Raw genomic sequence first — 55,464 nt, 5'->3', positions numbered from 1 at the left:
TCATTGTCCTTTTTTTGTTTAGTGGCTGGGCCATAAACATATATTGGAGTAATGTGGAAACTTTGTCGGGTTGGCTCTCGGGGGCACTAAAAGACAGTGCGTTACGCGAGCAGAATGAGCAGCTTACTCATCAAGTTACTCACTTTCTGAAGTGGTTTTTGTTGATTGGGCCATTGCCTATTTCGTTGGTTGTTGTCCTGCTGCTGTCGTTTAGAAGGTTTTCTTTTTCTAATTTTCTGATGAGTCTCTCTGTCGGGGGGCGCTTTCTGATTCTGTTAGTGTATGTTTTTCTAGCTTTGGACATGGCCCGTGCGTGTGGGAGAATTGTCGGATTTCTCGAGTTTTCAGGCGCGTTAGATAAGCCGGATATAGTTATTACACTTAGTGATGGGAGTAGGTTTCAGGACGGGCATCCTCTGTATCTGATCGTGAAGTCAGAAGGCGTCTTCTATGTGGCAGAAAGAGCTAAAAGTGTTGATTTGAAGAAAACCTGGCAAGTGCCGCAGTCGGTTATTAAGCATGTTGAACTAAGCCCTAAGAAAGCAAGTTCGCAAAATATTATGGGTTATTTTCAATAAATCTACGGGTGGGGCAAAACAGTGTTTGTCCGTTTTTCTTTTCTTTGTTGGACATGAAGAATGGTACCTGTCTACCTCCACAGAAACCGAATGCATATTCGTCAAACTCTGTCACAGAGCTCACTTTATGATCAGTTGTTCCAATCCATCATCGGCCTATCGCATGTGCTGATGACGGATAGAGGCTTACTCGGGTGTTATAAATACCGCAAGCGTCATCTTGATGAATTCTTCATTCCGGTCGATGGCCTCCAAGGCGCCACGTACGTTGTCGGCGACGTCGGCTGCCCCGCGCTGCTCAACCCAGTTCGTGAGCTCCATGATGGCGGCCTCGAGGGCGAGTTGATTCTCGTTGATCTTGAAGAGCAGGGAAGGGAGCAGGTCAGAGTGAGGCATGGTATTCCTCCGTGGATAGAGGAAGCGTAGCAGTCAGGTAAGGTGTGATCATTCGGCAGGGCGCCGGAGATGAGCCGAAAAAGGCGTGGGGACTTTTTCGGGGATTCGCTATTTCATGCTTGGCTCTGTTAGGCATCGTTTGCAGCGAGCGCCAGAGGGAGAGCCAGTAAATGCTGGGCCTTATGCCCATTTTCAAGCATGGGGTGCTAGGGGGCAAGTGTTCGAATCACTTCGTCCCGACCATATTTCGTAAGGGGATCAATCACTTAGCGGCTTGATCCACTTTCTCGTTTCAGGCTTGCGCAAAACTCGCGCAAAACTTAGCAGCGAATTCAGCATCTGACAGGCGGATTGTCCCAGAACTTCCGGCCTGGGCGTTGCGTGCTGCCCGTCCCCGTTGTGATTGGTGTGCACGGGTTCAGGGTGAGTTTGTTTTCTGTGGGCATGGGGCGTCCTTTGCCGGGGCATGCCTGGGAGGTGGAGATTGTGATGGGGGCCGGGAAATCAATTGGACACCTACAGGCTACGAAGCCAATTCTGGCTTTGAGTCTCCCTAGGGCCTGTTGACGTTTCACATGGGCAGCCATAGGAACCCGCAGGCCATGGCTACCTGATCAGCCGCATGCTCCAGGAGAGCGGTTATGACGCCGCCGATATTCGTCTACTGCATGACGCTCGCGCCACCCGCGTCAATCTCGAGGAGCGCCTGGAGTGGCTGGGCGTTGCGTGATCAGACTACTAGCTGCCTTTCACGACTGGCAGCTAACGGCCCAGAGTGTGTAAAAACGCTTCACCAAAATTGAAGTATGCGCATCTACGTTAAATCTGAAATTTATCGGCACGTCAGGTCAGCAGATGTGGATTTCGCGTAGAAACGCGATTTCCAGTCCGATTTAGAGTACATGTCGCGCTCAAAAGCGTTTTTACACAGCCTCGGCCAAAAGCGGACGTTGCTGCGTCGACTCAAGTTGCCTGTCAGGTTGTGGCCCTGAAGCTCTCTCAGGCCGAGCTGCTGTATTAATTGCCCTCTACAGAGCGGCTGGATTATCTGGCAACTTTTTAGGTGCCAGCTAGTATCAAAGTGCAACTATCGAGAAAGCTGCGGCCGCCGCTGTTGGAGTGCATTGGGTCAGCGAGGACGGGCTTCTTCCAATTTCCGTCACGGAGGACAGCGCATGAGCCTGTTACTCGGTCCCATCCTGCATTTTCGCGGTATCAACAACGGTCAGTATCAGGTCTCAGCCCTGGTCGTATTGGATAAGGGCGATGCAAAACCGCAGCCAGCGGTAACCAATTGCACGGTGGACAATCTCACCAAGATCGCTTCAATCCCATTCGTCGCGCCAACTCAAGATGTCTGGAGGGTGGATCTGTCGGTCATTCAACAAGCTGGCCTTGAGTCCCGGAAATGCAGTTGTGATGTGTCCGGCGGAAAAGCCAGTTTCTTTGTCCCGCCGTCCGGGAAGTCTCCCCGCTTGGCCTATGGGTCGTGCAATGGGTTCTCTGCCGACAAATACCGAAAAAAAGTGAAAGATCGGCAGAACGAGCGCTGGTTTGACATGGCGGCGCGCCACAAGGTCAAGGACAAGGAGTTCCACCTCCTGTTCCTGGGAGGAGATCAGGTCTACACCGATGACCTGATGGTAATCCCGGGAGAGATGAAGGACTGGGCTGATCAGTCGCACAGTAAGCAGGTAGATGCGAAGTGGACCAGGAAGCTGGAAAAGCAAGTCGACGAATACTTCGCCCAACTCTATGTGCAGCGCTGGAACCAGGCAGGCCCACGCGAGATTCTCCAATCCATTCCCTACGTGGCCATGTGGGATGACCACGACATTACTGATGGCTGGGGCTCATACCCACAGGATCTGCACGAGTGTGAGGTCTACCAAAACTTGTTCCGACTTGCGACTCGGTACTACCGAATCTTCCAGCAACAATTGGGCGACGGTCAGGTACACCCGTCCGCCGTGCCCGGCCAGAAGCCGGAGGCCAAGGGGCTTAGCCTCGCTTATACCGGCGTGGGAGAGGTTGCTTTTCTAGTCCCCGATCTGCGGAGTGAACGCCAGCCAGACCTCACCATGAAGGGGGGATTCACGCCTACCCGGATCGCTTCGGAGCACACCTGGGACGCTATTTTCAAGTGGCTGGAAGAGCCCGGCACTGCGAGCCACAAGCACCTGATCGTGTATTCCAGCCTTCCAGTTGCCTACCTCGACTTGAACGCCGCGGAGGTTGCTCTCAATGCCCTGCCAGGCCAATGGGAACTCGAGGACGACCTGCGCGATCACTGGCGCAGCAAGCCACATCGTGATGAAAGGCAGCGGCTGATCAAGCGGTTGTTGAATTTCGCTGCGAAAGGAGTCCGGGTCACCATTGTGAGCGGAGACGTTCACGTTGCGGCGGCGGCAGTAATCGAGTCGACCCTGCCTCAGCATGGAAATGGAGCCGGAGCCATCTTTCAGTTGGTGTCGACCGGAATAGTGCACACCCCACCTGCAGCTGTGGCCGTTTACTTCATGGAGAAGTTTGGGGCCGGGGAAGAGATCATCGAGTATGGGGTCCGGGCTCGTATGTTGCCGATTGGCTTCAAGGGGCACTTCCTGGTTCCAGAAAGGAACTGGCTGAGTCTGGAACCTGATGAGAGGGGAAGGATCTGGGCAAACTGGCATGTTGAAGGCCATGAATACCTGCTGACGCAGGTGATCGACCCGGTGGTACTGCCAACCGTTGTTCAGCCGGTTGCCGTAAACGTGTAACTGAAGACCCACCCCATCGAGGTCTCTACATGGAAGCTACACAGAAGGGGCTACACATCGCCTGGCAGGTTGCGCTAATGATACTGATACCAGCTACATTGGCCTTGGCCACTGATGCTATGCCCAAGGAAGATACATTCCTGCCCATTGCCCTCAAAGACTGGATTGTCATTGTCAGTGCCGTAGTGAGCATATTCATCGCATTCTGGGGTGTAAGGAACGGTCTCCGATCTGCTACGAAAGCTATTCAGGAGAAACAGAACGAGCATCGTCAAAAGCAACTTGCCGCGGCGCGGGACATGATGAAGGAGATTTTCACCGACCCATTGGCGCGCTCGGCAATGCGGATGATGGACTGGTCAGGACGAACCTTTACCTACGAAGAGCAGCCCTTCACGGTGCATTGGAGGGATCTGAAACTGGCGCTTGTGGTGCACCAGAAGGGTATGGGGTTCGACAAGCAGCAGGAGTTCATACGCGACAGCTTCGAGTCTTTCTTTGACCACATGCTCGTGCTTGAGCACTTCATCGAACAGAACTATTTGAACGAGGCCGACATAGCGGTGCCTCTCGAGTATTACGCAGGGCGAATCATCGCATTCCCCGACACCTACGATGGATTCCTGCGCGCGTATGGGTACGGTGAAGCCCGAGACCTGATGCTACGTCTGGCGCAGCGTCGTAAGTAAACAAAACACGCCGGCGTCACGGATCACCGAATCGTGAAGTCCTACCTTTTACAGCTCAACGGCAAAGCCCTTGATGCCCTGCGCTTCGGCAAAGTGGGTAATTGCACTGACTTGACCACCCATTTGCATCGGACTTGACCAGCACGTTCCGTAACCATGAACGGCAGAAAACGGCCCAGAGTGTGTAAAAACGCTTCACCAAAATTGAAGTATGCGCATCTACGTTAAATCTGAAATTTATCGGCACGTCAGCATATGTGGATTTCGCGTAGAAACGTGATTTCCAGTCCGATTTTGAGTACCTGTCGCGCTCAAAAACGTTTTTACACAGTCTCGGCCAAGAGCGGACGGATGGCCAAAGAATCACAAATCAGAATTATCACCGATGCTTCTTTCGAAGCTACTAGGCAGTAGGGCTGGCCATCACCTTTTCGTGTTTCTCTCTGGGCAATGTCGCGTTTGCCGTGTTCACGTCTAAGCTAGAAAAGGACTTACAGACCGACAAGAAGCGTTATACGACATGCCATCGCGACACGGTTTGCCGTCTATAAGGAATTGGACGCTAATGCGCCGAAATGAATCGAATACCATGAGAGCGCCTGTCGCGCAGCTAGTCGCAATCGCCTTATGGTCACTTGCTTGTGAGTGCTCGTCTGCGATGACCTTTGACGTGGTGGCCATGAAAGGTGAACCCGCAATCCTGGGTCGCGGTGAGATTGTGGCTGGAGATGCAACTCGCTTCAAAGCTGCTCTGACGCCGAATGCCAAACATTCGTATGGATACTACACATTGGTTCTGGAAAGCCCTGGGGGCAGTGTTCAAGCTGCGTTTGCACTATCCGGGGTTATCGATGCCAACTACGTAAATACCTATATAGCTCCAGGCGGGAGGTGCATCTCCGCTTGCGCCGCAATTATTTTCATTGCTGGACGAGAGCATGTAGCCGTTCCTGGTTCATACCTCGGGTTTCATGGCTGCTTTAATGCACAAACAAGAAAAATCGAAACTCTCTGCAACGAAGCGATTGCGGAGCATGCAATAGCCCATGGGACAGCATACGGTGCAGTGATGGCTTTTATCGAGAAGATCCCATCCGACGAAGTTGTCTGGATTAGCGGCAACGAAGCGGATTGTTGGGGAGTTAACCGGTATGACATCAGTCCGAAACCTGTGAACTATTTGAAGTGCGTCAGGAACGCTCTGAAGGATCTCCGTCGATGAGTAACCCAATCAAAGTGTGTGATCCCTGCGATGACCCAAGAGCCGGGTGGGGGCAGGTCGCCGCCCGATAGGGTGAATAGAGGACCTGATGGACCATCACTGTATCCAACTCTGGTGATGAGAACAGTTGGTGGACGTCGTTCGTGCGACCCAGTAGCCTTCCTTGCTTGCGAACTGCACACAGGAGACGCAGGTGTGATCGACAATCCGCTACCACAAGACTGGCGAGACCTTCAAAGTGGTGTGCAACGAATTTTCCGTAATGTCGGCCTGTCGGCAGACGTAGAGGTTGATCTCGAAACGCCGCGTGGCTCAGTGAATGTGGATGTCATGGCGGTAGACGTCCGGAGTGTGGACAAGGTCAGATACATCGTGGAATGCAAGAATTGGGGCAGCGCCATACCCCAGTCCGTAGTGCACTCGTTCACGACGATTATGCATGAAACCGGTGCCAACATCGGATTTATCATTTCGAAGCATGGGCTTCAGCAGGGTGCCAAGCGGTATACGCAAAACACAAACATTGTAGGGCTGACGTACCTGGAGTTCCAGCAACGATATTTTGAAGCCTGGTGGAAAAGGTATTTTTGCCCACTTGTCGGTGATGCGGCGGACAACCCGCTTCAATACACCGAACCGTGCAACACTTTGCGGGACCGTGCTTACGAAAATCTTAGTCCTCAAGACCAAGAAAAGTTTGATCACTTGAGAAATAAGAGTAGTACGTCGCTAATGGCCTTATCCATGTTCAATTACATGAGCATGGCGCCGGTGTTGCACACAGGCTCGCTGCTGGACGTTCCGACGGATTTAGATGAATTCAAAGCCAGGGTTCTCGCAGTAATAACTCCACACATCGAATGGCACTGCCACACGTTCCGAGGGCTATTGGAGATCATCTTGGACTACCTACGGGATGTGGAAGCTGATTTTGACGCGATATTTGGAGGATCAATCTTTGAGCCAAGGGATTCCATCAGCGGAGTCACTACTGATGGTCCGCCCTTGGATGATGGCATTTATCATCGCTGAGTCACCGGTCAGCGATATGTCACGGATACGCCCCTGCTCATCTCGGTGTGAGCTTATGAATAACATTAGTGAGCACTGAGAATATGGACGAAATTTTATCAAAAAAGCACTACAGACAAACTTTCTACATAGTGCTTTCGCTAGTTTTTTTGATTGCTGTGCTTCTTARATTTTTATTAATTCCAGAAATMGAGAAGCTAATCTCCTCAAGTGCCCAAACTGCATTGATCTCATTGCTTGATAATCTCGTTACTTCAATAATTGTAACCGTTTTTATTGGGAGTTTTGTATTCTGGCTTAGACCTGAAATTGTGAAGCGATCTGCCATAGAGATTGTCGAGCCGAAGCAAATTGGTCATTTGCTAAAAGAGGCTACGCTGACGAGCAAGTTCTGGATATATAAAGGGGCTTGCGGCCGTTACACAAGAGCCACTACTTTTCCTAAATTGGCGGAAGCTGCACGAAATGATGGGATCGGTCGTGACATAACTGTATATCTCCTAGATCCAAGGGATGACGCACTTTGCACCAAGTATGCAACATATCGAAAAAGTCTAAAATCCGGAAGAAAAGGTACGCCATGGAGCTGTAAGGTCGTTCAAGAAGAGATTGTTTCTACTGCAATTTCAGCTTTTAAATACCAGTCCACTGAGCCCTTACTCGGTATAAGATTGTTTTTTGTTAAATCGTTCTCTGCATTTCGGTTTGATATATCAGAAAACCATGTGATAGTAACAAAGGAAGAAAAAGAGGCGTGCGCACTAAGAGCCGATGCGGGCACGTATTTTTATGACTCCTATAAAGATGACATACGATTAATTGAGCGTCAGGCAGAAGAGTTTAAATGTTGCGGCAAGGTTGAATTTCAAGACGAGGTTACTGCCTCCAAGCTGGAGGAGATAATTAAGTGCTCAGGATTGAAGGGTGTAATCGAGAACTGCAAATTAGACCTTGAAGTGATTAGGAAGGCAATCAATGCTCCGTCAGACCCCTACTAATTTAGCTGACATTCAAAGCATCTCTACCCTGCAAATAGCTCTTGATGCATGGACTTTAAGCCCTGCAGATGTAATCGAGATGTGCTTGGGTCGAGGTCTCGAGTTTCGCGCTCATCCGCTGGGATTTATTTCATGTGTCTTTTTTGTGGAGGGCGATAGAAAAGCGCGACTGCATATTTGGCCAATTTCCGAAAACCTTAACCAAGGTGAAGGGGTAACCATTCATGATCATGTCTTCAACTTTACAAGCTGGGTTTTAGCTGGTGAAATTATTAACAGATGCGTGTTTATTGATGGGGCTGGAATGCCATGCTCTGTTTATGAAGCAAGTTATACTGGCGATAGTTCAGTTCTTGTAAGAAAAAATGAAACCTTAAATATCACGGATGGGGAGATCCAAAAATATTCTACGGGCATGCGATATTCCATGCGTGCAGGTCAGTTACACGAAACTAGATCTATCGACAGTAATGTGGCTGTTACGGTATTGATTACTCATGACGTTTCTGCAAGCCATCCGTTAGTAATTGGCCCTCTTTCGGGGCATGACAAACATGAATATCATCGCAGACTTATTTCACGCGACGAGCTAAATGAAGTTATTAATAGTCTTTGACGTTTGAACGACTGAGGAGGAGTCTACTTGCCTGACTCGATCCGCCCCCCCCTCGAGCGGCTACTTCGCAACGCCACTTACATTGAGCAAAACGGAGACTAGAGCCTAATCCGCTTCTAGGCTTACGCCATCTTCAGTTTCAAGGCCATTGGGCTACTGCCGTTCTGCCCCTCATGGCCGGCATCTGCCGGCCAATTTCGGCCAATTTTGACAGGCAGAAATCGACAACATTCGAACGCTCAGCTGCCGCCCCTTCCGGCAACTGCTGCCCGCTTTGTCGATTATTGAGGTTGGTCGCTTTTCATCAACCTTTTTTTGAGCTCAATCCGATAGTTCCTAACTCATCCTGCACGCGCACCAAAATATCTTCTGCCGATTCTTTTGCCTCGCCCGCCTTGAAATAGCAATAAACAAACAAAGTGGAAGGGTGGACACCCAGTGAGGACGCTAACTCATGGATTTTTTCCAGGCTCGGCGATTTCATGCCGCGCTCTAAATCGCTGACGAAGGGTTGACTCGGCCCGAGGGCCTCTTGGGGTAGGCCTTTGCTAAGCCGGATGTCGCGAACCGCTAATCCGAAAGCCTTCTTCAGTTCCATTTGCCGATGCTCGCAAAAGGAAAGATGAAGCCTTTGCAAAGGAAAAATCGCTATACTCTATAGAGTATACAAAGGATATGATTTGATGTTTAGAACTCCGATCGACGCAGAAGACCCATTATTTCGCCAATACTTCAGCGAAGATTACCGAACGTGGAAATATGTTGAGCTCACGCTGGCTCACGTCTGGTTTTATGTCACCGTTGTGCAGAGAGTTAAATTTGAACAGATAAGAAGCATCCTAATGCTCGATAGCCTCGCCCTTCTAGATGACCTCCTGTCTGATCCCCATTCCGGGCGCGAGGTGGAGAGCATTCAACTGGTCACGCCTGGCCGATTAAATGGAAGTGGCGATTGGCGTATGGAACGTTTGCTTCGAATAGAGCATCTGAGCGACCACGACTCAGTCGCCTACATCTACGAAGTAAAAAACAACATCACTTATGTAGACGGTGATCGCAATTTGCTGACTCAAGCACGCGCTGAACGAAACGTGATTTTTGAAGAACGACAAATACAAGTGGCTTGATGGTTGCGGGCATGCGACTCCCTAAGGTGTCAATCTTCATTGCGTTTCCTCAAAAACCGACGGTGATGCCTGTCAATCCTCCCCATATTTGTCTTATTTTTTGTCAATCCTATCGATCCTCATTGACAGTCAACCTTCTCTGGCCGAATTCCCGCCTTACCGAGTGATTTCAATATCCGGAGCGGTGTCAATGTAGGTGATCGATAGGTGATACGGGCGATTACTGGCCGGATGATCCGCTGGTGGCCGAGGCGACTGCGCGGATCAAACCGCGCAAGTAATCGCAGCGCGATAACGTAGGAGCTGCCGCAGGCTGCGATCTTTTGCTCTTAAAAAATCAACGTCAAAAGATCGCAGCCTGCGGCAGCTCCTACACGGACGGCGTTGAGCTTTCGGATTTTGCGGTCAGCTGTTCGCGGCAATAGTCCGCGAACAACTGCGCCGGTTTGGTCAGTTGCCCGCGCTTGAGCCATGCCGCCACCAGCCCCGAACCAGTGACCTCTTCAGCGATGTCCACGCACACCACTTTCTGCCCGTCGTAGGTGCACTCCGAATGCGGTTTGGTCACCAGGATCGAAAAACCGAATCCCTGGCCAACCATGCCGCGCACCATCTCGATCGACGGTGAGCTGAAGGCAATGCGTGGCGTCAGGCCCAGCTCATCGAACAGGCTGACGAAGTAGGTTCGGCTCGGCTGCACGTCCAGAAGAATCATCGGCTCCAGGCACAGGTCCCGCAGCGACACCTGCGCCTGCTGGGCAAAGCGGTGATCCGCCGGCAGCAATGCGTAAGGCCGTTGCGCCGGCATCAAGGGTTCGGTTGCGATGGTGCCGTCGAGGTCGTGCTCGTAGAGGATCGCCAGATCGAAAGCACCGGAAGTCAGGCCCTGCACCAGCTCTTGTTGCTCGCCGTCGCGGATGCGGATTTCCACCCCCGGGTACAACGCCGAAAACCCGGCGATCAATTGCGGCAGGTACAGCGGTGCGACGGTTTCGAAACAGCCGATATCGATCTGCCCGGACACCACGTCGTTGTCGGCCAGGGCGTTCTGCTCGAACTCCTTGGCCATGCGCAGCAGCTCCTGGGCCTTGCGGTAAAAGCGGGCACCGCTGGGGGTCAACGACACGCCCTGGGCGTGATGGCGGATCAGCAGTTGCACACCGAAACTGTCTTCCAGCCCTTTGATGGCCGTGGAGATCGAAGGCTGTGCGATGTACAGCTTGCGCGAGGCCTCGGCGACGCTGCCGCATTCGACGGTGGTGATGAAGTATTTCAATTGACGCAGATTGTAGGCAGCCACAGCAAACCTCGGGGGGAGAACAGATCAGGCATCCTGGCAATTTGCGCGCCACCCCTATCCGCTCGGGCAGCGATTTGTTGTGGTTGAACAATAACCACATGCTGCGCCAGAAGGGAGATTGGCTACGTAGTTTTTTCTTGGCCTGCGAACACATTTTTACTGGTTTTCCACCGCTTGGGCCTGAGCGACTATCCAATACACAAGAATGTCCTCTGGAGCATCTGAACGTGTTCGAGCTTGAGTATTGGCAACGCAAAGTCGCATCCCTGCGGTTTCCCGACCATGCCGTGATCGACGGCCAGCACCGTGGGGCGCAGTCGGGGCAGACTTTCGCAGCGATCAACCCCGCCACCGGTCAATGCCTGGCAAATGTCGCGGCATGTGGCGAGGAAGACGTGAACGCGGCGGTGCGTAATGCGCGGCAGGTCTTCGAGGCGGGTACCTGGGCAGCGCGCTCACCGACCGAACGCAAGCAAGTGCTGTTGCGCCTGGCCGACTTGATTCTCGAAAACCGTGAAGAGCTGGCACTGCTCGATTCGCTGAACATGGGCAAACCTGTCGCCGATGCCTACAACATCGACGTGCCGGGTGCCGCTGGAGTGTTCCGCTGGTACGCCGAAAGCCTCGACAAACTCTACGATCAGGTCGCGCCGAGTGCGCAGAACGTGCTGGCGACCATCACCCGTGAAGCCCTGGGCGTAGTGGCGGCCGTGGTGCCGTGGAATTTCCCCCTGGACATGGCTGCGTGGAAACTCGCCCCGGCCCTGGCCGCCGGTAACTCGGTAATCCTCAAACCGGCCGAGCAGTCGCCTTTTTCTGCCCTGCGCCTGGCGGAGCTGGCGCTGGAAGCCGGTGTACCAGCGGGTGTGTTGAACGTGCTGCCGGGCCTTGGCGAGCAGACCGGCAAGGCCCTCGGCCTGCACCCGGACGTCGATTGCCTGGTGTTCACCGGTTCCACCGAAGTCGGCAAGTATTTCATGCAGTACTCGGCCCAGTCGAACCTCAAGCAAGTGTGGCTGGAGTGCGGCGGCAAGAGCGCGAACCTGGTGTTCGCCGATTGTCAGGACCTGGATCTGGCCGCCGAGAAAGCCGCGTTCGGCATCTTCTTCAATCAGGGCGAAGTCTGCTCGGCCAACTCGCGGCTGCTGGTGCAACGCTCGATTCATGACGAGTTCGTCGAACGCCTCAAGGCCCAGGCCGAGCGCTGGTTGCCGGGGGATCCGCTGCACCCGTCGAGCGCCGCCGGGGCCATCGTCGACAGCCGTCAGACCGCGCGCATCATGAAATTCATCCAGCAGGCCGAGCAGCAAGGCGCGACCAAGGTTTGTGGCGGTCGGCAGTCGATCTTCAACGGCTCGGACAACTTCATTCAGCCGACGATTTTTACCGGCGTGACCCCGGACATGCCGCTGTTTCGCGATGAAGTGTTCGGCCCGGTGCTGGCCGTCACGGCGTTCGACGACGAGGCCCATGCCTTGCACTTGGCCAACGACAGCGTCTACGGGCTGGCAGCTTCACTGTGGACCGACGACCTCAACCGCGCCCATCGTGTGGCCCGACAATTGCGGGCCGGTACGGTGTCGGTCAACAGCGTCGATGCACTGGACGTGACCGTACCTTTTGGCGGTGGCAAGCAGTCGGGTTTCGGCCGCGACCTGTCCCTGCATTCATTCGATAAATACACCCAGTTGAAGACCACCTGGTTTCAATTGCGCTGATAACAAAACGGAGAACTGGCGATGACCACACCACGTGAAACCCGCGACTACCAGGCCGCCGACGCTGCGCACCACATCCATGCGTTCGTCGATCAGAAAGCCCTCAATGACGAGGGGCCACGGGTGATGGTCCGTGGCGAGCGCCTGCACCTGTGGGACAACGATGGCCGGCGTTACCTCGACGGCATGTCCGGGTTGTGGTGCACCAACCTCGGTTACGGGCGCAAGGACCTGGCCTTTGCTGCGAGCCAGCAACTGGAGCAGCTGCCGTACTACAACATGTTTTTCCACACCACCCACCCGCAGGTGATCGAGCTGTCCGAGCTGCTGTTCAGCCTGCTGCCGGGTCACTACAGCCACGCGATCTACACCAACTCCGGCTCTGAAGCCAACGAGGTATTGATCCGCACGGTGCGTCGCTACTGGCAGGTGCTCGGCAAGCCCGAGAAGAAAATCATGATCGGCCGCTGGAACGGTTACCACGGTTCGACCCTGGCTGCGACGGCACTGGGTGGCATGAAGTTCATGCACGAAATGGGCGGCATGATTCCGGACATCGAGCACATCGACGAGCCGTACTTCTTCGCCCACGAGGGCAACCTGACTCCGGCCGAATTCGGTCTGCGTGCGGCACAGCAACTGGAAGCGAAGATTCTCGAACTGGGCGCCGACAAGGTCGCAGGCTTCATCGCCGAACCGTTCCAGGGTGCCGGCGGTATGATCTTCCCGCCAGAAAGCTACTGGCCGGAAATCCAGCGCATCTGCCGCAAGTACGATGTGCTGCTGTGCGCTGATGAAGTGATTGGTGGCTTTGGTCGCACCGGCGAATGGTTCGCCCACGAGTACTTCGGTTTCGAGCCGGACACCCTGTCCATCGCCAAGGGTTTGACCTCGGGCTACATCCCCATGGGCGGCTTGATCCTGTCGAAAAAAATGGCCTCGGTGCTGGTGGAGCAGGGCGGTGTGTTCGCCCACGGCCTGACCTATTCCGGGCACCCGGTGGCGGCGGCGGTGGCGATTGCCAACCTCAAGGCCCTGCGCGATGAAGGCGTGGTGACGCGGGTCAAGGATGACATCGGCCCGTACCTGCAACAGTGCCTGCGCGAAGTGTTCGGCAAGCACCCGCTGGTGGGCGATATCCAGGGCACCGGCATGGTCGCGGCGCTGCAACTGGCCGAAGACAAAAACAGCCGCAAGCGTTTTGCCAACGAGAACGACATTGCCTGGCGCTGCCGTACGATTGGTTTTGAGGAAGGGGTGATCATTCGCTCGACCTTGGGGCGGATGATCATGGCGCCGGCGTTGATTGCCAGTCGTGAAGAGATTGACGAGTTGATCAGCAAGACCCTGAAAGCGATGGATCGTACGGCGCAGGAATACGGCCGGCTCTGACTTTGTAGCGCTCTTGCGGGCCTCTTCGCGGGCAAGCCCGCTCCCACAGAATTTGTGTCGGTCGCACGTTTTGGGCACGACACATAACCTGTGGGAGCGGGCTTGCCCGCGAATGCTATGGCCTATTCAACACATTTCGATCGTCTTGCACCCACCTAGAGCAATCCCGTAAATAGCGCCTTTTGACGGTGCGCGCTAACGAGTTTTTTCATCGTTCGCATCCACATATTTCCTCATTTTCCTAATCCCGCCCTTGGGCCAACATCGATCTCTCCAGCCAGCCCAATGCTGCACGYCGAAGGGTCCATCAGAGACCACAGGCCGCAGCTGCATGAGGGCCGTTGGCCGTACTGCCCATGACAAAACTAAATCAACAGCTTTGGGAGTGCTCCATGATCAAGTCCTTGCTTACCCGCGTTGCCCATCCACTGGCGGTCACCGCCATCGCCGCGACGGTCGCCACTAGCGCCCAGGCCGGCACCCTGTCCATCGGTCATACCACCTGGGTCGGCTACGGTACCCTGTACCTGGCCCAGGACCTTGGCTACTTCAAGGAAAACGGTTTGACCGTCGAATTGCCGGTGGTCGAGGAAGCGGCGATGTACATGGCCGCACAAGCTTCCGGCGAGTTGTCCGGCTCGGCGTCGACCATCGACGAGGTGCTCAAGTATCGCCCGCAATTCTGCTTCAAGGCCGTGGCCGCGCTGGATGACAGCCATGGTGGCGACGGCGTGCTGGTGGGCAAGGACGTCAAGAGCCTGCAAGAGCTCAAGGGCCAGGCCGTGGCGGTAAACGAAGGTTCGACCTCGCAATTCTGGTTGTCGTATCTGCTGAAGAAGAACGGCATGACAATGAGCGACATCACCGTGCAGAACATGACGGCCGACGATGCCGCCACGGCGTTCATCGCCGGTCGCGTACCCGCCGCCGTGACCTGGGAGCCGCACCTGTCGATGGTTCGCGACAAGAAACAGGGCAAGGTGCTGATCGACAGCAGCAGCACACCGGGGGTGATCGTCGACGTGGTCGCACTGAATTGCACTGTGATCGAAAAACAGCCGGAAGACGTCAAGGCCCTGGTGGCCGGTTTGTACAAAGCCGTGCAGTACACCAAGGATCATCCGCAGGAAGCCTACAAAATCATGGCCAAGGGGGTTGGCGGTTATCTGGCCGATCCGAAGGAGCTCGAAGCCGCCGCCCAGGGCGTGCGCTTCTACGATCAGGCCATGAGCGAAAAACTTCTGGGCGCACCGGGCAAGCCGGGTGACAGCGCGCCGCTGATCAAGCTGGCCAACGAGACCGCCAGCGAGCTGCAAGGCAAGCCTTACAACGTCAGCAATGACGACCTGATCGACAACCGCTTCGTCACCCCGCTCTAGGAGGCTGCATGTTCAAGCGCAATTCATGGCTGAGCCGCTGCATCACGCCCAAGACCGGTTTGCCGGTCTCGGTGATCTGGAGCGCGAGCGGCCTGGCCTGGGTGCTGTTGGTCGGCCTGTGGGCCGGCTTGTCCTACGGTGGCGTGGTGCCGGGCATGTTCCTGCCGACGCCGGGCGCGGTGGTCGAGGCCGCCGTGCGCCTGGGGCGCGACGGCACCCTCGGCCAGCATGTGTGGGCCAGTGTCGAAGTGGTGATGGTCGGTTTCATCGTGTCGTCCCTGGTGGCGGTGCCGCTGGGACTGCTGATGGGCAGCTTCCGCATCGTCCAGGCGTTCCTTGAACCACTGGTGAATTTCATTCGCTACCTGCCGGTGACCTCGTTCGTGCCGCTGTTCATCCTGTGGATCGGCATCGGTCTGGAGCAGCGGGTGTCGGTGATCATCTTCGGCGTGTTCTTCCAGCAACTGGTGATGATCGCGGACGTGTCCAAAGGCATCTCCAAGGACCTGATCAATGCCTCCTATACCCTCGGTTCGAACCGTCGTGACGCGGTGCTGCATGTGATCGCCCCGGCGTCCCTGCCGGGCGTGCTCGACACCTTGCGGGTGACCATGGGCTGGGCCTGGACTTACCTGGTGGTGGCTGAACTGGTCGCCGCTTCCAGTGGCCTGGGTTACCTGAGCCTCAAGGCCATGCGTGGCTTTCAGGTGGATGTGATTTTCCTGGCCATCGCGATCATCGGCCTGCTGGGCCTGGTCACCGATCAACTGTTCCGTTTCCTACGCCTGAGGATTACCGCATGGGCTCAGTAACCGCCGCCACTCATCGTTTTACCGCCCCTCAGGCTGCCCCGGTGAACGCGCCACGGCTGCAAGTGGACAAGGTCAGCCTGAGTTACAAGAAGCCCGATGGCGGTACCTTTACCGCGTTGGAGGAAGTGTCGTTCGAGGTGCCGGACCAGCAATTTGCGGTACTGGTGGGGCCTTCGGGTTGCGGGAAGTCGAGCCTGCTATACCTCACCGCCGGCCTGGCCGAACCGACATCAGGCGAGATTTACGTCGGCGGCCAACAGGTGGAAGGCCCCGGTGCGGATCGCGGCATGGTGTTCCAGAGCTACACGCTGTTCCCGTGGCTGACGGTGCGCCAGAACGTCGAGTTCGGCCTCAAGCGGCGCGGCATGCCAGCGGCGCAACGCAAGGACATCGTCGATTACTACGTCAATGAGGTGGGCCTGAGCGGCTTTGCCGACAACTACGCCAAGCAGCTGTCTGGCGGGATGATGCAACGCGTGGCGATTGCCCGGGCGCTGGCGAACGACCCGCAGATCCTGCTGATGGACGAACCCTTCGGCGCCCTCGACAGCCAGACGCGCCTGCAAATGCAGCAGTTGTTGCTGCGGGTGTGGGGCAACAGCAAGAAGACCGTGTTGTTCGTGACTCACGACATCGACGAGGCGATTCTGCTGGGCGATCGGGTCTACGTCATGGGCGCCAGACCTGGCCGGATCAAACAGATATTGGATGTGCCGATTGAGCGTCCACGCAACCTGGACATGGTCATGGAGCGCTCGTTCATCGAGATGAAGCGCGAGATCTTCGGGTTGCTGCATGATGATCTGGAGGAGGTGCATTAAGTCGGGCATACACAGACCCTGTGGGAGCGAGCTTGCTCGCGATGGCGGCGGCACATTCAACACATCTGTGTCTGATGAACCGCTATCGCGAGCAAGCTCGCTCCCACAGGTTATGTGTCTGACTGGAGTGAGGTGTCAGGGTGCAGCCGGCAACAGGAACCGCGCAATCACCGGCAGGTGATCGGAGATGCGCAACGTATCGTCCTGCCGCACCATCGCCTCCACCCGTTTGATCCGCGGGCTGTAGAACAGGTAGTCGACGGTCCGGTCCGGTCCGTTCAGCCCGGGATCGTTCGGGTAATGGGTCAGCCAGCGTTCGCGGTCGATACCACTGGCTTCGTTGTTGCTCGGGATCATCGGGTACTTGTCCCACAGCAGGTGTAGCGGGCTGTCGGCGGAGTAGGGTGCGCGTTGCGCATCGGACAGGCGCCGATACTGGCCCAGGGGTAACAGGTTGAAGTCCCCACCGATCAGCCACGGCGTGCCACGGCTTTCGAGTTTATCGAGGGCCCTGGCCACGGCGGTCACCTGGTTTTGCAAGGTATTGTCAGCTTGGGTGGCGCGGTCCAGATGGGTATTGAGCACTGTTAATTGTCCGCCATCACTCAACGGCAAGTAGCTCACCAGCAAGGCGTCTTTGGGTTTGAATTGGCTGCTGACCGGATTTCCCGAGGCTATGGGCAGTTGCAGCCGTTCGGCATGTTCGATCTGGTAACGGCTCAGGGTCGCCAGTTGCCGGCCGACACTGCCGAAAATGTGCGGGTTCGGCACGAAGTCGGCCTTCCAGTCGAACGCGCTGGTGCCACAGGGATACAAGTCGGCGAGCCGTTCTTGCAGCAGTTTGAACTGGTGCTGGTAATCGCTGGCCTTGGCGCCGTCGTCCAGTTCCTGCAACAGCACGATGTCCGGCTGTTCGTCGCGAATCACCCGCGCCACTTCGTCGAGGCTGAAAGCCATGTCTTCCGCTGTGGGACGTTCGTCGGTACCGGCGGCCAGGTCATTCCAGAACACGTAACGCTTGCCGGCAAGGTACTGGACGTTCCAGGTCATCACCTTCAACGCCTGCCCGGGGACCAGGGTGGGTGCCTGGGCGCTGCAACTGACTGGCAAAACTTCTTTGGCGTCGGGGCGCCAGGTCAGGCTGTAGATCATCACGGCGATCAGGCCGATCACGATCAGCAGTCCCAGCAGGGTGTAGCGCAGTAGACGGGTCATGGCTCGGCTTATTGGCGTTACAAAATTGTTCCCGAGCATACCCGAGAGCGATGGTCGCGCCCAAGGTCAGAGCGAGCTGTCATTTCTTTCAGTCAACGGGTTGATCAGCATGAACAGACGGAACAGCACCACGCTGGTAAACAGCTGCAGGAAACTGTGGGCGCTGTCGATAAGCAGCGAGATCACCGGGTTTTGCGGTTCCGGATACACCGCCAGGGTGGCCCCCTTGAGCAGCCACAACGGCCCCATCACACTCAGGATGCACAGCAGGATGCGCAGAAAATGACCTTTGGTCATGCGCAGGCTTTCCTTCATGGCTGCCAGCGGCGCCAGGCCACGCAACACCAGCAGGTATTCGCCAAATGCCAGGGTCACCATCAGGTAGATACCCGGCAGGAAGTACAGTGACAGGCCCAGCAGAATCAGCACGGTATTGAGCGCCGTCAGCAGGGCGAAGCGTGGCCACAGGCTCGCCGCCGTCGCCAGCAGGTCGCGGTTGCGCGGCGACTCGCCGCGGCTGCGGGCGTCGAGAAACAGAATCAGCGCGGCGGTGTACAGCGGGTACACCAGCAAGCCGACAATCACGCTGATGCCGGGGAAACTGTCCGGCTCCGTGGAGTGGTCGACCACTTGTTGCAGCAGCGCCTCAAGCATCACCAGCGGCAGGCACAGCTGCACGATCTGGCCAAGATTGCGCTTGAAGAAATACAGCGAGTCACGCAGGACATCTAACGGATTCATCAGTGGGTATCGCAGGTAGGAAGCAGTGGCTCACTTTAACCGATCAAGTGCTCGGGGACGCAAACGTAAACGTTCGGTAAAGGTCATTGAAACATCTTGTTTCAGCCTCCATTAAGGTCGAGCACCTTATCCTCAGTGGAAAAGGGCAACGATTTCCCCCGGCAATCTACGAGGTCGCCATGAACAGCGAAGAACAAACCCTGATCGATGGACTGTTTTCCCGGCTGCAACAGGCCGAAACGGACTCAGCCCCGCGCGACGCCCTGGCCGAGGCGCGGATCAAGGAACACCTGACGCGCCAGCCGGCGGCAGGTTATTTCATGACCCAGGCGATTCTGGTGCAAGAGGCGGCGATCAAGAGCCTCGACGAGCAGAACCAGCAACTGACCCGGCAAGTCCAGCAGCTGCAGGCCGAATTGCAACAGGTCAAGGCTCAGGCAGCCCCGGCTCCGGCTCCGAGTAGCGGTGGCTTTTTGTCGAGTATTTTTGGTGGCGCTTCCCGTGATCCACAACCGGCACCCACCCAGAGCGCACCGCCATCGAGCGGTGGCTGGCGTGAGCCGGGACGCTCGTCGTTCGGTTCGCAACCGCCACAGCAGAACTTCGGTGCCCCACAGCAGAACTTTCCACAGCAAGGCTATGCGCCGCAACAGCAGGCTCCGGCAGCGGCCGGCAGCAGTTTCCTCGGTGGTGCGCTGAAAACCGCCGCCGGCGTGGCGGGTGGCGTGATGCTGGCGCAAGGCATCAGCAGCCTGTTCCATCACAATCAGCAACCGGAAGTCGTCGAAGTCATCAAGGAAGAGCCGGCCCAGGTCAATGACCAGGGCAACAATGGCTGGGGCGATGACCAGCGCATGGCCGGTAACGACTCCTACGGCAACGATCAGGGCGGGTTCAGCGACGCCGACTACAGCGATGACAACTCATCGTTCTTCGGCGGCGACGACGATTCCTTCGTCTGACACATATGTGGCAAGGGAGCTTGCTCCCTTGCCACATAGCTGATTATTCGCGGAACAATCCATTGGGCTGGCATACTGGGCGACCTTTCGGGCCTGGTGCCTGATTCAGCCTTGAGGAAAGCCGGTGAAAAAAATCGCAGTGTTCGCCGATGTCCAGAACCTCTACTACACCGTGCGTCAGGCTTATGGTTGCCACTTCAACTACGCCGCACTGTGGGCTGACATCAGCAAACAGGGCGAGATCGTCGAAGCCTACGCCTACGCCATCGACCGTGGCGACAGCAAACAGCAGCAGTTCCAGCAGATCCTGCGCAACCTCGGTTTCACCGTGAAGCTCAAGCCGTACATCCAGCGCAGCGATGGTTCGGCCAAGGGCGACTGGGACGTGGGCATTACTCTCGACATCATGGATGCCGCCGACCATGTCGATGAAATCGTCCTGGCCTCCGGCGATGGTGATTTCGACATGCTGCTGGAACGCATCATCAGCAAGCACGGGGTGCAGGCGGTGGCCTACGGCGTGCCGGGCCTGACGGCGAACTCGCTGATCCGCGCCGCCAGCCGCTACGTGCCGATCGAAGGCGCGTTGCTGCTCAAGAATTGATTTTTACGGAGTTGAACCAGGTTTGGAACGCATAGCAGTCATCGACTTCGAAACCACCGGGATCTCCCCGAGCAGCAGCTGCCGGGCCACGGAAATCGCCGTGGTGATCCTTGAACAGGGGCGCATCGTCGAGCGTTACCAAAGCCTGATGAACGCCGGTGTGCGCGTCCCGGCCTTCATCGAGCAACTCACCGGCATCAGCAACGCCATGCTGCGTACGGCGCCGTCGGCGGAGCAGGTGATGAACGAAGTGAATGAATTCGTCGGCACCACGCCACTGCTGGCGCACAACGCCGCATTCGACCAGAAGTTCTGGGACTTCGAACTGGGGCGAATCAAACGCACCCGCTTGCAGAACTTTGCCTGCTCGCTGCTACTGGCCCGCCGGCTGATGCCCGCCGCGCCGAACCACAAGCTCGGCACCCTCACCACATTCGCCAACTTGCCCCACACCGGCAAGGCCCACCGGGCCATGGCCGATGCCGAGATGGCGGCCAACCTGACGGCGCACCTGGCCGAGGAGTTGCGGCACAAGCATGGCTTGCGCGAGCTGTCCCATGACTTGTTGTGCAAGTTGCAGAAGGTTCCGGCGGCGAAGGTGAACGAACACCTCAAGCGCTATCGCGGTTTTTGAATACACCGCATAACCCCTGTAGGAGCGAGCTTGCTCGCGAAAAAGGTACAGCCGACACTACTTGGCGCCTGAAATACCATCGCGAGCAAGCTCGCTCCTACAGAAAATCTATTTGCCATTGCCTTCGATATGCCCCAGCGGCACCCGCTTCTCGATGGCACTCGACAACACAATCGACGTCTTGCTGAACCCGAACGTTGCGATCCGGTTGATCAGTTCTTCCAGCTCCGGCATCGAGCCCACAGCCGCTTGCATGATCACGCATGGGTCACCCGTCACCCGATGGCATTCGGTCAATTGCGGGATTTTGATCGGGTCGTCGTAGGCTTTCTGGTTGCCGTGCTGGTTCAGGCGCAGTTCGATCACGCACTGGATCGGCAGGCCGAGCTTGGCCATGTCGACCTTTGCCTGATAGCCGGTGATCACACCGCTGGCTTCGAGCTTGGCCACGCGCTCGGCCACGGCGGGGGCGGACAGGTTGACCTTGCGCGCAAGGTCCGCGTAGGACGCGCGACCGTTTTCCAGCAGGGCGCTGAGCAGCATGCGGTCGTACTTATCCATCGGGGGTGACTCCTGATAATGACCGACTTTCGAAAACACGGTTTATAGCGCTTAACTCCGTGTTTTGAAAAGTGTACTGGCGCTTTAAACAGGTTTTGTAACTTATTTTTCGACGCTGGCCTTTCTAGAATAGCCGTTCACTTGTCCTTGCCTGTGAGCTGCCCCATGTCCGGCCTTCGTCGCTTTCCCTTACCCTTGATCGCTGCCTTCTTCGCCTTGTATGTGATTTGGGGCTCGACCTACCTGGTGATCCGCATCGGCGTGGAATATTGGCCGCCACTGCTGCTTGCCGGCATCCGCTTCGTCATCGCCGGAACGTTGATGTACGCCTTCCTGCGCTGGCGAGGGGCACCGGCGCCGACCTGGGCACAGTGGAAGGCCGCCGGGGTTATCGGTGTGTTGCTGCTCGCCTGTGGTAATGGCGCGGTCAGTGTTGCCGAGCACACCGGTGTGGCTTCCGGTGTCGCCGCGTTAGCGGTGGCGACGGTGCCGCTGTTTACCTTGCTCTGCGGCTATTTCTGGGGTGCACGTAATACCCGTCTCGAATGGGCAGGGATCGTGCTCGGGCTGATCGGTATTGCCATGCTCAATCTCGGCTCCAACCTGCAATCGAGCCCGCTGGGCGCGGCCCTGCTGATTTTCGCGGCGGCGACCTGGGCTTTCGGCTCGGTGTGGAGCAAGCATCTGCCATTGCCTCAGGGCGCAATGGCCAGTGCCGTGGAAATGCTGGTGGGCGGCGTGGTGCTGCTGATTGGCAGCGCGGTAAGCGGTGAACACCTGGAAAAGATGCCGCCGATCGAAGGCTGGGCCGCGCTGGCCTACCTGACCGTGTTCGGTTCGATCATTGCCTTCAACGCTTACATGTACCTGTTGAAACACGTGCGCCCGGCGGCGGCTACCAGTTATGCCTACGTCAACCCGGCGGTGGCTGTGTTGCTGGGGATCGTGTTCGTCGGCGAAACCATCGGTATCGAAGAAGCCCTGGCGATGGCGGTAATCATCAGCGCCGTAGTATTGATTGGCCTGCCGCAGTGGCGTCGCACGCCAGCGCGGCCAGTGGTGGCGACGGTAGTACCGACAGAATCCCGTGTGAATTAGGGTAAACTGCGCGCCATTGCACACTCGTTTTGCACAACTGCGCTGAATTTTCCTACGGTACTCCCATGACTTTCGCCACCCTTGGCCTGATCGAACCCTTGCTGCGCTCCCTTGAGACGCTCGGCTACCAGACTCYGACGCCGGTTCAGGCGCAAGCCGTTCCGGCGGTGCTGGCCGGTCGCGACCTGATGGCCGCGGCCCAGACCGGCACCGGCAAGACCGCCGGTTTCGCCCTGCCGCTGTTGCAACTGCTGGCCATGGAAGGGCCGAAAGTCACCGCCAACTCGGTGCGCGCGCTGATCCTGGTGCCGACCCGCGAACTGGCCGAGCAGGTTCACGAAGCCGTGCGCCAGTACGCCGAAAACCTGCCGCTGCGTACTTACGCGGTGTACGGCGGCGTCAGCATCAACCCGCAAATGATGAAACTGCGCAGCGGTGTCGATCTGCTGGTGGCGACCCCGGGCCGCTTGCTCGACCTGTTCCGCCAGAACGCGCTGAAGTTCAACCAGTTGCAGACCCTGGTGCTGGACGAAGCCGACCGCATGCTCGACCTGGGCTTTTCCGAGGAGCTGGCGAACATTTACCGCGCGCTGCCGAAGAAGCGTCAGACGCTGTTGTTCTCCGCGACCTTCTCCGATGACATCCGCCTGCTGGCCGGGCAGATGCTCAACGACCCGCTGAGCATCGAAGTCAGCCCGCGCAACGTCGCGGCCAATACGGTCAAGCAATGGATCGTGACGGTGGACAAGAAGCGCAAGCCGGAACTGTTCGTGCACCTGATGCGCAAGGGCAAGTGGAAGCAGGTGCTGGTGTTCGCCAAGACCCGCAACGGCGTGGACGCGCTGGTGGATAAACTCCAGGGTCTGGGCATCAACGCTGACGGCATCCACGGCGACAAACCCCAGGCGACTCGTCAGCGCGCACTGGACCGCTTCAAGGCGAGTGAAGTGCAGATCCTGGTCGCCACCGATGTGGCGGCCCGTGGCCTGGACATCGAAGACCTGCCGTTGGTGGTCAACTTCGACTTGCCGATCGTCGCCGAAGACTACATCCACCGCATTGGTCGTACTGGCCGCGCGGGTTCGACGGGCGAGGCGATTTCCCTGGTCTGCGCCGATGAAGTGAATCTGCTGTCGGCTATCGAGATGCTGACCCGCCAGACCTTGAAGCGGCAGAACGAGCCGGACTTCGAGCCCGAGCACCGCGTACCGGACACCGATGCCAGTGGCCAGGTCGTCAAGAAGCCGAAGAAACCGAAGAAGCCCAAGGCTTCCGGTGGTGGCGGTGGTAAACGCAATCTGGGTAAGTGGGTGGATAGCGGAGAGGTTGCGCCGGCGGAGCCTTCGATCAAGCCTGTGCGCAAGGTGCCGGTGTTCAATACCGGGCCGCGTAAGCGCAAGCCTTAATAGCTGCAGCGTCGGCTAGACCGCTATCGCGAGCAGGCTCGCTCCTACAGGGGATTTGTGGACAACGCAGACCCCCTGTAGGAGCGAGCTTGCTCGCGATGGGTACGATTGGGTCTTCAGCCTAGCGCCGCAACCACTCCACCATCCCCAACCCGGCCGCTCGCCCACTGGCGAAACACGCGGTCAGCAGATAGCCGCCGGTCGGCGCTTCCCAATCGAGCATTTCCCCGGCGCAAAACACGCCAGGCAGTTGCTTGAGCATCAATCGCTCATCCATCGCCTCGAACAACACACCGCCAGCGCTGCTGATGGCCTCATCCAGTGGACGGGTTTTCACCAGCGTCAGGGGCAATGCCTTGATCGCGTTGGCCAGCAAGGCCATGTCAGCAAAGCAGTCGACGCCGGTCAGTTCACGCAATAGCGCCGCTTTGACCCCATCGATACCCAACTGACTGTGCAGGTGCTTGGCCATGGAGCGCGATCCCCGGGGTTTGCTCAACGCCGCCATAACTTTATCCACAGGCCGGCCCGGCAACAGGTCCAGATGAATCGTTGCCGAACCGTGCCGGTTGATCGCCTCGCGGATCGCTGCCGACAGGGCGTAGATCAGACTGCCCTCGATCCCGGTGGCGGTAATCACACATTCGCCGAGCCGCGGCACGTCATCGTTAAGGCCAATGGCGATGTTTTTCAGCGGCGCGCCAGCGAATTTGCTGACCATCAATTCGCTCCAGGCCTGTACCTCGAAGCCGCAATTACTGGGTTGCAACGGCGCCAGTCCCACGCCGTGTTGCTCCAGCGACAACATCCACGCGCCGTCCGAGCCCAGCCGAGACCAACTGCCGCCACCGAGGGCGAGCAGGGTGGCATCGGCTTGAACGGTCTTTTCGCCTTCCGGGCTGTCGATGCGCAATCCGCCACGCTCGTCCCAACCGAGCCAGCGGTGGCGGGTGTGGATAACTACGCCGCTGTCGCGCAGACGCTTGAGCCAGGCGCGTAGCAGCGGCGCGGCTTTCATGTCGGTGGGGAATACCCGGCCGGAACTGCCGACGAAGGTTTCGATGCCTAGCTCGTGAATCCATTGGCACAGCGCATCGGCACCGAAGCCGCGCAGCAGCGGGGCGATCTGCGGGGCGCGTTCGGCGTAGCGCGAGAGAAACGCCGGGTAGGCTTCAGAGTGAGTGATGTTCATGCCGCCGACGCCGGCCAGGAGGAATTTTCGTCCGACCGAAGGCATGCCGTCGTACAGGTCGACCTTGATCCCGGCCTGGCTCAACACTTCGGCCGCCATCAGACCGGCGGGGCCGCCGCCGATGATGGCGACGTGAGGGGGGAGGGCTGGCGAGGATTGGGTCATGGGGTGCGCTGCGGTCTGACGGGATAAGCCGGGCATTCTACCAGCCCCGTCCCCTGTGGGAGCGAGCTTGCTCGCGATTGCGGTGTGTCAGATACATGGATGTTGGATGTGCCGACGCCATCGCGAGCAAGCTCGCTCCCACAGGGGGGGCGGTGGTGTTAGCTAGTGCTGGTTATAAAACAATCAGTGTTCTGTAGCCTGTACGCAGCATGGGCTGTAGGCCCTTTCACTCAGGTTATCCACAGGCAGTTCCACAGGCATTGTGGGTAAAGCATCCACAGCTCAGTGACAACCTGATGACTGCCAGACGCGTTGCGCAATGTGATGAAGGATGCCGTGACGGCGGGCCAGGGCCTGGCGGTCCTTGCTGTAGCCACCGCCGATTACCCCGACCAGCGGAATGTCGCGACCCAGGCAATGGCGCATCACGCTTTCATCGCGGGCGGCGACGCCTTCGTCTGTCAGCTTCAGATAACCCAGTGCGTCGTCCTTGTGCACATCGACTCCGGCGTCATACAGCACCAGATCCGGTTGGTAGAGCGGCAGCAGGTAGTTGAGTGCATCGTCCACCACCTTCAGGTAGTCGGCATCGCCCATGCCGTTGGGCAGCGCAATGTCCCAGTCGCTTTCGGCCTTGCGTGCGGGAAAGTTCTTCTCGCAGTGCAGGGAAACGGTCACTGCTTCCGGGGTGTTGTGCAAAATTCGTGCAGTCCCGTCGCCCTGATGCACGTCGCAATCGAAGATCAGTACCCGGTTCACCCTTCCACTTTCCAGCAGGTAATGGCTGATCACCGCCAGGTCATTGAAGATGCAGAACCCGGCCGGGTAGTCGTAGTGCGCATGGTGGGTGCCGCCCGCCAGGTGACAGGCCAGGCCATGCTCCAGCGCCTGCTCGGCGGCGAGCAACGAGCCACCGACCGCCCGCACCGTTCGCCGGGCCAGGGCTTCGCTCCAGGGCAGCCCGAGGCGGCGCTGGTCTTCGCGGGATAATTCGCCACTCATGTAGCGTTCGATATACGAAGGGTCATGGGCGAGGGCGAGAATCTCTGCGGGGCATAGATCCGGGCGCAACAGGTCGGCGTCGCGGGTCAGGCCGCTGTCCACCAGGTGATCGCGCAACAGGCGGAACTTGTCCATCGGAAAGCGGTGATCCGCCGGAAACTCGGGGCTGTAGTCTTCGTGATAAATCAGCGGGAGCGGCATGATGATTTCATTCAGGAATGAGAGAAGGATCCTACCAGCGTTGTAGACTTGCGGCATGCAAACGGAGGGCGGGGAGCAATGGAGCCAATACTGGAACTTGAAAGCGCTCGGCTGCTGTTGCGCCAGTGGCGCGATGAAGATTTAGCGGACTTTGCGGCGATGTGTGCCGACCCGCAGGTGATGCGCTATTTCCCGGCAACCTTGAGTCGGCTGGAAAGTGCATCATTGATCGGGCGAATCCGTGGCCATTTCGCCGAGCATGGTTTCGGCCTATGGGCTCTGGAACGCAAGGACACCGGCCAATTCATCGGTTTTACCGGGCTCGGTGTGGTCGGTTTCGACGCGCCTTTCACCCCTGCCACGGAAATCGGCTGGCGCCTGGCCCGCGAGCACTGGGGCCTGGGTTACGCCAGTGAAGCGGCGTGGACCGCTCTGCGCTGCGGGTTCGACCGCTTGCCGCTGAAAGAGGTTGTGGCCTTCACCACGCAAACCAATCTGCCGTCAGAGAAAGTCATGCAGGCCATCGGCATGCACCATGATCCGGAAAATGACTTCGATCACCCGCGACTCGAGGCCGATCATCCGTTGTGTCGGCATGTGCTGTATCGCATCAGTCGCGAACAATGGCTGCAAACCTTGCATGGATAACCTGACACGGACGTTTACAATGGCCTTCATGGGCCCGGTCCAGAAACTGAATCGACCGTTGCAGCCAAGGCTGCGCGGCAATGTGTTGCGTGAGGAGCATCTGAATGAGCCAAGTGTTGGATGATCTGGTCGACCTGCTGACCCTGGAACCGATCGAGGAAAACCTGTTCCGTGGCCGCAGCCAGGATCTGGGTTTTCGCCAGTTGTTCGGTGGGCAGGTGCTCGGCCAGTCGCTGTCGGCGGCCAGTCAGACGGTTGAAGAGGCGCGCCATGTGCATTCGATGCACGGCTATTTCCTGCGTCCGGGCGATGCCGGGCTGCCGGTGGTGTATCAGGTTGACCGGGTGCGTGACGGTGGCAGTTTCAGCACGCGCCGGGTGACGGCGATCCAGAAGGGCCACCCGATCTTCACGTGCAGTGCGTCGTTCCAATACGACGAAGAAGGTTTTCAGCACCAGAGCGAAATGCCGCAAGTGGTCGGTCCGGAAAACCTGCCATCGGAACTGGAAATTACCCAGCAGCGCGCGCACCTGATCCCCGAGAAAATGCGCGAAAAACTGCTGTGCCCGAAGCCGATCGAATTTCGCCCGGTGACCGAGAAGGATCCCTACAACCCGCTACCCTCCGACCCGGTCAAGTACGTCTGGTTCCGCGCCGACGGGGCGTTGGCCGATTCGCCGGCGCTGCATAAGTATTTGCTCGCCTACGCATCGGACTTTGGCTTGTTGACCACCTCGATGCAGCCCCACGGCAAGTCGGTCTGGCACAAGGACATGCAGGTCGCCAGCCTCGATCACGCGTTGTGGTTCCACCAGGATTTGCGTGCCGATGACTGGTTGCTCTACGCGATGGACAGTCCGTGGGCCGGCAACTCCCGTGGATTCTCCCGTGGCAGCGTGTTCAACCGCGCCGGGCAACTGGTGGCCTCGGTCACCCAGGAAGGCTTGATCCGTCATCGCAAGGACTGGGCATGAGCCTGGCCGATGTACGTCACTGGGTGTTCGACATGGACGGTACCCTGACGGTCGCCGTGCACGACTTCGCGGCGATTCGCGTGGCGTTGGCGATCCCTGCCGAACACGACATCCTGACTCACCTCGCCGCACTGCCGGCCGATGAAGCCGCAGCCAAACATGCGTGGCTGCTGGAGCATGAGCGGGACCTGGCCCTCGGTTCGCAACCGGCACCGGGCGCGGTGGAGCTGGTGCGTGAGCTGGCCGGGCGCGGTTATCGCCTGGGCATTCTCACGCGCAATGCCCGGGAGCTGGCGCATGTCACGCTGGAGGCCATTGGCCTGGCCGACTGCTTTGCACTGGAAGATGTGTTGGGTCGCGATGATGCACCACCCAAACCGCATCCGGGCGGGCTGCTGAAACTGGCCGAAGCGTGGAAGGTGCCGGCGAGCGAGATGGTGATGGTCGGTGATTACCGCTTCGATCTCGATTGCGGGCGAGCGGCGGGAGCGCGGACTGTTTTGGTGAATCTGCCGGATAATCCATGGCCGGAATTGACCGATTGGCATGCGGCGGATTGTGTCGAGTTGCGGCAGATGTTGTCGGCTTGACGAATTTGTCGTCTGCTAAATCGCCATCGCGAGCAAGCTCGCTCCCACAATAGGTCTGTGTGGACTCGATATTGAATATCACTAGAGAACCACTGTGGGAGCGAGCTTGCTCGCGATGGCGTCAGATCCGGCACTGCAAAACCTACTGCCCAAACAAAGCCTTCTGCCCCTCCGGCGAGGTAAACATCCCATCTCCGTCATGCCCGACTCCAGGCACTTCAATCAGTTGCTGCTTCAACCCTTGCGGTTGCAGCCGCTTCAGATAATCGAAGTAAAAACGCCCGCGGGCCAATCGATACGGCCCTTGCGCCTTGGCCTCGCAGCTCTTGTCCAGCGCCGGATGATTCGGGTCGGTGTCCTGCTGGCCCAGTAGATAAACGATGTCACGCGTGAGGTACTTTTCCTGCAGTTGTGCGAGAGTTTGTCCTTCGGCGTAGGCGGGCAAATCCGTCAGCCCATATTTCCAGCGATTGAATTGCGGGCAACCCGCGTGGCTGAACGCCACTGGCCGGCGCTCATCGAAATAGGCGTAGGACGACGGATTGGCGATCACGTATCGCACCTGCACGCCTGCTGCTTCAAGGGCTGGTTGATCGTGGCCGAGCAATGCATAGCGCTGAACCACCTGCGCGCCGCCGGAGTGCCCGGCGATGACGATTTGCTTCACATCCGGAAACTGCTGGCGGTCACCCAGGCGGGCGATGATTTCGTCGAGCGCGGCGTAGGAACTCAGCCGAAACGGTGCCGTGGATTCGCCGCCAGCCATCCATTCATTGCCTTGCCAGCGCAAAACCGTGTCGGCCACCGGATGGACCGCAACGTCGGTTTCATTGAGAAACTGCGGGGCGATCACCAGGGTCGTTGCACTTTGTCCGGCCAGTTCGGCCGCGTGCTCACCGCTCTGCAGATAGGTTTGCGCATTGCGCAAGCGACCGTGGAGGATGATCAGCACCCGTTCGATTTTTGCCGGGGCGGGGCTGATGCCCACCGCGATTTCACCTGATTTCAACAGCAGGCGCCCTGAGCTGAGCTCCTTGACCTCATGCTCGGCGGCCTGGGACGTTGCGCAAGTAAACAGAACAACCAACAACCAATTCTTCATTTACAGATTTTTCGCCGCAAAGGTATCGCACTGGCCAACCTGGCCTTGGGCGAAACCGGTTTTGAACCAGCGCACCCGTTGCGCCGACGTACCATGGGTGAACGAGTCCGGGACCACGCGGCCCTGACCCTGTTGCTGCAAACGATCGTCGCCGATGGCGTTCGCTGCGTTCAGTGCTTCTTCGATGTCGCCCGGTTCCAGCCAGTTCAGGCGCTTCTGCGCATTGTTGGCCCAGACGCCGGCCAGGCAATCGGCTTGCAGTTCCTGACGAACCAGCAAACCACCGTCGCCCTCCATCTGCCGACCCTGCTGGCGCGCTGCCTGAATTTTCGCGGAAACCCCAAGCAGGGTCTGTACATGGTGTCCGACTTCGTGAGCGATCACGTAGGCCTGGGCGAAGTCGCCTGCGGCGGAAAAGCGTTGGGACATTTCCTGGAAGAACGCCATGTCCAGGTAGACTTTCTGGTCCGCCGGGCAATAGAACGGGCCGGTCGCCGAGGTGGCCAGGCCGCAGGCCGAATTCACGCGGTTGCTGAACAGCACCAGGGTCGGGTCTTTGTATTGGCGGCCAGCCTGCTGGAAAATCGCACCCCAGGTGTCCTCAGTATCGCCGAGGATCGAACGAACGAACTCCGCGCTTTCATCATTGACCGGCGGTGCCTTGCGACTCTGGTTGGTAGCGGGCGCCGTTTGCTGGCCCATTTGCCCGGTCAGTTGTCCGAGGATTTGCAACGGATCCTGGCCGGTGATCCAGCCGATGCCGACGATCAGGAGGATTGCCGTCAGGCTCAGGCCCTTGCCACCGCCGAAGCGCATCCCACCACCGCCACTGCCGACATCATCGCCACGGGCATCGACCACGTTGTCACTGCGTCGGCCTTTTTTCCATAGCATGCGGGAATCCTCTTTTGTTCCGGGTAAAGAGCCGTGCGATGAGTGTTGCTGCGAATTGAGAGCCGCGCCAGTCCGATAGTCAGACTGCCGGTTGTGCGACTGGTTCCAATTTTGCTTCGTGGGGCTTCTCTTCTAGAATCAGCCAAATTTTGTTTGGGACCTACCATGGCCGGCAGTCAGATCGAACGTGTCTTCAGCGTGCTGGAAAGCCTGACCGGTGAACCGCAGGGTCTGCCGATGCAGACGTTGGCCGAGCAATTGGAAATCCCTAAAAGCGCGACTCATCGGTTGCTCGCCGAACTGATTCGCCTGGGTTACGTGCGGCAGAATCCGGACAACCTGCGCTATCACCTGTCGACCAAGCTGGTGGCCATGGGCTTTCGATACCTGTCCGGCAGCGGTGCGGATATCGTTCAGCCGGTGCTTGATCGACTGGCCGGGGAAACCGGTGAACTGGTGCGTCTGGGGGTGATTCAGGGTGAACGGCAGGTCTGGATCGCCAAGTCCCAGGGTGCCCGCTCGGGCCTGCGCTACGACCCGGACATGGGGCGTGATGCGCCTTTGTTCTACACGGCTTCCGGGCATGCGTGGCTGGCGTGCATGAGCGATGCCGAGGCGCTGTCGCTGGTCGAGCGGCAAGGAGGCGGATTGCCTCGGGACATCGGGCCTAATGCACCGCGTTCGAATATTGAACTGCTGGAGCGCTTGCGTCTGGCGCGGGAGCAAGGCTACGCCTGGGTCGAGGAAAGTTCGGCGGTGGGCACCTCGGCGATTGCCGCCGTGGTACGTCATCCACTGGATGGCCGGGTGATTGGCGTGCTCAGTATTGCCGGGCCAAGCGCGCGAATGCCCGGTGCGCGCTTGCATGAGTTGGCGTCGACCTTGTTGAAGTACGCCGAAGAGCTTTCGCTGGCGAGCCAGGCGTCAGAGTTGTTCAGTTGAGCGTGATGTCTGCTTGAATAGAGTGTGCGGTATTCGCACACTTTCTTGAGTCATTGATGTCATAAAGTGGAACTGGGTTCTAAATTATTCAAGTCTCGCCTCAACCCATAAAAGGACTTCGTCTTGACGTCGCCCAGCAGCACCCCGCTTTCCGGCGTCAATCAGCCCTTCAAAGGGATCCTGCTGATCGTTGTCGCGACCTTCCTGTTTTCCAGCCACGACGCCTTTTCCAAATATCTCTCGGGTTTCTATCCCATTGTCATGGTGGTCTGGGCGCGTTACGTGGTTCACACCTTGCTGATGGCCGGGATTTTCCTGCCGCAATCCGGGCTGCGAGTGCTGCGTACCAAACGGCCATTGCTTCAGCTGATCCGGGCGCTGTGCCTGCTGGGTACCAGTCTGTTTTTCACCACAGGCTTGATGTACATCCCGCTGGCCGAGGCTACGTCGGTCAACTTCCTCGCTCCGGTGCTGGTCACCGCGTTGTCGGTGCCGCTGCTGAAGGAGCGGGTGACACGAGGGCAATGGCTGGCGGTGATTTTCGGTTTTAGCGGGGTGCTGATCATCGTTCACCCCGGCGGTGATCTGTTTACCCCGGCGGTGTTGCTGCCATTCTGCTCGGCGCTGTTTTTCTGCTTCTATCAACTGCTGACGCGCAAGCTCAGCGAGATCGACAGCCCGACCACCAGCAACTTCTTCGCAGGCTTGTGCAACACGCTGGTGATGAGTGCGCTGGTGCCGTTCTTCTGGCAGACGCCAAACCTGATGCATGGCGCGATGATGCTGGCGCTGGGGGCCTGCGGGATGACGGCCCACCTGTTCCTGACCCAGGCTTTCCGCCTCGCGGCACCGGCACTGCTGGCACCGTTCAGCTATTGCCAGATCATCTTCGCCGGCCTGCTGGGCTGGCTGCTGTTTTCCCATACGCCGACACTGACCACCCTGCTCGGCATTGCGGTGATTTGCTGCAGCGGGTTGGCAGCGGCCTGGCAACAAAGCCGCCGCTAAAAAACCTGTGAGGGTGATGATGTTTTAGTCGGTGACGGTAGGAATCTTGCGCGGTGCCATGAAGTACATCCAGGTCAGCGCAATGAAGTACATCGCCGGAATCATGGTGAACAGCACGGTGTAGTTGTTGTTGGTGACGGTCAGGATGTGGCCGACCAGCTGGGTCATGAACATCCCGCCAATCGCCGCACACATGCCGCCGAAGCCGAACACCGTACTCATCATGTGCTTGGGCGTGTAGTCCATCACCAGGCTCCAGATGTTCGCGGTCCAGGCCTGGTGTGCGCCGATGGCCAGGGAGATGGCGAACACCGCGACCCACAGGTTGCTGGAACCGGCGGCCATGATCACGCCGATGATGCAGCAGGCGAACAGGAACATGGACATCAGTCGCGCCTTGATCGGGTTGACTCCGCGACCGATCAGGAACGAGGAGAGGATGCCGCCGCCAACGCTACCGAAGTCGGCAGTGAGGTAGATGATGATCAGCGGGATACCCATCTGGGTGACGTTGATGCCCAGATTGTATTGCTGGTTGAGGAACGGCGGCAGCCAGTACAGGTAGAACCAGAACACCGGCGCCGTCATCGAATAGGCGAGGGCGAAGGCCCAGGTGCCGCGCATGCGCAGGATTTTCGAGAACGGCACGCGGGTTTGTTCCGGTTCGACTTCGTTCTGGATGTAGTCCAGCTCCGACTGTTTGACGCTCGGGTGATCTTCCGGGTTGAAGTACTTCAGGCCCCAGAACAGCAGCCAGATCCCGCCCAGTGCCGACATGCACAGGAACGCGGCTTGCCAGCCCCAGACGTGCAGGATCAGTGGCAGCAGCATCGGCGTGAACATCGCGCCGACGTTGGTGCCGGCGTTAAAGATACCGGTGGCCACGGCGCGCTCGCCGGCCGGGAACCACAGGCGTGTGGTTTTCACGCAAGCCGGGTAGTTCGCTGCTTCGGTCAGGCCGAGGATGAAGCGACAAACCATGAAGCCGACCGCCGAAGTGGCCAGACCGTGGGCGCCGGTCGCCAGGCTCCAGAGCAGTACGGCGCAGAAGAACACGCGCTTGACGCCGACCCGGTCGATCAACCGGCCCTGCAGAACGAACCCGATGGCGTAACCCACCTGGAACCAGAAGTTGATGTTGGCGTAATCCATCGCCGTCCAGCTCATCTCCTTGGCCAGGATGGGCTGCATCACGCCCAGGGCGGCGCGGTCGATGTAGTTCAGGGTGGTGGCGAAAAACACCAGCGCCAGCATGCCCCAACGGGTTTTGCCGACCGCCATGGCGCCGCGGATTTTGTCGCCGATGCCACCGGCAGTGACGTTCATGGCCGGAGCCATGCGAGAGCTTTGGGAAGGAATCATGTGTACCACCCGTTTTTTGAATTTGTTATTTGGTGTTTTGGACATCGCGGCCGGTGCTGCGTGTCCGGACTTAATGTGGGGACGATGTTGGGCAGTGGACAAAAAATCGTCAATTCGTCAACCACCATTTTGTTCGATAATCGAACACAAAACTAACTGGGTAGTACACTTTGAATTGCTGTGTAAGTCTGTCAGCCCAATAATTCTCGCAAGACAAACGCTACCCACGTAATAAAGCGTGCAACGCCCCCTAACAAGATTGCCTCCACCGGGAGCCGAAATATGCAGCGTTCCATTGCCACCGTATCCTTGAGCGGTACCCTGCCGGAAAAACTCGAAGCCATTGCTGCCGCCGGTTTCGACGGCGTCGAGATTTTCGAGAACGACCTTCTCTACTACGACGGTAGTCCACGGGAAATTAAACAGATGTGCGCCGATCTCGGGATCGCCATCACCCTGTTTCAACCGTTCCGTGATTTCGAAGGCTGTCGGCGAGATCGGCTGTCGCGCAATCTGGAACGCGCCGAGCGCAAGTTCGACCTGATGCAGGAGCTGGGCACTGACCTGGTGCTGGTGTGCAGCAACGCCTCGGCCGAGTCCATCGGTGATGAACGGATTCTGGTCGATGACTTGCGCCTGCTGGCCGAACGCGCCGGGGCACGCGGCCTGCGCATCGGTTACGAAGCGCTGGCCTGGGGCCGGCATGTGAACACCTGGCAACAGGTGTGGAACATCGTGCGGCAGGCCGATCACCCAAGCCTTGGTGTGTTGCTGGACAGCTTTCACACCTTGTCGCTCAAGGGCGATGCGAGCGCTATCGCCGAGATTCCCGGGGACAAGATTTTCTTCGTGCAAATGGCTGACGCGCCGATCCTGGCCATGGACGTGCTGGAGTGGAGTCGGCATTTTCGTTGCTTCCCGGGCCAGGGCGAATTCGACCTGCCGGGGTTCCTCGCGCCGATCATCAAGAGCGGGTACACCGGGCCTTTGTCGCTGGAGATCTTCAACGACGGTTTCCGCGCCGCGCCGCCACGAGCCAACGCCGCCGACGGCTTGCGCTCGTTGTTGTACCTGGAGGAGAAAACCCGCGAGCGTCTGGCCCGGGAAGCCAGGCCTGCGACCAACCCCGAAATTCTGTTCGAAACGCCCAAGGCCAGCGAGTACAACGGCATCGAGTTTCTGGAGTTTGCCGTGGACGAAAGCCTCGGCGCCAAACTCTCCCATTGGCTGGAACGGCTAGGGTTCGCCAAGGTCGGGCAGCATCGCTCCAAGAGCGTCAGCCTGCTGCGTCAGGGCGATATCAATCTGATCCTCAACACCGAACCTTACTCGTTCGGTCACAGTTTCTTTGAGGCGCACGGCCCTTCGTTGTGCGCCACCGCCGTGCGGGTCAAGGACAGTGCCAGCGCGCTGGCCCGAGCCGTGGCCTACAAGGGCCAGCCCTATCGCGGACTGGTCGGCCCCAATGAACTGGAACTGGCGGCGGTGCGTGCGCCGGATGGTAGCCTGATCTATCTGGTGGACCAGGATGCCGACGTCTACGGCACCGACTTCAATCTGTACCCGCAAGCGCCGGCCAGCGGCGGCCTCAAACGCATCGACCACATGGCCATGGCGCTGCCGGCCGACAGCCTCGACAGCTGGGTGCTGTTCTATAAGAGCCTGCTGGATTTCGAGGCGGACGATGAAGTCGTGCTGCCCGATCCTTATGGTCTGGTGAAGAGCCGTGCCTTGCGCAGTCGCGACAGTTCGATCCGCCTGCCGCTGAATATTTCCGAAAATCGTAACACTGCGATCTCACACGCGCTGTCGAGTTATCGCGGCTCCGGTGTGCATCACATCGCGTTTGATTGTGATGACATCTTTGCCCAGGTCAGCCGTGCAAAAGAGGCGGGCGTGCCGCTGCTGGATATCCCGCTCAACTACTACGATGACCTGGCGGCGCGGTTCGATTTCGACGACGAGTTCCTCAGCGAGCTGGCCTACTACAACGTGCTGTACGACCGCGACGCCCAGGGCGGTGAGCTGTTTCATGTGTACACCGAGCCGTTCGAGGGGCGATTCTTCTTCGAGATCATCCAGCGTAAAAACGGTTATGCCGGCTACGGCGCGGCCAACGTGGCGGTGCGGCTGGCGGCCATGGCCAAATCCCGTAGCGGCGCATTGCGCCAGGCGAAGTTGTAGGGAATTCGTAAACGCGGGATTAAACGTGGGCTGTGCAGCTTCCTTCACCGTGTCGCGCGGCCCATAATCGCCAGCCTGTGCAGTGATGGCCGTGAGCCCGCAATGACAATGACCTCAGAACTCCCCGCAGCCCCCGTAGAATCGGGTGCCGAGCCGCGCAAGAGTCGCAAGAACAACCCGGAAAAGACCCGCGAAAACATCCTGCAGGAGGCGATTGTCGAATTCGTCCAGCAGGGGCTTTCCGGTGCTCGCGTCGATGCCATCGCCGAGCGCATCCACACCTCCAAGCGCATGATCTATTACTACTTCGGCAGTAAGGAACAGCTCTACGTCGAAGTGCTGGAGAAGCTTTACGGCGATATCCGCAACACCGAAAGCCGCCTGCACCTGACCGAACTGCCTCCGGTGGAAGCCATTCGGCGTATGGTTGAATTCACCTTCGACCACCATGATCGCAACGTCGACTTCGTGCGCATCGTCAGTATCGAAAACATCCACAACGCCGAGTATGTAAAGCGTTCCGAGGCGATCAGGGCGATGAACAACACCGTTCTCGATTCCCTCGATGTGATTCTGCGTCGTGGTGTTGAAGAGGGTGTCTTCCGCGCCGGCCTGGTGCCGCTGGATGTGCATCTGCTGATCAGTTCGTTCTGCTTCTATCGCGTGTCGAACCGCCATACCGTGGGCGAGATTTTCCAGATCGACTTGCCGGACGAACGCATCAAGCAGCGTCATCGGGAGATGATTTGCGAGTCGGTTCTGCGCTACCTGCAGGCTTGAAAAGATCGCCCGAGCGATCTTTTGATTTTCAGTCATTCATGCTCTGGAAATGCTCAAGCATGCGCTGGGCATCGGGCACCACGCCGCTGAACAGCTCGAACGCCTTCACCGCCTGAAACACCGCCATGTTGCCGCCGTCCAGCGTTCGGCAACCGAGGGCGCGGGCGTGGCGTAGCAGTTCGGTTTCCAGCGGGAAGTAAACGATCTCCGCCACCCACAATTCGGCCCGCAGCAACGCGACCGGCACCGGCATGCCCGGCAGTTTTTTCATGCCCATCGGCGTGGTGTTCACCAGGCCGTCAGCCCGGGCCATGGCGTTCGGCAGGTCATACCCGGCCACCGCCCGACCGACGCCGAAATGCTGATTGAGGTTGTCTGCCAGATCCTGGGCGCGGCGGATATCTACGTCAAAAATGCTCAGCTGTTGTACGCCTTCATTCAATAACGCGTGGGCCACCGCCGCACCTGCGCCGCCAGCGCCCATTTGTACGACACGTTCAACGGCAACGCCCTTCAAACCCCGGCGAAAACCCTCGGCAAAGCCCAGGCAGTCGGTGTTGTGGCCGATGCGTTTGCCATCCTTGAGCACCACCGTGTTGACCGCACCGATACCGCGGGCTTCCGGCGAGAGTTCGTCGAGCAACGGGATGATTGCCTGCTTGCAGGGAAAGGTGATGTTCAGCCCGGTGAAGTTCATCCGTTCGGCAGCCATCAACAGGTCGGGCAGGGCGTTGCTGTCGAGTTTCAACTGATCAAGATCGATCAGGCGATACAGGTAACGCAGCCCTTGGGCATCGCCTTCATGCTCGTGCATGGCCGGTGTGCGGGAAGCCTGGATGCCGGCGCCAATCAGGCCGGCCAGTATCACGTGGTTCTGAGTCACGGCGATCACCCCTTCAAACGATGACTGAAGTGTTCCAGCGCCAGGCGATAGCCATGACTGCCAAAACCGGCCATTACCGCCGTTGCAATGGCGGATACGAATGAGTGGTGGCGAAAGGGCTCGCGGGCGTGCACGTTGGACAGGTGGACTTCGATGACCGGCAGTTCGCTGGCGACCAGGGCGTCGCGAATGGCGACCGAGGTGTGGGTCCACGCGGCCGGGTTGATCACGATCCCGGCGCAGCGGCCACGGGCGGCGTGAATCCAGTCGAGCAATTCGCCTTCATGGTTGGTCTGGCGAAACTCCACTGCCAGGCCGAATTCTTCGGCGGCACGTGCGCACAGGGTCGAGATGTCTGCCAGGGTTTCGTGGCCGTAGGTCGCCGGTTCACGGGTGCCGAGCAGGTTCAGGTTCGGGCCGTTGAGCACCAGAACGATAGGGGGCATCGGAATCTCTCCACTTATTATTTTTGGAATCGGCCGAGGACTTCAGCCTGTGGAGATAAATTGTACTAACTAGTTAATTTGGTCAATTGGAGTGAAGGCACACTGGCGGTTTGTGGGCGGTGATCGGACACTTTCGCTGTTCAGCGCGGCAAATGCTCCACCAGAAAATCAATGAACGCCCTCAAGCGCAGCGGTACATGGCGACTTTGCGGATACAGCAAGGTAAACGGCCGCGCCCGCCCGCCATAGGGCTTGAGCACTTCCACCAGCGAGCCGTCGGCCAGTTCCTTTTCCACGATAAAACGATAGGTCTGAAACAACCCCGCCCCGTGTTTGGCCAAGGTGACACCGCCCAGTACATCATCGGAACAACTGAGGCTGCCCTCGGCCAGAATTTCCCGGGGCACGCCTTTATCGTTGAACAACCAGGCAATGCGCCGGCCGCTGCTGGGCAATTCGTACTGAATGCATTCGTGGTTTTCGAGGTCGTCGAGGGTTTGCGGAGTGCCGGCCCGTTTCAGGTAATCAGGGCTGGCGATCAACACCAGGGCGGCATCTTCCAGCTGCCGGGCGATCAGGCCGGAATCCGGGATGGCTCGTACACGAATCGCCATGTCGTAGCCTTCGCCGACGAAATCGATGTTGCGATTGCTGATGTGCGACTCGACCTTCACCGCCGGATAGCGCGCCCGAAACTCGGGCAACAAAGGCAGGATTCGATGATGTGCGTAGGTGGTCGGAATACTGATGCGCAAGGTACCGGACGGTACTTGCTGCTGGCCCATCACCTCGCGCTGGGCCTCGACCAGTTGCGCCAGGGCCTGGCGACATTCTTCGTAATAACGACGGCCACTGTCGGTCAGTTTCACACTGCGGGTGGTGCGCGCGAACAGGCGCACGCCCAGGCGTTCCTCCATGCGCGACACCGAACGGCTCACGGCAGCGGGGGTAACACCCGCCACCAGCGCCGCGGCAGTAAAACTGCCGGCCTCGGCGGCCAGGCAAAACAGCTCAATACTGCCCAACTGAATATCGTCGAATTGTCGCTGCATGATTGATTACACCGGGGATCAGATGAAGGAACTGGATCAGTATTTATCAGGTGCCAGCGCCGTAATGAAAGGATTTCTTACCATTGCGCGCGGTGTTCCGCAGGGCCGGGTAACGCCAGGACGCCAGCCTGAGGACACAAGAAATGATTCGACGGCCAATGCCAGCGGTCGGATTTTCCAGGGAGTGTCGAATTCTCGGATTCATTAACCTAACGGATGGGTTAGCATGAAGGTATGCAATTACAAAGGACTGTCGGTAGTGATCATGTTGCGAGACGAGCATTGTCCGCCTCATGCGCATGTGGAGGCGGGTACGTGGAGTGCGAGATTCAGGTTCAGTTTTTGGCACAACGGTGTCGAACTCTGGGATGTAGTTCCGCTTTCGCGTCGGCCACCGATCGCGGTGCTTGAGGGATTGCGCCAATCGCTGCAGCAACCTGCCCATTTGCGGCGCGCCCGCGGCATCTGGTGGCGAAAACTACAAACAGCTTGTCTCGATAATCAATTGTGGGACTGGCAAAGCAACGAAGTCGTTGTGGTGAAAAGGGTTGTCAGTACTACCAATATGATTGGATCGGCTTGCTACGAACCTGAATCGAACAGGACGTTGCTATCCCTGATAGGTGCACAGGAGAGTGTGGAGATCGAGTTATGAAAACGATAAAAGCCAAGGTTCAGGCCGATAGTCCCGTAACGGAAAGTAGCCTGGACAAAGCCATTGAACGTGGCGAGTTACGTAGAAAAAATAGCCTGCAAGCGACAGCGGTTACCTACCTGGCCCCCTGTCTGGCCGTCAGCTTCGAAGATGGCAGCGGCGTATTGTTGCCCGTGGCCAACTATTCGGAGTTCGATGATTTTGAGGGCGGGGACTTCGCCAGTCTAACGGTCGGCTATGCGGGTACTGCCCTGTGCCATGAAGGCAAGGACCTGCATGTATCTATCGCCGGGATGATTTCTGCGAGCAAGCCGCTGATGGCCATGGCGGCCTCGGTCGTCGCTTCGCGCAATGGTCGCCAGAGCAGCGCCGCAAAGTCTGAAGCTGCGCGGGCCAACGGCAGGAAAGGCGGGCGCCCGCGCAAGGTCGATGTTGTCTTGTAAGCTCCCACAAAAAAGCCGTCGTGAAGACGGCTTTTTTGTGCCTGGCAGGCGCCATCAACGGCGGGTCAACAACACCCCGGATTCCATGTGATGGGTCCAGGGGAACTGGTCGAACATCGCGCATCGGGTGATGCGGTGGGTGTCGTGCAGTTGGGCGATATTGGCCGCCAGGGTCTCCGGATTGCAGGAGATGTACAGGATGTTGTCGAAGCGCCGGGTCAGTTCGCAGGTGTCCGGGTCCATGCCGGCGCGAGGCGGGTCGACGAATACACTGCCGAACTCGTAGCTCTTGAGGTCGATGCCGTGCAGGCGGCGGAACGGACGCACTTCGTTCAGGGCTTCGGTCAGTTCTTCGGCGGATAGACGCACCAGGGTGACGTTATTCACCGCATTCTCGCTGAGATTGCTCAGCGCCGCGTTGACCGAGGTCTTGCTGATTTCGGTGGCTAGCACTTTGCGCACGCGAGTGGCGAGCGGCAGGGTGAAGTTGCCGTTGCCGCAATACAGCTCCAGCAAATCATCGGAGCGATCGCCAAGCGCGTCGTACGCCCAGTTGAGCATCTTCTGGTTCACCGTGCCGTTGGGCTGGGTGAACGCGCCTTCCGGCTGGCGGTAGCTGAAGGTGCGGCCGCCGACGTCCAGTTGCTCGACTACGTAATCGTGGCCAATGACTTCGCGCTTGCCCTTGGAGCGGCCGATGACGCTGACGTTCAGGTCCGTCGCCAGTTTCGACGCCGCCGCGTGCCAGTGCTCGTCCAGCGGGCGGTGATAGCACAAGGTAATCATCGCGTCGCCAGCCAGCGTGGTCAGGAACTCCACCTGGAACAGCTTGTGACTCAGGGCCGTGCTGGCTTGCCATGCTGCCTTGAGTTGCGGCATCAACTGGTTGATGCGCAGGCTGGCAATCGGGAACTCTTCGATCAGGATTGGCGTGCGTTTGTCTTCCTGGGAAAACATTGCGTAATGACGCTCGCCGGCCTCGCGCCACAGGCGGAACTCGGCGCGCAGGCGGAAGTTTTTCAGCGGCGAATCGAAAACGGCTGGCTCGGGTGCATCGAACGGGGCCAGCAAGTCACGCAAGCGCGTGACCTTTTCTTCGAGCTGAACGGCATAGGCCTGGGAATCAAAAGTCATGCGTTGAACCAACCCAGCTTGATCACGAACAGAATCGACAGGATCACCAGTGCCGGGTTCAGCTCACGGCCGCGACCGGACATCAGCTTGATGGCGGTCCAGGAAATGAAACCGAAGGCGATGCCATTGGCGATGGAATAAGTGAACGGCATCGCCAGCGCAGTGATTACCACCGGCGCGGCAACGGTGATGTCGTCCCAGTCTATTTCGGCCAGGCCGGATGTCATCAGCACGGCGACGAACAGCAGGGCCGGTGCAGTGGCGAAGGCTGGAACGCTGGCGGCCAGTGGCGAGAAGAACAGCGCCAGCAGGAACAGGATCGCGACCACGACGGCGGTCAGGCCGGTGCGGCCACCGGCACTCACGCCAGCGGCGGATTCGATGTAGCTGGTGGTGGTCGAGGTGCCCAGCAGGGAACCGGCCATGGCTGCAGTGCTGTCGGCGATCAGCGCGCGACCCATTTTCGGCATGTGACCGTCCTTGCTCATCAATCCGGCACGCTTGGCGACGCCGATCAGAGTGCCGGAGTTATCGAACAGGTCGACGAACAGGAAGGCGAAGATCACGCTGACCAGACCGATGTCCAGTGCGCCCTTGATGTCCAGTTGCAAGAAGGTCGGGGCCAGGGACGGCGGCATCGACATCACGCCGCCGAACGGGGTGAAGCCCATCACGATCGAAACGATGGTCACCACCAGAATGCCGATCAGCACCGCACCGCGCACGGCAAGGGCTTCGAGCGCGACGATCAGGGCAAACCCGAGGGTGGCGAGAATCGGAGCCGGTTGTTTCAGGTCACCGAGGCCGACCATGGTCGCCGGGTTGCTGACCACGATTCCGGCATTGTGCAGGGCGATCAGCGCCAGGAACAGGCCGATGCCGGCAGCAATCGCCGAGCGCAGCGGTAGCGGGATGCTATTGATGATCCATTCACGGATGCGGAAGATCGACAGCAGAAAGAAACACACCGCCGAGATGAACACCGCGCCCAGTGCCACTTGCCAGGTGTGGCCCATGTGCAGGACCACGGTGTAGGTGAAGAAGGCGTTCAGGCCCATGCCCGGTGCGAGGGCGATCGGGTAGTTGGCGATCAGGCCCATGGTCGTCGAGCCGATGGCGGCTGCCAGACAGGTGGCGACAAACACCGCGCCCTTGTCCATGCCGGTCTCGCCGAGGATGCTCGGGTTGACGAACAGAATGTAGGCCATGGCCAAAAAGGTCGTGACGCCCGCCAGAATCTCGGTCCGCACGTTGGTGTTGTGTGCCTTGAGTTGAAACAGCCTTTCCAGCATGTCTGCTCCCCGTGGCGCGCCGGGCGCCGTGAATGTATCGACCTCAACAGCAAAGCACAGGCAGCAGAGCGCGCCTGGAAATTACTGTGGGCCGGAAAAAGCCGCGCATCATACCAGTAGCTTGGGGATATGGCTGCTTATGGCGGTGATCGTCGTCGATGTTTTGCGACAACACCAAGTACGCCATACTGTGCGCTGGTTTTTTGGGTGGATGGGGCCTGCATGAAAAGGCGTCTGGTTAGCGTGTTCGGCGTATGGATGGCGTTGTTTCTCGGGGCTCAAACGGCCGTGGCGGCCTCTGCTGCGCCACTGACGCAATTGAAGGTGCTCAAAGTCGCGTCGCCGTCCTGTGGTGTTGAAAACATCGACGAAGGGCAAACCCGGACTCGCTGCGATCACAATGGCCCGAACATCACGGTATACGTGCTGGAAGTGGGTTATGGACGCGAGGCCCATGTCGCCCTGGACGGTTTCGAAGTGAATGGCACCCGCACACCGGTCTGCGCGTTCAAGAACGGCAACCTGACCAGTTGCACCCCCGGGGAAAAAACCGTCGGCTATTTGTATGCCCTCGATCTGGCTGGCAAGCAGGAAGGCACGCTGACCTTCAGCAATACCTCGATCAACGCGCCCGGCAATACGATGTCGACGCAGCTTTTCATCAAGTAACCACAGGTCCCGAACAAGGGGCAGGAAAGCTGGCTACGCTTAAAAGATCACTCTGTGGACAATACCTGATGACCTTTAGAGCCTTGATTGCCCTCGCCGAGGGCACCGATGACCTGCAAACCGTGACCCTGATCGACGTACTGCGCCGCGCCAAAATAGAAGTGGTGGTGGCCAGTATCGAAGGGCGGCGCATGCTCACCTGCGCCCGCGGCACGCGCCTGACGTCCGATGCCATGCTGGTGGATTTGCTGGCGCAGCCCTTCGACCTGATCGCCTTGCCGGGTGGTGCGGTGGGTTCGCAGCACTTGGCAGCCCACCAACCCCTGCAACAATTGATCAAGGATCAGGCGGCAGCCGGTCGCCTGTTCGCCGGCATCGCCGAGGCGCCCGCCGTGGCGCTGCAGGCCTTTGGCGTATTGCGTCAACGGCGCATGACCTGCCTGCCCTCGGCCAGCCATCAATTGTTGGGCTGTAACTTCGTTGATCAACCGGTGGTGGTCGACGGCAATTGCATCACCGCCCAGGGCTCGGCTGGCGCCTTGGCATTTGCCCTGGCGCTGGTGGAACAACTCTGCGGAAAAGCCACACGTGCGGCGGTGGCGGGGGAATTGCTGGTTTAGCCTGCTTGGACTTTTGCTTCTTCCCTTTCTTCATCTTTAGCCACGTGCATGCGATCGCGGCTGGCCAGTGTCGGGAACAGTTTGACCCACGCCCCGGTTACCACCAGCGTGCCGATCCCGCCCATGACCACGGCTGGCACGGTACCGAACCAGTGGGCAGTCAGGCCCGATTCGAATTCGCCCAACTGGTTCGAAGCACCGATGAACAGACCATTCACGGCGCTGACCCGGCCGCGCATTTCGTCCGGGGTTTCCAGTTGCACGAACGAGGCGCGGATCACCATGCTGATCATGTCTGCCGCGCCCAATACCACCAGCACCGCCAGGGAAAACCAGAACGAGGTCGACAGGCCGAAGGCAATGGTTGCCACGCCGAAGATGCCCACGGCGGTGAACATCACCCGCCCGACGTTGCGCTCCACGGCAAACCGCGCCAGGAACAGCGACATCAGCAGCGCACCCACTGCCGGTGCCGAGCGCAACAGGCCCAGCCCCCACGGGCCGGTCAACAGGATGTCCTTGGCGAACACCGGCAGCAACGCCGTCGCACCACCCAAGAGCACCGCGAACAGATCGAGGGAGATCGCCCCGAGAATGTCCGGACGACTGCGGATAAAGCGAATGCCCGCCAGCAATGAATCCAGAGTGGCCTTGCCCTTGTTCAGCGGGGTTTGCCGGGCTGGCAGGTTGAGCATCAGCGAACAGGCGATGACATACAAAAGCACCGTCGGGCCATACACCCAGACGCTGCCGAAGGCGTAGAGCAAACCGCCGAGGGCCGGGGCGACGATGGTTGCCGATTGCTGGGCCGATTGCGCGGCGGCCACCGCACGGGGAAACAGCGCGCTGGGCACTATGCTGGGCAGCAGCGCCTGGGTGGTCGGCATTTCAAAGGACCGCGCGGCGCCGAGCAGGAAGGCCAGGATAAAGATCATTTCCCGGGTGACATGATCGGTGGCACTGCCGATGGCCAACGACAGGGCGATCAGTGCCTGCACGGACTGGCAGATCGCCGCGACCTTGCGCCGGTCATAGCGGTCGGCGACGTGTCCTGTGTGCAGCATGAACAGCACGCGCGGGGCGAACTCGACCAGGCCGACCAGACCCAGGTCGAGCACGTTGCCGGTCAATTGATACAGGTTCCAGCCGATGGCCACGGTGAGCATCTGGAAGCCGCTGGCGGTGAATACCCGGGCCATCCAGAACGCGAGAAAAGGGCGATGGTGACGTAACAGCAAGGGCTCTTGGCTGGGCATCTGCGGGACAATCTGGGGAGAGGGGAGCGGCGAGATTATCACCAACCTGTAACAGGAAGTTGTCATGGCACAAAATTTAGTTAGCCAGACATCTATTTCCTCAACGCTCCCACAGTGAATGTGTTGCAGCCAATGACAAAAGCCGTGAGGCAACTTGTCACGCGGCAAAAGACCACGCGGTTCATCCCCGAAATTGGGACTACTCTTTCAACGTTGATTGATCCAGATCAAAACCCACAAAAGGAATTGATCCGGCGGCCGCAAGGCCAGATTCCCTGCGTTGTGATGCGTGCAAAAAAAGAACAAACAGAGATTCGCCACACTCCATATCCGTGGGGACCGTGGGTGCAGGCTTCCAGCCAGCAGCCGTACTACCTGACAGAGGAAGACTTATGTTCGGTTTAGAGGCACTTGATCTCGCCCGAATTCAGTTCGCGTTCACCATCTCGTTCCACATCCTGTTTCCGGCCATCACCATCGGCCTGGCGAGTTACCTGGCGGTACTCGAAGGCCTGTGGCTGAAAACCCATAACGACACCTACCGTGACCTCTACCATTTCTGGTCGAAAATCTTTGCCGTCAACTTCGGCATGGGGGTGGTTTCCGGCCTGGTCATGGCCTATCAGTTCGGCACCAACTGGAGCCGCTTCTCGGACTTCGCCGGTTCCGTGACAGGGCCGTTGCTGACCTATGAAGTGCTCACGGCGTTCTTCCTCGAGGCCGGGTTCCTCGGCGTCATGCTGTTTGGCTGGAACAAGGTCGGACGTGGCCTGCACTTCTTCGCTACCGTAATGGTGGCCATCGGTACATTGATCTCGACGTTCTGGATTCTTGCCTCCAATAGCTGGATGCAGACCCCGCAGGGCTTCGAGATCGTCAACGGTCAGGTCATACCCACCGACTGGCTGGCGGTTATCTTCAACCCGTCGTTCCCGTATCGCCTGATGCACATGGCCACGGCGGCGTTTGTCGCCACGGCCTTCTTCGTCGGTTCCTCCGCGGCCTGGCATTTGCTGCGCGGCAGGGACAACCCGGCGATCCGCAAAATGCTCTCGATGGCCATGTGGATGGCATTGATCGTCGCGCCGATCCAGGCGGTCATCGGTGATTTCCACGGTCTGAACACGCTTGAGCATCAGCCGGCGAAAATCGCCGCGATCGAGGGCCACTGGGAGAACGTCGGTAACGAAGCGACTCCGCTGATCCTGTTCGGCTGGCCGGACATGAAGGAGGAGAAAACCAGGTTCGCCGTCGAAATCCCGTACCTGGGCAGCCTGATTCTCACGCACTCCCTGGACAAACAGGTGCCGGCGCTCAAGGAGTTCCCGCCTGAAGACCGGCCGAATTCGACTATCGTGTTCTGGTCATTCCGGATCATGGTCGGCCTGGGCTTGCTGATGATTTTCACCGGTTTGTGGAGCCTGTGGCTGCGCAAGCGTGACACCCTCTACTCCTCGCGGCCGTTCCTGTACCTGGCGCTGTGGATGGGGCCGTCCGGTCTGATCGCTCTCCTCGCCGGCTGGTTCACCACCGAAATCGGCCGTCAGCCGTGGGTGGTCTACGGCCTGATGCGCACGGCGGATGCGTCGTCTAACCACAGCTTCATGCAGATGAGCATCACCCTGATCCTGTTTGTCGTGGTTTATTTCGCGCTGTTTGGTGCCGGTCTTGGCTACATGATGCGTCTGGTGCGCAAGGGGCCGAAGATCGACGAAGGCAAGGAAACCAACGACGGTGGCCCTGGCCAGAAACGCACACCGGCCCGGCCGTTTTCCGCAGCCGACGACGACCACATCGACGCCGATCACAGCCTGACCAAGGAGATTTGAATCATGGGAATTGATCTTCCGCTGATCTGGGCCGTGATCATCATCTTCGGCATCATGATGTACGTGGTCATGGACGGTTTCGACCTGGGCATCGGCATTCTCTTCCCGTTCATTCCGGGCAAGACCGATCGCGATGTGATGATGAACACCGTCGCCCCGGTCTGGGATGGCAACGAGACCTGGCTGGTGTTGGGTGGCGCGGCGTTGTTCGGCGCGTTTCCGCTGGCCTATTCGGTGGTGCTCTCGGCGTTGTACCTGCCGCTGATCCTGATGTTGATCGGGTTGATCTTCCGCGGTGTGGCCTTCGAGTTCCGTTTCAAGGCCAGGGACGACAAGCGCCATCTGTGGGACAAGGCGTTCATCGGTGGTTCGGTCACTGCGACGTTCTTCCAGGGTGTAGCGCTCGGTGCGTTCATCGATGGACTGCCAGTGGTCAATCGGCAGTTCGCCGGTGGTTCACTGGACTGGCTGACCCCATTCACGATGTTCTGTGGTGCGGCGCTGGTGGTGGCGTATGCGCTACTCGGTTGCACCTGGCTGATCATGAAGACCGAAGGCAAGTTGCAGGAACAGATGCATGACCTGGCCCGGCCATTGGCCTTCGTGCTGCTGGCGGTGATTGGCATCGTCAGCATCTGGACCCCGTTGGCCCACGCAGAAATCGCCGCACGCTGGTTCACCATGCCGAATCTGTTCTGGTTCATGCCGGTGCCGATTCTGGTGCTGCTGACGATGTACGGACTGATCCGCGCCGTGGCCCGCAACGCGCACTACACGCCGTTCCTGCTGACCCTGGTGCTGATCTTCCTCGGTTACAGCGGGTTGGGCATCAGCCTGTGGCCGAACATCATCCCGCCGTCGATCTCGATCTGGGACGCCGCCGCGCCGCCGCAAAGCCAGGGCTTCATGCTGGTGGGCACACTGTTCATCATTCCGTTCATCCTGGGCTACACCTTCTGGAGCTACTACGTGTTCCGCGGCAAGGTCACCCATGAAGACGGTTATCACTAGCCCTGTGCACCGCGAACCTGTGGGAGCGAGCTCGCTCGCGATGGCGTCGGAAGCGACGCCATCAATCTTGAAGAGGATTGAAACGTTATGGCCGCCAAACATTCCCTGCACGACATTGAAGAAGCCGAAAAAAAGCCGCTGTGGCAGCGGCTCGGCTGGTTGGCCCTGATCTGGGTCGGCAGTGTGGGCGCCTTGTTCATCGTCGCCAGCCTGATGCGTCTGTTCATGAACGCGGCCGGCCTGACCACGCACTGACATCTCCCCCGTGGCCTCAGGGCACGGATTTACGACCCTCCGACCGGAGGGTTTTTTTTACTGTTACTTGCGCGCCTTGAGGATGACGAATTTCGGATTGGCTGCCACTTGTTCGACACCACGGAACAATCGCGCGAGCTTGCTGTGGTAACCCAGGTGACGATTGCCGACGATGTACAGCGCGCCGCCCACGACCAGCGCTTCGCGCGCTTGCTGGAACATCCGCCAGGCCAGGAAATCGCCCACCACCTGTTGCTGGTGAAACGGTGGATTGCACAGCACGACATCAAGCGATTGCGGTTCCTGGCCGGCCAGGCCATCACCGGCACGCACGATCACTTCCCGTTCACCCAAGGCTGCGCGCCAGTTCTCGGACGCCGACTGTACGGCCATGAACGACTCGTCCACCAGCGTATAGTGGGCCTCGGGGTTTTGCAGGGCGCTGGCGATGGCCAGGACGCCGTTGCCGCAGCCGAGATCGGCGACCCGCGCCGAGCCGAGGTTTTTCGGCAAGTGCGGCAGGAAGGCTCGCGTGCCGATGTCCAGGCCTTCGCGGCAAAACACATTGGCGTGGTTGAGCAGTTCGATAGCCGGTTCGTCGAGTCTGTATCGCGTTGGGTAAGGCGATACAACTGGCGTTTTGTCTTGCGCCGTGGCAATCAATAGCCGCGCCTTCTTCACGGCCAACGAGGCTTGTACCGGGCCGATGTAACGCTCCAGCAAGTCGCCCGCGGCCCGGGGCAGATGCTTGATCATGGCTGCGGCAACCACTTGGGTACCGGGTGCCAGTTGGCCTTGCAGGCGGATCAGTTGTTCTTCCAGCAGCGCCAGGGTTTTCGGTACACGGATCAGCACGCAGTCGAACGGCCCGGCAAGGGTTTCGCTGGCGGGGACGCTCGGCACCGCATCAAATGCCAGGCCGTTGCGCACCAGATTCTTTTCCAGCCCCTGCAAGGCCAGGAACGAATCACCGCTGCTGACCACCCGCACTTTACCCGCGAGACTGGCCGCCAATGCGCCGAAACTGTCATTGAGCACCAATACCCGGGTGTCCGACGCCGGCTGCTGTTCGGCCAGATGATTGAGCAGGTATTCATCGGCTGCATCGAAAGCTTGCAGCGGTTCGTTCTGCTGTTCGGGCTGGCGGATCAGGTCGAGGCTGGCGAAGGGTGTTTCGAGCAAAGGCATGGGGCGGGGCTCTGGGTAATCAACGGATGTCCCGCTGCCTAAGGCGTTGGAGCGGGCGGAGCCGACCGAGTGTACTGCGTCGTGAAGGTCTACACGCCATCACTCAGGAGGGACCGCAAATGGTACGTTTTTTTTACCTGGATTACCCGCAGGTTTTCCCGTAGTCGGGCGCTTTCAGATGGCTCCGGACCGGGCCGCGGCGATGACTGCCGCAATCTTGTTGTTGACGCCGAGCTTCTCGATAGACCTGTGCACATGAAAGTTGATGGTGCGTTCACTCAAATTGAGGATCCTGGCAATTTCATAGGCCGTCTTGCCATCGGCCGACAGTTTCAATACTTCGAGTTCCCGCCGCGACAAGGGGGGAGCCTGGGGGTGAGCCGGTTTTTTCGGTTGCATTGCGATCGCCAGAGCGTGCAAATGGCGGCTGATGAACACCGAGAACCCAAGATGCTCGTACAGCTCATAGGCTGAAATCGGGCAATGGCTTCTGGCCAGGCTGAAAATGCTGCGCAGACCGGTTTCCTCATCAAAGATCGCCTGGGACCAGCCATGCTGCAAGCCTTGTTGTCGCAGCAACTGCCATAACCATGGCGTCCTGGAAAAAAGCTCTTCACTCCAGAGAACAGGCAACATTGAATGATTGCAATGCGCCACTATTGGATCTATTTGCATGGCGTTGTTTTTTTCATATTGAGTATTCCACTCATGGGGGTAGTTGTTCAGGTTCACCGTACTGGTGTCGACCCCGAATGAGTTTGAAGTAATTGAAAAGCCACAAAATTTATATCCAAGGTTTCTGGCGAAATTGAGCGCGATTCGATAGGCAGTACTGATCTCTTGTGTGTGCGTCAATTGTTTGAGCTGCGACTCCTTCCAGATCTCCATACAGTGATCTCCATTAGTGTGTCTTCTGGGTGCAGTATTGGATCCAGGATCCGGCACGCCACGAAGTGTAGGACATTTCCTGCGGAAGTGATTCGACAATTTTGCTCTTTTGACTGTTGGAAAAGTGTGCTCAAGGTTCTTAGGGGATAAATGGTTATGAAATGCCACATATAATTTTATATGTAGGGTTGTGTTCGTATTCTGTAATCGACTACTAGTGCGCATTAATGTCACTACAAATTGTCGGTGGTTACGCTGCTTTCTTTGCGGGACACTGGGGTATCTGTTGATTGGAGCCTTCCATGTCCGTCAGTGAAGAAAAATTTACGCGCCAGACCTTGCTCGAGGTTCATCCGCTGACCCCGAACCTGTTTACCCTGCGCGCCACGCGGGATGCAGGGTTTCGTTTTCGGGCGGGGCAGTTTGCCCGGTTGGGCGTCACCAAGGCTGACGGCAGCACGGTATGGCGCGCCTACTCCATGGTGTCCTCGCCCTTTGACGAGTTCCTCGAGTTCTTTTCCATTGTCGTACCGGGCGGTGAGTTCACCAGTGAACTGAGCCGCCTGGGCGTTGACGATACGTTGCTGGTCGACCGCCAGGCCTTCGGCTACTTGACGCTGGACCGTTTTGTCGATGGCCGCGACCTGTGGTTGTTATCCACAGGTACGGGCATCGCACCGTTCCTGTCGATACTCCAGGATTTCGACGTCTGGGAGAGATTCGAGCGGATCATCCTGGTCTACAGCGTTCGCGAAGCCCGGGAACTGGCTTATCAGGAGCTGATCGCGGGGCTGGCGCAACTTGAGTATCTGGCTGAGTACGCACACAAATTGCAATTCATCGCCACAGTCACTCGTGAGCAGCATCCTGGCGCATTGAACGGGCGGATCACCACACTGATTGAAAACGGCGAGTTGGAGCGCAGCGCGGGAGTTGCGCTGACGCCTGAGCATTCACGGGTCATGCTGTGCGGCAACCCGCAGATGATCGATGATACGCGCAAGTTGCTTAAACAGCGGGACATGCACTTGAGCCTCAGCCGGCGACCCGGCCAAGTGGCGGTGGAAAACTTCTGGTAAGCAAAACGGCGCCTCAGAGGCGCCGTTTTTTGCCAGTGCAGTCAAGGCCGGTTGTTTTGGGCCTTGAGCAAGTCGCGGATCTCGCCCAGCAACTCTTCTTCCTTGGTGGGAACCGGCGGCAGGCTAGGGGCCACGGACTCCTCACGCTTCAGGCGGTTGATGGCCTTGACGCCCATGAAGATCGCAAAGGCGACGATGACGAAGTCGATGATGGTCTGGATGAACTTGCCATAGGCCAGCACCACCGCAGGGATGGCGCCGTCTGCTGCCTTGAGCGTTATGGCCAGATCACTGAAGTCCACGCCACCGATCAGCATCCCGATTGGCGGCATGATCAGGTCACCGACAAACGAGGTAACGATCTTGCCGAAGGCCGCACCGATGATGATGCCGACAGCCATGTCAACCACGTTGCCTTTGACCGCGAAGGCCTTGAACTCGTTTAGCACGCCCATAGGTTATTCCTTGTTACAGATGAGGTAGATGTGCGCAGTGTAAATCAGCAAATCGCATCCTGCTCGAATCAACTGCCTGCTGTGCTTGCCAGCCATTGACCCGGGCGGTGTTGAAAAATTCACCGATTGATCTCATCTGAGGTCGGACAGGCCTTCTGAGGCGTTCGCATGCGACTTTTTTTCAGCGAAATGGCGTCATTTGTGTGGGCGAGCCAAGGTTGAGCGACCATTCCTGAATCGGGACGCTCAAGATGATCGGGCAGTTAGTGGCCAAGAGGCTGCATTGAAAGTTAAATGCAGGTGCAGTGATATGAACTGTTTCGTTAGTTTGGTGTTTCTGACAAGTTGCGCGTTTCTCTGAATCACTGTCGCGTTTTGTGTGAATGTTTTCGAAGTTGTGCAAAAAGTATGTAAGTGAACAAAGTCTGTATAGGTTTTCGAAGTGTGCGGTATGGCATGTCCCTAGCGTTTGTTGGCCGAGTTGAGCGAAAAACTTATACAAGGTTTTGTAGGGTGGGTGTATCTCAATATACCTGTGTTTAATAAGGTTATTTGAAGTCATCAAAAGGGTTGCGAAATATCTGGCCGCACTCGCGCGCCTTGGCTGAGCTATCATCGCGTTTTTTTCCGGGAGTTCCGATGGCCAAGGCCAAGCGCATGTACGGCTGCACCGAGTGCGGCTCAACCTTCCCCAAATGGGCCGGCCAGTGCGGTGAGTGCGGGGCTTGGAACACGCTTACCGAAACCATGGTGGAAAGCGGCGGGGCAGCCGCCCCCAGCGGTCGTACCGGCTGGACCGGCCAGCAGGCGCAGATCAAGACTCTGGCCGAAGTCAGTGTCGAAGAAATTCCGCGCTTCTCTACCGCTTCCAGCGAGCTGGACCGGGTTCTGGGTGGTGGTCTGGTGGATGGCTCGGTGGTGCTGATCGGTGGCGACCCCGGCATCGGCAAGTCGACCATTCTGCTGCAAACCTTGTGCAACCTCGCCAAGAGCATGCCGGCGCTGTACGTCACCGGCGAGGAATCCCAACAGCAAGTGGCCATGCGTGCGCGGCGCCTGGGGTTGCCTCAGGATCAATTGCGGGTCATGACCGAAACCTGCATCGAAACCATCATTGCCACGGCCCGTCAGGAAAAGCCCAGGGTGATGGTGATCGACTCGATCCAGACGATATTTACCGAGCAATTGCAATCGGCACCGGGCGGTGTATCCCAGGTGCGCGAAAGCGCGGCGTTGCTGGTGCGTTATGCCAAACAGAGCGGCACGGCGATTTTCCTGGTGGGCCACGTCACCAAGGAAGGCGCGCTGGCTGGCCCTCGTGTGCTGGAGCACATGGTCGACACCGTGCTGTATTTCGAAGGCGAGTCCGACGGGCGCCTGCGTCTGCTGCGGGCGGTGAAGAACCGCTTCGGTGCAGTCAATGAACTGGGCGTTTTCGGCATGACCGACAAAGGACTGAAAGAAGTCTCCAACCCGTCGGCGATTTTTCTGACCCGTGCCCAGGAAGAAGTCCCGGGCAGTGTGGTGATGGCAACATGGGAAGGCACACGGCCGATGCTGGTGGAGGTTCAGGCACTGGTGGACGACAGTCACCTGGCCAACCCGCGTCGGGTCACGCTGGGGCTGGATCAAAACCGGCTGGCGATGTTGCTGGCGGTGCTGCACCGTCACGGTGGCATTCCGACCCACGATCAGGACGTCTTTCTCAACGTGGTCGGCGGGGTCAAGGTGCTGGAAACGGCGTCCGACCTGGCGTTGATGGCGGCGGTGATGTCCAGTTTGCGCAACCGGCCGTTGCCCCACGATCTGCTGGTGTTCGGTGAAGTCGGGCTTTCCGGTGAAGTGCGTCCGGTGCCGAGCGGTCAGGAGCGTTTGAAAGAAGCCGCCAAGCACGGCTTCAAGCGGGCCATCGTGCCCAAGGGCAATGCGCCGAAAGAGGCGCCGGCGGGGTTGCAGATCATTGCCGTTACTCGCCTGGAGCAGGCACTCGACGCGTTATTCGAGTAACGCCTATCCCCCGTAGGAGCTGCCGAAGGCTGCGATCTTTTGATCTTGCATTTTTAAGATCAAAAGATCGTCCGAACGCGGCCCGAGCCTTCGGCAGCTCCTACAGAGGTACGTTCAGGCTTCGATCAGCGCACCCAACTCTCGCTCCAGTTCGGCTTCGTCGCCCAGGTTGAGCTCGATCAATCGCCGCAGGCGTTCGATGGACTCCAGGCTGATGTGCCGGCAGACAAAGCCAAGCTGGCCGTGATCTTCGTGGGTCAGGTGCACATCCATGGCGATATCGACGTCATCGCTCAGATGAATATCTACTGAAAAATCCTGCTGGCGATCGCCCTGCCAGTGTTCGGGTCGCTCGATCAGCAACCCCTTGAGCGACAGATCAATCAACTTCACCGGCCAGGTGGACTCACCCTGACTCAGCCCGGTTCGGGCATCGAACGCAATACGTTTGAAGCGGCGACGTTCGGCAGGGTGCTCGCTCATGGCGCGATCCTCGTAGATGTACGCTGACTATAGACCTGCACTCTTGAAGGCGGCCAGCGCGTGCAGGTATCCAGCCCTATATCGGGGTATGGTCTTTGCCGTCAGGAGCGCTAAACTCGGGGTGGTTGTCTTTCTTGTCCACTCTGGCTGGAATATCAAAATGAAAAATAATAATAGCCCGCTACGCCATTTGCCTTGGCTGGTGCTGGCAATCACAGGTGCGTGCGCCCTGGGTGTCGTGGCATTGCGCCGGGGCGAGGCAATCAACGCCTTGTGGATTGTGGTCGCTGCCGTGGCCATCTATCTGGTCGCCTATCGCTACTACAGTCTGTTCATCGCTAACAATGTCATGCAACTCGATGCGCGGCGGGCCACTCCCGCTGTGCTCAACAATGACGGTCTGGACTATGTGCCGACCAACAAGCACATTCTCTTCGGTCACCACTTCGCGGCCATCGCCGGCGCGGGTCCGCTGGTCGGTCCGGTGCTGGCGGCGCAGATGGGCTACTTGCCCGGCACGCTGTGGCTGATTGCTGGCGTGGTGCTGGCCGGTGCGGTGCAGGACTTCATGGTCCTGTTCATGTCCACCCGCCGCAACGGCCGTTCGCTGGGCGACATGGTCCGTGAGGAAATGGGCCGCATCCCCGGGACCATCGCGCTGTTCGGTTGCTTCCTGATCATGATCATCATCCTCGCGGTGCTGGCGTTGATCGTG

57 protein-coding genes (1 of these 57 only partly in view) are annotated in these 55,464 nt (G+C 58.5%); 36 read left to right on the top strand and 21 right to left on the bottom strand.

Annotated elements, in window-relative coordinates:
- A protein-coding gene (locus tag AC1DXW_RS20520; protein ID WP_477756901.1) for a hypothetical protein crosses the window boundary here: on the top strand, positions 1-578 show its 3' portion. 292 nt of this gene lie to the left of the window's left edge; only the last 578 of its 870 coding nucleotides appear in the window; the start codon falls outside the window, past its left edge; it ends in the stop codon at positions 576-578.
- Between the two features lie 186 nt (positions 579-764).
- Here AC1DXW_RS20520 and AC1DXW_RS20515 read toward each other — a convergent pair whose 3' ends face one another.
- Positions 765-974: a hypothetical protein gene (locus tag AC1DXW_RS20515; RefSeq protein ID WP_477760379.1), complete on the bottom strand. Its 210-nt coding sequence runs from the start codon at positions 972-974 to the stop codon at positions 765-767.
- A gap of 1,175 nt (positions 975-2,149) precedes the next feature.
- Here AC1DXW_RS20515 and AC1DXW_RS20510 point away from each other — a divergent pair.
- The 6 genes from AC1DXW_RS20510 to AC1DXW_RS20485 all read left to right on the top strand — a co-directional run bounded on the left by AC1DXW_RS20510 (position 2,150) and on the right by AC1DXW_RS20485 (position 8,290).
- Positions 2,150-3,733, top strand: a complete 1,584-nt coding sequence (locus tag AC1DXW_RS20510; RefSeq protein ID WP_477760378.1) for an alkaline phosphatase D family protein — start codon at positions 2,150-2,152, stop codon at positions 3,731-3,733.
- A gap of 29 nt (positions 3,734-3,762) precedes the next feature.
- Positions 3,763-4,422 (top strand): hypothetical protein, encoded by a 660-nt coding sequence (locus AC1DXW_RS20505; RefSeq protein WP_477760377.1) that lies wholly within the window; start codon positions 3,763-3,765, stop codon positions 4,420-4,422.
- 679 nt (positions 4,423-5,101) lie between these two features.
- A complete protein-coding gene (locus AC1DXW_RS20500) occupies positions 5,102-5,644 on the top strand; it encodes a hypothetical protein (RefSeq protein ID WP_477756529.1) in 543 nt (180 codons plus the stop codon).
- A 195-nt stretch (positions 5,645-5,839) separates the two neighbouring features.
- Positions 5,840-6,676, top strand: a complete 837-nt coding sequence (locus AC1DXW_RS20495) for a restriction endonuclease (RefSeq protein ID WP_477756528.1) — start codon at positions 5,840-5,842, stop codon at positions 6,674-6,676.
- Between the two features lie 83 nt (positions 6,677-6,759).
- Positions 6,760-7,674 carry a hypothetical protein gene (locus AC1DXW_RS20490; protein WP_477760376.1) on the top strand — a complete coding sequence of 305 codons (915 nt, stop codon included), beginning with the start codon at positions 6,760-6,762 and terminating at the stop codon, positions 7,672-7,674.
- The gene (locus AC1DXW_RS20485) at positions 7,652-8,290 is read left to right on the top strand and encodes a hypothetical protein (protein WP_477756758.1); all 639 of its coding nucleotides are present in this window, start codon (positions 7,652-7,654) and stop codon (positions 8,288-8,290) included. Before AC1DXW_RS20490 ends, AC1DXW_RS20485 begins: the two co-directional genes overlap by 23 nt.
- A 304-nt stretch (positions 8,291-8,594) precedes the next feature.
- Here AC1DXW_RS20485 and AC1DXW_RS20480 read toward each other — a convergent pair whose 3' ends face one another.
- Positions 8,595-8,888, bottom strand: a complete 294-nt coding sequence (locus tag AC1DXW_RS20480; RefSeq protein ID WP_477756757.1) for a helix-turn-helix domain-containing protein — start codon at positions 8,886-8,888, stop codon at positions 8,595-8,597.
- A gap of 85 nt (positions 8,889-8,973) precedes the next feature.
- Here AC1DXW_RS20480 and AC1DXW_RS20475 point away from each other — a divergent pair, with 85 nt between their 5' ends.
- Positions 8,974-9,417 carry a hypothetical protein gene (locus tag AC1DXW_RS20475; RefSeq protein WP_477756756.1) on the top strand — a complete coding sequence of 148 codons (444 nt, stop codon included), beginning with the start codon at positions 8,974-8,976 and terminating at the stop codon, positions 9,415-9,417.
- Positions 9,418-9,787: 370 nt separating this feature from the next.
- Here the strand turns inward: AC1DXW_RS20475 and AC1DXW_RS20470 are convergent, their stop codons facing one another.
- On the bottom strand, positions 9,788-10,717 hold the full coding sequence (locus AC1DXW_RS20470; protein ID WP_477760375.1) for a LysR family transcriptional regulator: 930 nt from the start codon (positions 10,715-10,717) through the stop codon (positions 9,788-9,790).
- Between the two features lie 227 nt (positions 10,718-10,944).
- Here AC1DXW_RS20470 and AC1DXW_RS20465 point away from each other — a divergent pair, with 227 nt between their 5' ends.
- The 5 genes from AC1DXW_RS20465 (at position 10,945) to AC1DXW_RS20445 (ending at position 16,839) form a co-directional block, all read left to right on the top strand.
- Positions 10,945-12,435: an aldehyde dehydrogenase gene (locus AC1DXW_RS20465; RefSeq protein WP_477754995.1), complete on the top strand. Its 1,491-nt coding sequence runs from the start codon at positions 10,945-10,947 to the stop codon at positions 12,433-12,435.
- Between the two features lie 21 nt (positions 12,436-12,456).
- Positions 12,457-13,827: an aspartate aminotransferase family protein gene (locus AC1DXW_RS20460; protein ID WP_477754996.1), complete on the top strand. Its 1,371-nt coding sequence runs from the start codon at positions 12,457-12,459 to the stop codon at positions 13,825-13,827.
- Between the two features lie 392 nt (positions 13,828-14,219).
- On the top strand, positions 14,220-15,206 hold the full coding sequence (locus AC1DXW_RS20455) for an ABC transporter substrate-binding protein (RefSeq protein ID WP_477754997.1): 987 nt from the start codon (positions 14,220-14,222) through the stop codon (positions 15,204-15,206).
- 8 nt (positions 15,207-15,214) lie between these two features.
- The gene (locus tag AC1DXW_RS20450; RefSeq protein ID WP_007990681.1) at positions 15,215-16,018 is read left to right on the top strand and encodes an ABC transporter permease; all 804 of its coding nucleotides are present in this window, start codon (positions 15,215-15,217) and stop codon (positions 16,016-16,018) included.
- Complete coding sequence (locus AC1DXW_RS20445; RefSeq protein WP_477754998.1) at positions 16,006-16,839, top strand: ABC transporter ATP-binding protein; 834 nt, start codon at positions 16,006-16,008, stop codon at positions 16,837-16,839. The genes AC1DXW_RS20450 and AC1DXW_RS20445 overlap by 13 nt, the downstream gene beginning before the upstream one ends.
- A gap of 135 nt (positions 16,840-16,974) precedes the next feature.
- Here the strand turns inward: AC1DXW_RS20445 and AC1DXW_RS20440 are convergent, their stop codons facing one another.
- Both AC1DXW_RS20440 and AC1DXW_RS20435 read right to left on the bottom strand, forming a co-directional pair.
- The gene (locus AC1DXW_RS20440; protein WP_477760374.1) at positions 16,975-18,054 is read right to left on the bottom strand and encodes an endonuclease/exonuclease/phosphatase family protein; all 1,080 of its coding nucleotides are present in this window, start codon (positions 18,052-18,054) and stop codon (positions 16,975-16,977) included.
- 66 nt (positions 18,055-18,120) lie between these two features.
- On the bottom strand, positions 18,121-18,795 hold the full coding sequence (locus AC1DXW_RS20435) for a YciC family protein (protein ID WP_477755000.1): 675 nt from the start codon (positions 18,793-18,795) through the stop codon (positions 18,121-18,123).
- A 179-nt stretch (positions 18,796-18,974) separates the two neighbouring features.
- On the opposite strand from AC1DXW_RS20435, the gene AC1DXW_RS20430 reads away from it, so the two are divergent.
- From AC1DXW_RS20430 to AC1DXW_RS20420, 3 genes are all read left to right on the top strand, one after another.
- On the top strand, positions 18,975-19,757 hold the full coding sequence (locus tag AC1DXW_RS20430; protein ID WP_477755001.1) for a DUF2076 domain-containing protein: 783 nt from the start codon (positions 18,975-18,977) through the stop codon (positions 19,755-19,757).
- 124 nt (positions 19,758-19,881) lie between these two features.
- On the top strand, positions 19,882-20,361 hold the full coding sequence (locus AC1DXW_RS20425) for a LabA-like NYN domain-containing protein (RefSeq protein WP_007990686.1): 480 nt from the start codon (positions 19,882-19,884) through the stop codon (positions 20,359-20,361).
- 22 nt (positions 20,362-20,383) lie between these two features.
- Entirely contained in the window at positions 20,384-20,995 is a 612-nt protein-coding gene (locus tag AC1DXW_RS20420) for a 3'-5' exonuclease (RefSeq protein ID WP_477755002.1), read from the top strand.
- 108 nt (positions 20,996-21,103) lie between these two features.
- Here the strand turns inward: AC1DXW_RS20420 and AC1DXW_RS20415 are convergent, their stop codons facing one another.
- Positions 21,104-21,556 carry an Lrp/AsnC family transcriptional regulator gene (locus tag AC1DXW_RS20415; protein WP_477755003.1) on the bottom strand — a complete coding sequence of 151 codons (453 nt, stop codon included), beginning with the start codon at positions 21,554-21,556 and terminating at the stop codon, positions 21,104-21,106.
- Positions 21,557-21,721: 165 nt separating this feature from the next.
- Here AC1DXW_RS20415 and yedA point away from each other — a divergent pair, with 165 nt between their 5' ends.
- Entirely contained in the window at positions 21,722-22,654 is a 933-nt protein-coding gene (gene yedA, locus AC1DXW_RS20410; RefSeq protein WP_477755004.1) for a drug/metabolite exporter YedA, read from the top strand.
- Positions 22,655-22,719: 65 nt separating this feature from the next.
- A complete protein-coding gene (locus tag AC1DXW_RS20405; protein ID WP_477760373.1) occupies positions 22,720-24,060 on the top strand; it encodes a DEAD/DEAH box helicase in 1,341 nt (446 codons plus the stop codon).
- Between the two features lie 121 nt (positions 24,061-24,181).
- On the opposite strand, the gene AC1DXW_RS20400 is transcribed toward AC1DXW_RS20405, so the two are convergent.
- Together AC1DXW_RS20400 and AC1DXW_RS20395 are read right to left on the bottom strand one after the other, a co-directional pair.
- Positions 24,182-25,417, bottom strand: a complete 1,236-nt coding sequence (locus AC1DXW_RS20400; protein ID WP_477755006.1) for a TIGR03862 family flavoprotein — start codon at positions 25,415-25,417, stop codon at positions 24,182-24,184.
- A 282-nt stretch (positions 25,418-25,699) separates the two neighbouring features.
- On the bottom strand, positions 25,700-26,620 hold the full coding sequence (locus AC1DXW_RS20395) for a histone deacetylase family protein (RefSeq protein ID WP_477753950.1): 921 nt from the start codon (positions 26,618-26,620) through the stop codon (positions 25,700-25,702).
- A 78-nt stretch (positions 26,621-26,698) separates the two neighbouring features.
- Here AC1DXW_RS20395 and AC1DXW_RS20390 point away from each other — a divergent pair, with 78 nt between their 5' ends.
- The 3 genes from AC1DXW_RS20390 (at position 26,699) to AC1DXW_RS20380 (ending at position 28,832) form a co-directional block, all read left to right on the top strand.
- On the top strand, positions 26,699-27,268 hold the full coding sequence (locus tag AC1DXW_RS20390; RefSeq protein ID WP_477753949.1) for a GNAT family N-acetyltransferase: 570 nt from the start codon (positions 26,699-26,701) through the stop codon (positions 27,266-27,268).
- A 104-nt stretch (positions 27,269-27,372) separates the two neighbouring features.
- Entirely contained in the window at positions 27,373-28,242 is an 870-nt protein-coding gene (tesB, locus tag AC1DXW_RS20385) for an acyl-CoA thioesterase II (protein ID WP_007995359.1), read from the top strand.
- On the top strand, positions 28,239-28,832 hold the full coding sequence (locus AC1DXW_RS20380; protein WP_008052432.1) for an HAD family hydrolase: 594 nt from the start codon (positions 28,239-28,241) through the stop codon (positions 28,830-28,832). The genes tesB and AC1DXW_RS20380 overlap by 4 nt, the downstream gene beginning before the upstream one ends.
- A 142-nt stretch (positions 28,833-28,974) precedes the next feature.
- Here AC1DXW_RS20380 and AC1DXW_RS20375 read toward each other — a convergent pair whose 3' ends face one another.
- Both AC1DXW_RS20375 and ypfJ read right to left on the bottom strand, forming a co-directional pair.
- Positions 28,975-29,934: an alpha/beta fold hydrolase gene (locus tag AC1DXW_RS20375; protein WP_477753948.1), complete on the bottom strand. Its 960-nt coding sequence runs from the start codon at positions 29,932-29,934 to the stop codon at positions 28,975-28,977.
- Complete coding sequence (gene ypfJ, locus AC1DXW_RS20370) at positions 29,935-30,828, bottom strand: KPN_02809 family neutral zinc metallopeptidase (protein ID WP_477753947.1); 894 nt, start codon at positions 30,826-30,828, stop codon at positions 29,935-29,937. It lies immediately after the preceding gene.
- 165 nt (positions 30,829-30,993) lie between these two features.
- On the opposite strand from ypfJ, the gene AC1DXW_RS20365 reads away from it, so the two are divergent.
- Positions 30,994-31,770 (top strand): IclR family transcriptional regulator, encoded by a 777-nt coding sequence (locus AC1DXW_RS20365; protein ID WP_477753946.1) that lies wholly within the window; start codon positions 30,994-30,996, stop codon positions 31,768-31,770.
- 123 nt (positions 31,771-31,893) lie between these two features.
- Complete coding sequence (locus tag AC1DXW_RS20360) at positions 31,894-32,778, top strand: DMT family transporter (protein ID WP_477753945.1); 885 nt, start codon at positions 31,894-31,896, stop codon at positions 32,776-32,778.
- A 24-nt stretch (positions 32,779-32,802) separates the two neighbouring features.
- Here the strand turns inward: AC1DXW_RS20360 and AC1DXW_RS20355 are convergent, their stop codons facing one another.
- A complete protein-coding gene (locus tag AC1DXW_RS20355) occupies positions 32,803-34,140 on the bottom strand; it encodes an MFS transporter (RefSeq protein ID WP_477753944.1) in 1,338 nt (445 codons plus the stop codon).
- Between the two features lie 282 nt (positions 34,141-34,422).
- On the opposite strand from AC1DXW_RS20355, the gene quiC reads away from it, so the two are divergent.
- Positions 34,423-36,324, top strand: a complete 1,902-nt coding sequence (quiC, locus tag AC1DXW_RS20350) for a 3-dehydroshikimate dehydratase QuiC (protein ID WP_477753943.1) — start codon at positions 34,423-34,425, stop codon at positions 36,322-36,324.
- Between the two features lie 102 nt (positions 36,325-36,426).
- On the top strand, positions 36,427-37,104 hold the full coding sequence (locus AC1DXW_RS20345; RefSeq protein WP_477753942.1) for a TetR/AcrR family transcriptional regulator: 678 nt from the start codon (positions 36,427-36,429) through the stop codon (positions 37,102-37,104).
- Positions 37,105-37,132: 28 nt separating this feature from the next.
- Here AC1DXW_RS20345 and AC1DXW_RS20340 read toward each other — a convergent pair whose 3' ends face one another.
- The 3 genes from AC1DXW_RS20340 to AC1DXW_RS20330 all read right to left on the bottom strand — a co-directional run bounded on the left by AC1DXW_RS20340 (position 37,133) and on the right by AC1DXW_RS20330 (position 39,485).
- On the bottom strand, positions 37,133-37,987 hold the full coding sequence (locus tag AC1DXW_RS20340) for a shikimate dehydrogenase (RefSeq protein ID WP_477753941.1): 855 nt from the start codon (positions 37,985-37,987) through the stop codon (positions 37,133-37,135).
- 5 nt (positions 37,988-37,992) lie between these two features.
- A complete protein-coding gene (aroQ, locus tag AC1DXW_RS20335) occupies positions 37,993-38,433 on the bottom strand; it encodes a type II 3-dehydroquinate dehydratase (RefSeq protein WP_057713207.1) in 441 nt (146 codons plus the stop codon).
- Positions 38,434-38,573: 140 nt separating this feature from the next.
- Positions 38,574-39,485, bottom strand: a complete 912-nt coding sequence (locus AC1DXW_RS20330; protein ID WP_477760372.1) for a LysR family transcriptional regulator — start codon at positions 39,483-39,485, stop codon at positions 38,574-38,576.
- Here AC1DXW_RS20330 and AC1DXW_RS20325 point away from each other — a divergent pair.
- Genes AC1DXW_RS20325 through AC1DXW_RS20315 form a run of 3 tightly spaced genes read left to right on the top strand, consistent with a single transcriptional unit; the run spans position 39,484 to position 40,583 of the window.
- Positions 39,484-39,693 carry a hypothetical protein gene (locus AC1DXW_RS20325; protein ID WP_477753939.1) on the top strand — a complete coding sequence of 70 codons (210 nt, stop codon included), beginning with the start codon at positions 39,484-39,486 and terminating at the stop codon, positions 39,691-39,693. The two genes, AC1DXW_RS20330 and AC1DXW_RS20325, sit on opposite strands and share 2 nt — an antisense overlap.
- An 18-nt stretch (positions 39,694-39,711) precedes the next feature.
- Positions 39,712-40,140: a DUF4160 domain-containing protein gene (locus AC1DXW_RS20320; RefSeq protein ID WP_477753938.1), complete on the top strand. Its 429-nt coding sequence runs from the start codon at positions 39,712-39,714 to the stop codon at positions 40,138-40,140.
- Complete coding sequence (locus AC1DXW_RS20315; protein ID WP_477753937.1) at positions 40,137-40,583, top strand: DUF2442 domain-containing protein; 447 nt, start codon at positions 40,137-40,139, stop codon at positions 40,581-40,583. The genes AC1DXW_RS20320 and AC1DXW_RS20315 overlap by 4 nt, the downstream gene beginning before the upstream one ends.
- A gap of 54 nt (positions 40,584-40,637) precedes the next feature.
- On the opposite strand, the gene trmA is transcribed toward AC1DXW_RS20315, so the two are convergent.
- Together trmA and AC1DXW_RS20305 are read right to left on the bottom strand one after the other, a co-directional pair.
- Complete coding sequence (trmA, locus tag AC1DXW_RS20310; protein WP_477760371.1) at positions 40,638-41,717, bottom strand: tRNA (uridine(54)-C5)-methyltransferase TrmA; 1,080 nt, start codon at positions 41,715-41,717, stop codon at positions 40,638-40,640.
- Positions 41,714-43,009: an NCS2 family permease gene (locus tag AC1DXW_RS20305; RefSeq protein WP_223461025.1), complete on the bottom strand. Its 1,296-nt coding sequence runs from the start codon at positions 43,007-43,009 to the stop codon at positions 41,714-41,716. The genes trmA and AC1DXW_RS20305 overlap by 4 nt, the downstream gene beginning before the upstream one ends.
- A gap of 222 nt (positions 43,010-43,231) precedes the next feature.
- Between AC1DXW_RS20305 and AC1DXW_RS20300 the strand changes: the two genes are divergently transcribed.
- Complete coding sequence (locus AC1DXW_RS20300; RefSeq protein WP_477753935.1) at positions 43,232-43,678, top strand: DUF4879 domain-containing protein; 447 nt, start codon at positions 43,232-43,234, stop codon at positions 43,676-43,678.
- Between the two features lie 68 nt (positions 43,679-43,746).
- The gene (locus tag AC1DXW_RS20295; RefSeq protein WP_108231207.1) at positions 43,747-44,298 is read left to right on the top strand and encodes a DJ-1 family glyoxalase III; all 552 of its coding nucleotides are present in this window, start codon (positions 43,747-43,749) and stop codon (positions 44,296-44,298) included.
- Here the strand turns inward: AC1DXW_RS20295 and AC1DXW_RS20290 are convergent.
- Entirely contained in the window at positions 44,295-45,554 is a 1,260-nt protein-coding gene (locus AC1DXW_RS20290; protein WP_477753934.1) for an MFS transporter, read from the bottom strand. The two genes, AC1DXW_RS20295 and AC1DXW_RS20290, sit on opposite strands and share 4 nt — an antisense overlap.
- Positions 45,555-45,946: 392 nt before the next feature.
- Here AC1DXW_RS20290 and AC1DXW_RS20285 point away from each other — a divergent pair, with 392 nt between their 5' ends.
- From AC1DXW_RS20285 to AC1DXW_RS20275, 3 genes are all read left to right on the top strand, one after another.
- Positions 45,947-47,383, top strand: coding sequence for a cytochrome ubiquinol oxidase subunit I (locus tag AC1DXW_RS20285; protein WP_477753933.1), 1,437 nt, complete (start codon positions 45,947-45,949; stop codon positions 47,381-47,383).
- A gap of 3 nt (positions 47,384-47,386) precedes the next feature.
- Positions 47,387-48,394, top strand: a complete 1,008-nt coding sequence (cydB, locus tag AC1DXW_RS20280; RefSeq protein WP_477753932.1) for a cytochrome d ubiquinol oxidase subunit II — start codon at positions 47,387-47,389, stop codon at positions 48,392-48,394.
- Between the two features lie 87 nt (positions 48,395-48,481).
- Positions 48,482-48,649 carry a DUF2474 domain-containing protein gene (locus tag AC1DXW_RS20275; protein WP_007975773.1) on the top strand — a complete coding sequence of 56 codons (168 nt, stop codon included), beginning with the start codon at positions 48,482-48,484 and terminating at the stop codon, positions 48,647-48,649.
- A gap of 63 nt (positions 48,650-48,712) precedes the next feature.
- Here the strand turns inward: AC1DXW_RS20275 and AC1DXW_RS20270 are convergent, their stop codons facing one another.
- Both AC1DXW_RS20270 and AC1DXW_RS20265 read right to left on the bottom strand, forming a co-directional pair.
- The gene (locus tag AC1DXW_RS20270) at positions 48,713-49,837 is read right to left on the bottom strand and encodes a methyltransferase (protein ID WP_477753931.1); all 1,125 of its coding nucleotides are present in this window, start codon (positions 49,835-49,837) and stop codon (positions 48,713-48,715) included.
- Positions 49,838-50,011: 174 nt separating this feature from the next.
- The gene (locus AC1DXW_RS20265; RefSeq protein WP_477760370.1) at positions 50,012-50,725 is read right to left on the bottom strand and encodes an autoinducer binding domain-containing protein; all 714 of its coding nucleotides are present in this window, start codon (positions 50,723-50,725) and stop codon (positions 50,012-50,014) included.
- 302 nt (positions 50,726-51,027) lie between these two features.
- On the opposite strand from AC1DXW_RS20265, the gene AC1DXW_RS20260 reads away from it, so the two are divergent.
- The gene (locus tag AC1DXW_RS20260; RefSeq protein WP_477753929.1) at positions 51,028-51,804 is read left to right on the top strand and encodes a ferredoxin--NADP reductase; all 777 of its coding nucleotides are present in this window, start codon (positions 51,028-51,030) and stop codon (positions 51,802-51,804) included.
- A gap of 41 nt (positions 51,805-51,845) precedes the next feature.
- Here AC1DXW_RS20260 and mscL read toward each other — a convergent pair whose 3' ends face one another.
- Positions 51,846-52,259 carry a large-conductance mechanosensitive channel protein MscL gene (gene mscL, locus AC1DXW_RS20255; protein WP_108216400.1) on the bottom strand — a complete coding sequence of 138 codons (414 nt, stop codon included), beginning with the start codon at positions 52,257-52,259 and terminating at the stop codon, positions 51,846-51,848.
- 639 nt (positions 52,260-52,898) lie between these two features.
- Here mscL and radA point away from each other — a divergent pair.
- Positions 52,899-54,266, top strand: coding sequence for a DNA repair protein RadA (gene radA / locus AC1DXW_RS20250; RefSeq protein WP_477753928.1), 1,368 nt, complete (start codon positions 52,899-52,901; stop codon positions 54,264-54,266).
- Between the two features lie 114 nt (positions 54,267-54,380).
- Here radA and AC1DXW_RS20245 read toward each other — a convergent pair whose 3' ends face one another.
- On the bottom strand, positions 54,381-54,749 hold the full coding sequence (locus tag AC1DXW_RS20245) for a PilZ domain-containing protein (RefSeq protein WP_477757074.1): 369 nt from the start codon (positions 54,747-54,749) through the stop codon (positions 54,381-54,383).
- Between the two features lie 160 nt (positions 54,750-54,909).
- On the opposite strand from AC1DXW_RS20245, the gene AC1DXW_RS20240 reads away from it, so the two are divergent.
- The coding region (locus tag AC1DXW_RS20240; protein WP_477757075.1) for a carbon starvation CstA family protein at positions 54,910-55,464 on the top strand (555 nt) is incomplete at its 3' end.

The sequence above is a fragment of the Pseudomonas sp. P4_C4 genome (genome assembly GCF_056402055.1).
The sequence above is the reverse complement of the archived record's forward strand: the minus strand, read 5'-3'. Positions and strand labels throughout refer to the sequence as shown.

Bases quoted from the DNA above. Each gene is read 5' to 3' on its own strand.
- AC1DXW_RS20450 (WP_007990681.1), top strand. From the start codon at position 15,215: ATGTTCAAGCGCAATTCATGGCTGAGCCGCTGCATCACGCCCAAGACC.
- AC1DXW_RS20455 (WP_477754997.1), top strand. From the start codon at position 14,220: ATGATCAAGTCCTTGCTTACCCGCGTTGCCCATCCACTGGCGGTCACC.
- AC1DXW_RS20275 (WP_007975773.1), top strand. From the start codon at position 48,482: ATGGCCGCCAAACATTCCCTGCACGACATTGAAGAAGCCGAAAAAAAG.
- AC1DXW_RS20245 (WP_477757074.1), bottom strand. From the start codon at position 54,749: ATGAGCGAGCACCCTGCCGAACGTCGCCGCTTCAAACGTATTGCGTTC.
- yedA (WP_477755004.1), top strand. From the start codon at position 21,722: ATGTCCGGCCTTCGTCGCTTTCCCTTACCCTTGATCGCTGCCTTCTTC.
- AC1DXW_RS20300 (WP_477753935.1), top strand. From the start codon at position 43,232: ATGAAAAGGCGTCTGGTTAGCGTGTTCGGCGTATGGATGGCGTTGTTT.
- AC1DXW_RS20505 (WP_477760377.1), top strand. From the start codon at position 3,763: ATGGAAGCTACACAGAAGGGGCTACACATCGCCTGGCAGGTTGCGCTA.
- quiC (WP_477753943.1), top strand. From the start codon at position 34,423: ATGCAGCGTTCCATTGCCACCGTATCCTTGAGCGGTACCCTGCCGGAA.
- AC1DXW_RS20515 (WP_477760379.1), bottom strand. From the start codon at position 974: ATGCCTCACTCTGACCTGCTCCCTTCCCTGCTCTTCAAGATCAACGAG.
- AC1DXW_RS20345 (WP_477753942.1), top strand. From the start codon at position 36,427: ATGACAATGACCTCAGAACTCCCCGCAGCCCCCGTAGAATCGGGTGCC.
- AC1DXW_RS20375 (WP_477753948.1), bottom strand. From the start codon at position 29,934: ATGAAGAATTGGTTGTTGGTTGTTCTGTTTACTTGCGCAACGTCCCAG.
- AC1DXW_RS20320 (WP_477753938.1), top strand. From the start codon at position 39,712: ATGAAGGTATGCAATTACAAAGGACTGTCGGTAGTGATCATGTTGCGA.
- trmA (WP_477760371.1), bottom strand. From the start codon at position 41,717: ATGACTTTTGATTCCCAGGCCTATGCCGTTCAGCTCGAAGAAAAGGTC.
- AC1DXW_RS20295 (WP_108231207.1), top strand. From the start codon at position 43,747: ATGACCTTTAGAGCCTTGATTGCCCTCGCCGAGGGCACCGATGACCTG.
- tesB (WP_007995359.1), top strand. From the start codon at position 27,373: ATGAGCCAAGTGTTGGATGATCTGGTCGACCTGCTGACCCTGGAACCG.
- AC1DXW_RS20265 (WP_477760370.1), bottom strand. From the start codon at position 50,725: ATGGAGATCTGGAAGGAGTCGCAGCTCAAACAATTGACGCACACACAA.
- AC1DXW_RS20325 (WP_477753939.1), top strand. From the start codon at position 39,484: ATGATTGATTACACCGGGGATCAGATGAAGGAACTGGATCAGTATTTA.
- AC1DXW_RS20500 (WP_477756529.1), top strand. From the start codon at position 5,102: ATGAAAGGTGAACCCGCAATCCTGGGTCGCGGTGAGATTGTGGCTGGA.
- aroQ (WP_057713207.1), bottom strand. From the start codon at position 38,433: ATGCCCCCTATCGTTCTGGTGCTCAACGGCCCGAACCTGAACCTGCTC.
- ypfJ (WP_477753947.1), bottom strand. From the start codon at position 30,828: ATGCTATGGAAAAAAGGCCGACGCAGTGACAACGTGGTCGATGCCCGT.
- AC1DXW_RS20485 (WP_477756758.1), top strand. From the start codon at position 7,652: ATGCTCCGTCAGACCCCTACTAATTTAGCTGACATTCAAAGCATCTCT.
- AC1DXW_RS20330 (WP_477760372.1), bottom strand. From the start codon at position 39,485: ATGCAGCGACAATTCGACGATATTCAGTTGGGCAGTATTGAGCTGTTT.
- AC1DXW_RS20400 (WP_477755006.1), bottom strand. From the start codon at position 25,417: ATGACCCAATCCTCGCCAGCCCTCCCCCCTCACGTCGCCATCATCGGC.
- AC1DXW_RS20445 (WP_477754998.1), top strand. From the start codon at position 16,006: ATGGGCTCAGTAACCGCCGCCACTCATCGTTTTACCGCCCCTCAGGCT.
- AC1DXW_RS20510 (WP_477760378.1), top strand. From the start codon at position 2,150: ATGAGCCTGTTACTCGGTCCCATCCTGCATTTTCGCGGTATCAACAAC.
- AC1DXW_RS20380 (WP_008052432.1), top strand. From the start codon at position 28,239: ATGAGCCTGGCCGATGTACGTCACTGGGTGTTCGACATGGACGGTACC.
- AC1DXW_RS20430 (WP_477755001.1), top strand. From the start codon at position 18,975: ATGAACAGCGAAGAACAAACCCTGATCGATGGACTGTTTTCCCGGCTG.
- AC1DXW_RS20355 (WP_477753944.1), bottom strand. From the start codon at position 34,140: ATGATTCCTTCCCAAAGCTCTCGCATGGCTCCGGCCATGAACGTCACT.
- AC1DXW_RS20415 (WP_477755003.1), bottom strand. From the start codon at position 21,556: ATGGATAAGTACGACCGCATGCTGCTCAGCGCCCTGCTGGAAAACGGT.
- cydB (WP_477753932.1), top strand. From the start codon at position 47,387: ATGGGAATTGATCTTCCGCTGATCTGGGCCGTGATCATCATCTTCGGC.
- AC1DXW_RS20475 (WP_477756756.1), top strand. From the start codon at position 8,974: ATGTTTAGAACTCCGATCGACGCAGAAGACCCATTATTTCGCCAATAC.
- radA (WP_477753928.1), top strand. From the start codon at position 52,899: ATGGCCAAGGCCAAGCGCATGTACGGCTGCACCGAGTGCGGCTCAACC.
- AC1DXW_RS20260 (WP_477753929.1), top strand. From the start codon at position 51,028: ATGTCCGTCAGTGAAGAAAAATTTACGCGCCAGACCTTGCTCGAGGTT.
- AC1DXW_RS20365 (WP_477753946.1), top strand. From the start codon at position 30,994: ATGGCCGGCAGTCAGATCGAACGTGTCTTCAGCGTGCTGGAAAGCCTG.
- AC1DXW_RS20440 (WP_477760374.1), bottom strand. From the start codon at position 18,054: ATGACCCGTCTACTGCGCTACACCCTGCTGGGACTGCTGATCGTGATC.
- AC1DXW_RS20435 (WP_477755000.1), bottom strand. From the start codon at position 18,795: ATGAATCCGTTAGATGTCCTGCGTGACTCGCTGTATTTCTTCAAGCGC.
- AC1DXW_RS20460 (WP_477754996.1), top strand. From the start codon at position 12,457: ATGACCACACCACGTGAAACCCGCGACTACCAGGCCGCCGACGCTGCG.
- mscL (WP_108216400.1), bottom strand. From the start codon at position 52,259: ATGGGCGTGCTAAACGAGTTCAAGGCCTTCGCGGTCAAAGGCAACGTG.
- AC1DXW_RS20480 (WP_477756757.1), bottom strand. From the start codon at position 8,888: ATGGAACTGAAGAAGGCTTTCGGATTAGCGGTTCGCGACATCCGGCTT.
- AC1DXW_RS20290 (WP_477753934.1), bottom strand. From the start codon at position 45,554: ATGCCCAGCCAAGAGCCCTTGCTGTTACGTCACCATCGCCCTTTTCTC.
- AC1DXW_RS20305 (WP_223461025.1), bottom strand. From the start codon at position 43,009: ATGCTGGAAAGGCTGTTTCAACTCAAGGCACACAACACCAACGTGCGG.
- AC1DXW_RS20390 (WP_477753949.1), top strand. From the start codon at position 26,699: ATGGAGCCAATACTGGAACTTGAAAGCGCTCGGCTGCTGTTGCGCCAG.
- AC1DXW_RS20270 (WP_477753931.1), bottom strand. From the start codon at position 49,837: ATGCCTTTGCTCGAAACACCCTTCGCCAGCCTCGACCTGATCCGCCAG.
- AC1DXW_RS20315 (WP_477753937.1), top strand. From the start codon at position 40,137: ATGAAAACGATAAAAGCCAAGGTTCAGGCCGATAGTCCCGTAACGGAA.
- AC1DXW_RS20395 (WP_477753950.1), bottom strand. From the start codon at position 26,620: ATGCCGCTCCCGCTGATTTATCACGAAGACTACAGCCCCGAGTTTCCG.
- AC1DXW_RS20285 (WP_477753933.1), top strand. From the start codon at position 45,947: ATGTTCGGTTTAGAGGCACTTGATCTCGCCCGAATTCAGTTCGCGTTC.